Source organism: Paenibacillus chitinolyticus NBRC 15660 (assembly GCF_000739915.1).
In the GTDB taxonomy this organism is placed as follows: Bacteria; Bacillota; Bacilli; order Paenibacillales; family NBRC-103111; genus Paenibacillus_F; species Paenibacillus_F chitinolyticus.
In genome coordinates this window covers 57,672-114,822 of sequence record NZ_BBJT01000015.1, presented here as the reverse complement: position 1 = coordinate 114,822, position 57,151 = coordinate 57,672, and the positions used below count along the sequence as shown (strand labels likewise).

General features: G+C 54.5%; 54 protein-coding genes (1 of these 54 running past the window's edge). 37 read left to right on the top strand and 17 right to left on the bottom strand.

Annotation, left to right across the window (positions count from 1 at the left end; all coding sequences use genetic code 11):
- From PCH01S_RS25975 to PCH01S_RS25965, 3 genes are all read left to right on the top strand, one after another.
- On the top strand, positions 1-838 hold part of the coding region annotated (locus PCH01S_RS25975) for a chemotaxis protein CheA (protein WP_042234688.1) (this coding region is incomplete at its 5' end). 450 nt of the annotated region lie to the left of the window's left edge; 838 of 1,288 annotated nt are visible.
- 315 nt (positions 839-1,153) lie between these two features.
- Positions 1,154-3,130 (top strand): tetratricopeptide repeat protein, encoded by a 1,977-nt coding sequence (locus tag PCH01S_RS25970; protein WP_042234686.1) that lies wholly within the window; start codon positions 1,154-1,156, stop codon positions 3,128-3,130.
- A 73-nt stretch (positions 3,131-3,203) separates the two neighbouring features.
- A complete protein-coding gene (locus tag PCH01S_RS25965) occupies positions 3,204-3,743 on the top strand; it encodes an STM3941 family protein (RefSeq protein WP_042234683.1) in 540 nt (179 codons plus the stop codon).
- Between the two features lie 121 nt (positions 3,744-3,864).
- On the opposite strand, the gene PCH01S_RS25960 is transcribed toward PCH01S_RS25965, so the two are convergent.
- From PCH01S_RS25960 to PCH01S_RS25945, 5 genes are all read right to left on the bottom strand, one after another.
- The gene (locus PCH01S_RS25960; protein WP_042234681.1) at positions 3,865-4,656 is read right to left on the bottom strand and encodes an SDR family oxidoreductase; all 792 of its coding nucleotides are present in this window, start codon (positions 4,654-4,656) and stop codon (positions 3,865-3,867) included.
- 113 nt (positions 4,657-4,769) lie between these two features.
- The gene (uxuA, locus tag PCH01S_RS25955; RefSeq protein WP_042234679.1) at positions 4,770-5,807 is read right to left on the bottom strand and encodes a mannonate dehydratase; all 1,038 of its coding nucleotides are present in this window, start codon (positions 5,805-5,807) and stop codon (positions 4,770-4,772) included.
- A 152-nt stretch (positions 5,808-5,959) separates the two neighbouring features.
- Positions 5,960-6,667, bottom strand: coding sequence for a GntR family transcriptional regulator (locus PCH01S_RS25950; RefSeq protein WP_042234677.1), 708 nt, complete (start codon positions 6,665-6,667; stop codon positions 5,960-5,962).
- A gap of 64 nt (positions 6,668-6,731) precedes the next feature.
- The gene (locus PCH01S_RS30700; protein WP_129112539.1) at positions 6,732-6,929 is read right to left on the bottom strand and encodes a hypothetical protein; all 198 of its coding nucleotides are present in this window, start codon (positions 6,927-6,929) and stop codon (positions 6,732-6,734) included.
- A 105-nt stretch (positions 6,930-7,034) separates the two neighbouring features.
- Positions 7,035-7,997, bottom strand: a complete 963-nt coding sequence (locus PCH01S_RS25945; protein ID WP_042234675.1) for an acetylxylan esterase — start codon at positions 7,995-7,997, stop codon at positions 7,035-7,037.
- A gap of 202 nt (positions 7,998-8,199) precedes the next feature.
- Here PCH01S_RS25945 and PCH01S_RS25940 point away from each other — a divergent pair, with 202 nt between their 5' ends.
- On the top strand, positions 8,200-8,661 hold the full coding sequence (locus PCH01S_RS25940) for a GNAT family N-acetyltransferase (protein ID WP_042234674.1): 462 nt from the start codon (positions 8,200-8,202) through the stop codon (positions 8,659-8,661).
- A gap of 48 nt (positions 8,662-8,709) precedes the next feature.
- Here the strand turns inward: PCH01S_RS25940 and PCH01S_RS25935 are convergent, their stop codons facing one another.
- Complete coding sequence (locus PCH01S_RS25935) at positions 8,710-9,864, bottom strand: Gfo/Idh/MocA family protein (RefSeq protein ID WP_042234673.1); 1,155 nt, start codon at positions 9,862-9,864, stop codon at positions 8,710-8,712.
- Between the two features lie 143 nt (positions 9,865-10,007).
- Here PCH01S_RS25935 and PCH01S_RS25930 point away from each other — a divergent pair, with 143 nt between their 5' ends.
- Positions 10,008-11,195, top strand: coding sequence for an AraC family transcriptional regulator (locus tag PCH01S_RS25930; RefSeq protein ID WP_042234671.1), 1,188 nt, complete (start codon positions 10,008-10,010; stop codon positions 11,193-11,195).
- A gap of 32 nt (positions 11,196-11,227) precedes the next feature.
- A complete protein-coding gene (gene ybaK / locus PCH01S_RS25925; protein ID WP_042234669.1) occupies positions 11,228-11,707 on the top strand; it encodes a Cys-tRNA(Pro) deacylase in 480 nt (159 codons plus the stop codon).
- Between the two features lie 167 nt (positions 11,708-11,874).
- On the opposite strand, the gene PCH01S_RS25920 is transcribed toward ybaK, so the two are convergent.
- Positions 11,875-12,573 (bottom strand): peptidylprolyl isomerase, encoded by a 699-nt coding sequence (locus tag PCH01S_RS25920; protein WP_042234668.1) that lies wholly within the window; start codon positions 12,571-12,573, stop codon positions 11,875-11,877.
- A gap of 252 nt (positions 12,574-12,825) precedes the next feature.
- Here PCH01S_RS25920 and PCH01S_RS25915 point away from each other — a divergent pair, with 252 nt between their 5' ends.
- Positions 12,826-13,371, top strand: a complete 546-nt coding sequence (locus tag PCH01S_RS25915; RefSeq protein WP_042234666.1) for a glutathione peroxidase — start codon at positions 12,826-12,828, stop codon at positions 13,369-13,371.
- 57 nt (positions 13,372-13,428) lie between these two features.
- Here the strand turns inward: PCH01S_RS25915 and PCH01S_RS25910 are convergent, their stop codons facing one another.
- Complete coding sequence (locus tag PCH01S_RS25910; RefSeq protein ID WP_042234664.1) at positions 13,429-14,097, bottom strand: 3'-5' exonuclease; 669 nt, start codon at positions 14,095-14,097, stop codon at positions 13,429-13,431.
- 13 nt (positions 14,098-14,110) lie between these two features.
- Entirely contained in the window at positions 14,111-14,860 is a 750-nt protein-coding gene (locus PCH01S_RS25905) for an MBL fold metallo-hydrolase (RefSeq protein ID WP_042234662.1), read from the bottom strand.
- A 220-nt stretch (positions 14,861-15,080) separates the two neighbouring features.
- On the opposite strand from PCH01S_RS25905, the gene PCH01S_RS25900 reads away from it, so the two are divergent.
- Positions 15,081-15,413, top strand: a complete 333-nt coding sequence (locus tag PCH01S_RS25900; protein ID WP_042234660.1) for a nucleoside triphosphate pyrophosphohydrolase — start codon at positions 15,081-15,083, stop codon at positions 15,411-15,413.
- Between the two features lie 154 nt (positions 15,414-15,567).
- A complete protein-coding gene (locus tag PCH01S_RS25895) occupies positions 15,568-17,472 on the top strand; it encodes a sensor histidine kinase (protein ID WP_042234658.1) in 1,905 nt (634 codons plus the stop codon).
- A gap of 15 nt (positions 17,473-17,487) precedes the next feature.
- Here the strand turns inward: PCH01S_RS25895 and PCH01S_RS25890 are convergent, their stop codons facing one another.
- Together PCH01S_RS25890 and PCH01S_RS25885 are read right to left on the bottom strand one after the other, a co-directional pair.
- Positions 17,488-17,736 (bottom strand): NHLP leader peptide family RiPP precursor, encoded by a 249-nt coding sequence (locus PCH01S_RS25890; RefSeq protein WP_042234655.1) that lies wholly within the window; start codon positions 17,734-17,736, stop codon positions 17,488-17,490.
- A gap of 62 nt (positions 17,737-17,798) precedes the next feature.
- Positions 17,799-18,743: a hypothetical protein gene (locus tag PCH01S_RS25885; protein WP_042234653.1), complete on the bottom strand. Its 945-nt coding sequence runs from the start codon at positions 18,741-18,743 to the stop codon at positions 17,799-17,801.
- Positions 18,744-18,902: 159 nt separating this feature from the next.
- Here PCH01S_RS25885 and PCH01S_RS25880 point away from each other — a divergent pair, with 159 nt between their 5' ends.
- The 8 genes from PCH01S_RS25880 to PCH01S_RS25845 all read left to right on the top strand — a co-directional run bounded on the left by PCH01S_RS25880 (position 18,903) and on the right by PCH01S_RS25845 (position 30,671).
- Positions 18,903-20,906, top strand: a complete 2,004-nt coding sequence (locus PCH01S_RS25880) for a methyl-accepting chemotaxis protein (protein ID WP_042234651.1) — start codon at positions 18,903-18,905, stop codon at positions 20,904-20,906.
- A 147-nt stretch (positions 20,907-21,053) separates the two neighbouring features.
- The gene (locus tag PCH01S_RS25875; protein ID WP_042234649.1) at positions 21,054-22,766 is read left to right on the top strand and encodes a sigma-54 interaction domain-containing protein; all 1,713 of its coding nucleotides are present in this window, start codon (positions 21,054-21,056) and stop codon (positions 22,764-22,766) included.
- A gap of 210 nt (positions 22,767-22,976) precedes the next feature.
- On the top strand, positions 22,977-23,891 hold the full coding sequence (locus PCH01S_RS25870; RefSeq protein ID WP_042234644.1) for a proline dehydrogenase family protein: 915 nt from the start codon (positions 22,977-22,979) through the stop codon (positions 23,889-23,891).
- A gap of 33 nt (positions 23,892-23,924) precedes the next feature.
- Positions 23,925-25,496 carry an L-glutamate gamma-semialdehyde dehydrogenase gene (gene pruA, locus PCH01S_RS25865; protein ID WP_042234642.1) on the top strand — a complete coding sequence of 524 codons (1,572 nt, stop codon included), beginning with the start codon at positions 23,925-23,927 and terminating at the stop codon, positions 25,494-25,496.
- A gap of 229 nt (positions 25,497-25,725) precedes the next feature.
- On the top strand, positions 25,726-28,008 hold the full coding sequence (locus PCH01S_RS25860; RefSeq protein WP_042234640.1) for a class I SAM-dependent methyltransferase: 2,283 nt from the start codon (positions 25,726-25,728) through the stop codon (positions 28,006-28,008).
- Between the two features lie 72 nt (positions 28,009-28,080).
- Positions 28,081-28,851, top strand: a complete 771-nt coding sequence (locus PCH01S_RS25855; RefSeq protein ID WP_042234637.1) for an NUDIX domain-containing protein — start codon at positions 28,081-28,083, stop codon at positions 28,849-28,851.
- Positions 28,852-28,917: 66 nt separating this feature from the next.
- Positions 28,918-29,616 (top strand): nicotinamide riboside transporter PnuC, encoded by a 699-nt coding sequence (pnuC, locus tag PCH01S_RS25850; RefSeq protein WP_042234635.1) that lies wholly within the window; start codon positions 28,918-28,920, stop codon positions 29,614-29,616.
- The gene (locus tag PCH01S_RS25845) at positions 29,613-30,671 is read left to right on the top strand and encodes an AAA family ATPase (protein WP_042234634.1); all 1,059 of its coding nucleotides are present in this window, start codon (positions 29,613-29,615) and stop codon (positions 30,669-30,671) included. The genes pnuC and PCH01S_RS25845 overlap by 4 nt, the downstream gene beginning before the upstream one ends.
- 83 nt (positions 30,672-30,754) lie before the next feature.
- Here PCH01S_RS25845 and PCH01S_RS25840 read toward each other — a convergent pair whose 3' ends face one another.
- Entirely contained in the window at positions 30,755-31,144 is a 390-nt protein-coding gene (locus tag PCH01S_RS25840; RefSeq protein ID WP_042234631.1) for a VOC family protein, read from the bottom strand.
- Positions 31,145-31,378: 234 nt separating this feature from the next.
- Between PCH01S_RS25840 and efeO the strand changes: the two genes are divergently transcribed.
- Genes efeO through PCH01S_RS25825 form a run of 3 tightly spaced genes read left to right on the top strand, consistent with a single transcriptional unit; the run spans position 31,379 to position 35,392 of the window.
- Positions 31,379-32,266 carry an iron uptake system protein EfeO gene (gene efeO, locus PCH01S_RS25835; RefSeq protein WP_042234629.1) on the top strand — a complete coding sequence of 296 codons (888 nt, stop codon included), beginning with the start codon at positions 31,379-31,381 and terminating at the stop codon, positions 32,264-32,266.
- Entirely contained in the window at positions 32,263-33,561 is a 1,299-nt protein-coding gene (efeB, locus tag PCH01S_RS25830; protein WP_042234627.1) for an iron uptake transporter deferrochelatase/peroxidase subunit, read from the top strand. Before efeO ends, efeB begins: the two co-directional genes overlap by 4 nt.
- The gene (locus PCH01S_RS25825; protein ID WP_042234625.1) at positions 33,542-35,392 is read left to right on the top strand and encodes an FTR1 family iron permease; all 1,851 of its coding nucleotides are present in this window, start codon (positions 33,542-33,544) and stop codon (positions 35,390-35,392) included. Before efeB ends, PCH01S_RS25825 begins: the two co-directional genes overlap by 20 nt.
- Positions 35,393-35,459: 67 nt before the next feature.
- Here the strand turns inward: PCH01S_RS25825 and ant(6) are convergent, their stop codons facing one another.
- Positions 35,460-36,314: an aminoglycoside 6-adenylyltransferase gene (ant(6), locus tag PCH01S_RS25820; RefSeq protein ID WP_042234623.1), complete on the bottom strand. Its 855-nt coding sequence runs from the start codon at positions 36,312-36,314 to the stop codon at positions 35,460-35,462.
- Between the two features lie 318 nt (positions 36,315-36,632).
- Positions 36,633-37,625 (bottom strand): ABC transporter substrate-binding protein, encoded by a 993-nt coding sequence (locus tag PCH01S_RS25815; RefSeq protein ID WP_042234621.1) that lies wholly within the window; start codon positions 37,623-37,625, stop codon positions 36,633-36,635.
- Positions 37,626-37,886: 261 nt separating this feature from the next.
- Here PCH01S_RS25815 and PCH01S_RS25810 point away from each other — a divergent pair, with 261 nt between their 5' ends.
- From PCH01S_RS25810 to map, 9 genes are all read left to right on the top strand, one after another.
- Positions 37,887-39,275 (top strand): phytase, encoded by a 1,389-nt coding sequence (locus PCH01S_RS25810; RefSeq protein ID WP_042234620.1) that lies wholly within the window; start codon positions 37,887-37,889, stop codon positions 39,273-39,275.
- Between the two features lie 254 nt (positions 39,276-39,529).
- Positions 39,530-40,303: an SDR family NAD(P)-dependent oxidoreductase gene (locus PCH01S_RS25805; RefSeq protein WP_042234619.1), complete on the top strand. Its 774-nt coding sequence runs from the start codon at positions 39,530-39,532 to the stop codon at positions 40,301-40,303.
- 25 nt (positions 40,304-40,328) lie between these two features.
- Complete coding sequence (locus PCH01S_RS25800; RefSeq protein ID WP_042234618.1) at positions 40,329-41,384, top strand: LLM class flavin-dependent oxidoreductase; 1,056 nt, start codon at positions 40,329-40,331, stop codon at positions 41,382-41,384.
- 169 nt (positions 41,385-41,553) lie between these two features.
- Positions 41,554-41,865, top strand: coding sequence for a hypothetical protein (locus PCH01S_RS25795; protein ID WP_042234617.1), 312 nt, complete (start codon positions 41,554-41,556; stop codon positions 41,863-41,865).
- Positions 41,866-42,040: 175 nt separating this feature from the next.
- Positions 42,041-42,586, top strand: a complete 546-nt coding sequence (gene msrA, locus PCH01S_RS25790; RefSeq protein ID WP_042234616.1) for a peptide-methionine (S)-S-oxide reductase MsrA — start codon at positions 42,041-42,043, stop codon at positions 42,584-42,586.
- Positions 42,587-42,693: 107 nt separating this feature from the next.
- A complete protein-coding gene (deoD, locus tag PCH01S_RS25785; protein WP_042234615.1) occupies positions 42,694-43,404 on the top strand; it encodes a purine-nucleoside phosphorylase in 711 nt (236 codons plus the stop codon).
- Positions 43,405-43,782: 378 nt separating this feature from the next.
- Positions 43,783-44,739 (top strand): TRM11 family SAM-dependent methyltransferase, encoded by a 957-nt coding sequence (locus tag PCH01S_RS25780; protein WP_042234613.1) that lies wholly within the window; start codon positions 43,783-43,785, stop codon positions 44,737-44,739.
- A 335-nt stretch (positions 44,740-45,074) separates the two neighbouring features.
- The gene (locus tag PCH01S_RS25775) at positions 45,075-45,845 is read left to right on the top strand and encodes a TetR/AcrR family transcriptional regulator (RefSeq protein ID WP_042234612.1); all 771 of its coding nucleotides are present in this window, start codon (positions 45,075-45,077) and stop codon (positions 45,843-45,845) included.
- A 26-nt stretch (positions 45,846-45,871) separates the two neighbouring features.
- Entirely contained in the window at positions 45,872-46,618 is a 747-nt protein-coding gene (map, locus tag PCH01S_RS25770; RefSeq protein WP_042234611.1) for a type I methionyl aminopeptidase, read from the top strand.
- Between the two features lie 341 nt (positions 46,619-46,959).
- Here map and PCH01S_RS25765 read toward each other — a convergent pair whose 3' ends face one another.
- Entirely contained in the window at positions 46,960-47,181 is a 222-nt protein-coding gene (locus PCH01S_RS25765; RefSeq protein ID WP_042234609.1) for a glycine zipper domain-containing protein, read from the bottom strand.
- Positions 47,182-47,552: 371 nt separating this feature from the next.
- Here PCH01S_RS25765 and PCH01S_RS25760 point away from each other — a divergent pair, with 371 nt between their 5' ends.
- The 5 genes from PCH01S_RS25760 to PCH01S_RS25740 all read left to right on the top strand — a co-directional run bounded on the left by PCH01S_RS25760 (position 47,553) and on the right by PCH01S_RS25740 (position 52,495).
- On the top strand, positions 47,553-48,380 hold the full coding sequence (locus tag PCH01S_RS25760; RefSeq protein WP_042234607.1) for a TIM barrel protein: 828 nt from the start codon (positions 47,553-47,555) through the stop codon (positions 48,378-48,380).
- A 16-nt stretch (positions 48,381-48,396) separates the two neighbouring features.
- Entirely contained in the window at positions 48,397-49,740 is a 1,344-nt protein-coding gene (locus PCH01S_RS25755; RefSeq protein WP_042234606.1) for an amino acid permease, read from the top strand.
- Between the two features lie 104 nt (positions 49,741-49,844).
- Positions 49,845-50,858, top strand: coding sequence for an SIS domain-containing protein (locus PCH01S_RS25750; RefSeq protein WP_042234603.1), 1,014 nt, complete (start codon positions 49,845-49,847; stop codon positions 50,856-50,858).
- 60 nt (positions 50,859-50,918) lie between these two features.
- Positions 50,919-51,701, top strand: coding sequence for a fructoselysine 6-kinase (frlD, locus tag PCH01S_RS25745; RefSeq protein ID WP_042234601.1), 783 nt, complete (start codon positions 50,919-50,921; stop codon positions 51,699-51,701).
- A gap of 65 nt (positions 51,702-51,766) precedes the next feature.
- Positions 51,767-52,495, top strand: coding sequence for a GntR family transcriptional regulator (locus PCH01S_RS25740; RefSeq protein ID WP_042234598.1), 729 nt, complete (start codon positions 51,767-51,769; stop codon positions 52,493-52,495).
- 64 nt (positions 52,496-52,559) lie between these two features.
- On the opposite strand, the gene nfsA is transcribed toward PCH01S_RS25740, so the two are convergent.
- Positions 52,560-53,294, bottom strand: a complete 735-nt coding sequence (gene nfsA / locus PCH01S_RS25735; protein ID WP_042234597.1) for an oxygen-insensitive NADPH nitroreductase — start codon at positions 53,292-53,294, stop codon at positions 52,560-52,562.
- A gap of 252 nt (positions 53,295-53,546) precedes the next feature.
- Between nfsA and PCH01S_RS25730 the strand changes: the two genes are divergently transcribed.
- The 3 genes from PCH01S_RS25730 (at position 53,547) to PCH01S_RS25720 (ending at position 56,255) form a co-directional block, all read left to right on the top strand.
- Positions 53,547-54,092 carry a hypothetical protein gene (locus PCH01S_RS25730; protein WP_042234595.1) on the top strand — a complete coding sequence of 182 codons (546 nt, stop codon included), beginning with the start codon at positions 53,547-53,549 and terminating at the stop codon, positions 54,090-54,092.
- A 272-nt stretch (positions 54,093-54,364) separates the two neighbouring features.
- Positions 54,365-54,850 (top strand): RNA polymerase sigma factor, encoded by a 486-nt coding sequence (locus PCH01S_RS25725; protein WP_042234701.1) that lies wholly within the window; start codon positions 54,365-54,367, stop codon positions 54,848-54,850.
- Positions 54,837-56,255, top strand: coding sequence for an SH3 domain-containing protein (locus PCH01S_RS25720; protein ID WP_042234593.1), 1,419 nt, complete (start codon positions 54,837-54,839; stop codon positions 56,253-56,255). Before PCH01S_RS25725 ends, PCH01S_RS25720 begins: the two co-directional genes overlap by 14 nt.
- 104 nt (positions 56,256-56,359) lie before the next feature.
- Here PCH01S_RS25720 and PCH01S_RS25715 read toward each other — a convergent pair whose 3' ends face one another.
- Positions 56,360-57,001, bottom strand: a complete 642-nt coding sequence (locus PCH01S_RS25715; protein ID WP_042234591.1) for a cell wall hydrolase — start codon at positions 56,999-57,001, stop codon at positions 56,360-56,362.
- Positions 57,002-57,151 lie beyond the last annotated feature (150 nt).

The window sequence follows — 57,151 nt, the reverse complement described above, 5'->3', positions numbered from 1 at the left end:
GCTGATCCATCTGATCCGCAATGCGGTGGATCACGGGATCGAGAAGCCGGAAGTCCGCACGCTTTCGGGCAAAACCGCGGGAGGCGTCCTCACCATCCGGGCCGCTCACGAAGACAACCAGGTCGTCATCTACGTCCAGGACGACGGAGCGGGGATTGATCCCGCCCGGATGATCCGTTCGGCGCTGCAGAAGGGCGTCATCACTCAGGAAGAGGCCGGACAGCTCAGCGAGCGGGAAGCCGTGGAGCTTATTTTCCGCCCGGGCTTTTCAACGGCAAGCACAGTAAGTGACGTATCCGGCAGAGGTGTCGGAATGGATATCGTCCGCAGCCACATTGAGAAGTTGAACGGGTTGATCGACATTGAAACCCGCCTCGGACAAGGAACCTGCTTCAAAATCAAGCTTCCCCTGACGCTGGCCATTATCGTGGGCCTCCAGGTCAAACTCGGCGGGCGGACCTTCATCGTCCCGATGAGCAACATAGCGGAGATCGTCCGCGTGAACCCGGATGAGATCCGCAGCATCCAGGGACAGTCGGTCATCGTGCTGCGCAATCAGGTCATTCCGGTTGCCCGGCTTCACGATTACTTCCAGATCCCGTACACGGCGAATACGGGCAGCCACATTCCGCTCGTTATCGTGGGATCGGCCGAGAAACGCCTCGCTCTGGCGGTCGACGAACTGATCGGCAACCAGGAGATCGTCATCAAGTCGCTGGGACCTTATATCGGAAAAGTCGACGGCATCGCCGGGGCGACCATTCTGGGCGACGGAAACGTGGCCCTTATCCTGGAGATCGCCTCCATCATCGGCCGGACCGGCGGCCGTCCGCATTAGATTCTCGTTTCTCCCGATCCTTCTTATTCAATAGTCCTTGCCGGCAGCCTGCCGGTTGAAGGACTATTTGTGCTTCCTTTTATCGTCCCCTATAAAAACGTATACCTCCCCCGAGTAAAAATTTGTATAATAAAAGGATAGCTGTATCGGAAGAGCGTACGAAGGCAGGTTCCTTTGACGTTCTTTTCCTGCATCGGGGTCTGCGTGGGATTCTGAAACGTGCCGAAACAGATGACGTATGAAGCCGTGTTTCATTTTAGCGGATTCAGGTATACTTGCTTACTGGCAGAGGACAGAACAGAGGGAGGGAAGGCCGTGAAGCTTTTTAACGGCTATTATATAAAAAAAGGCAGACAGTACATAAAAGAAGGAAATTTCGCGAAAGCGCTCCAGTATTACGAAAAAGTCGATTACGGCAAGCTGGACACCGCCGAAAAGATTCGAGTCGCGGAGGTGTATCACGAGTGCGGGCGTACGGAACACGCGCTGTCTCTCCTGGGAGATATTATCGGGAGGGTGAGTTCGGATCAGGCTCATGAGCGGCGTGCGCATATTTTGCAGGAAATCGGCCGGGAAGAGGAGGCCATGCGGGATCTGGACGAGGCCATCCGGCTCAATCCCGAACCGTACATGTACTGGTATACGAGGGGAATATGGCGCAAAGATTTTCAGGATTACGAGGCGGCGGCCGCCGATCTGGAGGAATGCGTCAAGCGCGAGCCCGAAGATTCCGTCGTATCGAGCTATTACGAGCTGGGCATGTGCTACTGGCGGATGGAAGATTACGGGCGGGCGGAGCAAACGTTCCGTAAAGTGCTGTCGTATCCCGACCGGGACATTCCCATTTTCCATTACAGGCTTGGAAAAACGCTGGAGAATCTGGGCCGGCTGGAAGAAGCCGCCGCTTCTATGCGCAAAGCCGTCGATCAGGTGATCGAATGGGAATACATATCGGATAAGGGGCAGCGGCTCGTGCTCACCCGGACCGGCTACGGCGCGGGAGCTTTCCGGATTTTCATGGAAGAGGCGGAGCGTACCTGCGGGTTCCGCAAGGATTTGGCGGGTCTTTACGCCGGGCTGAAACGGTACGGGGAGGCTTTGGAAGAAATCAACCGTGCTCTTGAAACCTACCCGGACAACGACGGTTTGTACCTGCAGCGTGTGGCGGTCTACCGCAGCTCGGGGCGCTGGGAGGACGCGGAGCGCGAATTGGATGTTCTGGAAAAGGAGCGGGACGTGGAAGAGCGCGTCCTATGGATGGAAAGAGTTCTTCTCTACCGGGCGCAGAACCGGGACTCCGAAGCGGTCCCCCTGCTTCACAAGCTCTACGAGCAGGATTCCGGCAATCCGATCGTCTGCTACTGGCTGGCGGACGCTTACCTGGATCTGGGCCAGACCGGGAAAGCGCTGGAATTCAACAAGCGCCTGCTGGAACTGGAAGACAACGATCCTCTCAACGAGCAGCAGCGGGGGCTGATTCTGGAAGAGACCGGCGCTTACGGGCAGGCGGCGTCCGCTTACGGCAGAGCGATCGCGATGCAGGACCGGGCGGATTTCCGCATGAAGCGCAGCTATGCTTATTTCATGGACTCCCGCTTTGACGAGGCCCTGATGGATCTGCATCATGCGGCGGAGCTGGAGCCCGGCATTTCCGAAGGTGCCGGCTACCATCATGCGATGGGCCGGGTGCTTGAGGAGATGGGCCATCTTGATATGGCCATCGCTTCGTTTACGAAAGCGATCGACATTCAGCCGGAACATGCGGCCTATTACGAGAGCCGGGCGAAATGCTACCTCACTCTGCGCGAGCTGGAGAAAGCGGAGCTGGACTGCATCGTCGGCTACGATAAGGATGCCTCCTACACGGATCTGATCAGTCTGCGGGGCAATGTGCTGTACCTCAAAAAAGAGTACGCCGAATCACGCAACCTCGCCAGCCAGTTTTCGCGACTTCATCCGGACAGTCCTTCGGCTTTTTTCAATCTGGGTCTCGTCTGTTTCAAGCTGGAAGGGGAAGAGGATGCGGCACGCAACGCGTTCGACCAGGCTTTGGCCCTGGACCCGTCATACGGAGCCTGTTATATTTACAAGGCTTATCTGGATTACGGCCGGCTGGATTTCCGGGAGGCAATCGAGAATCTGGCCAACTGGAGCCTATTCACGTTCCCGGAGCTTTCGCTGGAGGAAAGGCTGGAACATCTGGAGGAGCTGGACGGACTGAACGAAACGGTGCTGGAAGGAGCGGCACGGCGCATTACCGAGCTGTATCAGGGACACGTCTACCTGTCTTAAATGCGTCCGTGTGTTTCAACTCGCGCGAGGCTTGTTATATAACGGATAGAGGATAAATTAGGGGGGATTGTTTTTGCAGCCGGTTCATCAGCCTAATGATTTGATCATTTATCCGAGTACCAAGAAAACGATAGGGCTTGTTTTGGCCGCACTCGTTTTTGTTGTTCTGGGCATCGTATTTATAGGAGCGGGACAGTCGGAGGAGGAGCGTTCCCTGGCGCTTGTAGCGATCGGGGGAGTCAGCGTCGTCTTTTTCGGAGCGTGTCTGGTGTATCTGGTTTACCGGCTCTTCAACCGGAAGCCGTCCCTTATCGTGAACGACGAGGGGGTTGTGGACCATTCGTCGGCTATCGGCGGGGGCGAGCTGAAGTGGGCGGATATCGAGGAAATGATGCTGTACGACTATATGGGCCAGCGGTTTATCGGCATCCGTCTTCACGACGCGGAAACGTATCTGGCCCGGCAGAGCGGGTTCAAGAAAGCGCTCATGAAAGCGAATCAGGGGCTGGTGCAGGCTACGGTCAACATTACGCAGACTGCCGTGAAGATGCCTTTGGAAGAACTGTACGCGCTGATGATGGAAAAATGGGAGCGCGACCGCGCCGGTGCCTAAAAAGGCCGGCCGCACCCGTGACGATACATAGGGCACCGGACGACGGCAGGCAGGCGCGCCGTACGTCCGGCAAACGCCGAAAGGGCGCTCTCCACGAAAATGGAGAGCGCCCTTTGTTCGATCAGCCGCGCAGGAGCGACTCTGCGCCGTCGACGTAGATTTCCGTCCCCGTGACATGGGAAGACTCGTCGGAAGCAAGGAAGAGCACGAGATCGGCCACCTGCTCGGGCTTTCCCGGCGCACCCTTGAGCGGGTGATCGCCTTCCGGGAATTCGACCGGAATTTGAACTTCCTTCAAATCGTCGGTCGGATACGTGTTGTCGTCGATATTCGTGTCGATTGCGCCCGGACAGATGGCATTTACCCGGATTTTGTACCGGGCAAGCTCCAGGGCCGCCATTTTCATAAAGGCTACCTGACCGGCCTTGGTCGTGGCATAAGTAGAAAAGCCGATATTGGAAAAGACGCGGTTGCCGTTAATGGAGCTCGTAATAATCACGCTCCCGCCCTTTTCTTTCAAGTGAGGAATCGCGTATTTGACGGTAGCGAACGTTCCGCGCAGATTGATGTTAATCGTCTGCTCCCATTCGTCGATTTCCAGCGTTTCGATCGGAGCTTTGGTTCCATTGATGCCCGCATTGGCGAACACGATATCGATTCCGCCGAATCGGGCGACCGCCTGTCCCAAGCCCTGTTCGATCATCTCCGGCTTGGAAATGTCGCACTCGATCACAAGAGCCTCTCCGCCGGCGCTTTCGATGTCTTTTTTCGTTTTCTCCGCATTTTCGGGAGTGCGGTCAAGCATGACGACCTTAGCCCCCTGCTGGGCCAAACGGATGGCCGAAGCTTTGCCGATTCCGGAGCCGCCGCCGGAGACGACGGCCACTTTACCTTCCAAACGTTTATCCGGCATGTGTATGCCCTCCTTATCAGCGTGAGTTCCGCCTGTTCGCAAGATCCGAACGGGATAGCAGAACGGGATAAATCTTTTAAGGAATTACCCTCACGCCGGGCGGAGTGAACCAGCTAATGGTTCAGGGCCTCGCGGATGCCGTTCAGGTAGACGATGCCGAGGGCGCGGTCGTAAAGCCCGTAGCCGGGTTTTCCCGTTTCGCCCCAGATCATACGGCCGTGGTCGGGCCGCAGAGGACCCTCGAAGCCGACTTCTTTGAGAGCCTTCATCACTTCCACCATGTCGACGGAGCCGTGCTCGGAGAGGTGGGAAGTCTCGCAGAAGCTTTTGTCCCCGATCCGCTTGATATTGCGGGCATGAACGAAGTGAATGCGCTTCTGGTGGCCGAAATGACGGAGCATGGCCGGGAAATCGTTGTCTTTATGGGCGCCCAGCGAACCGCTGCACATGCACAGTCCGTGATTCGGGCTGTCATAGAGTCCGAGGAAACGGTCGAGGTTCTCCCGGTTCGTAATGATGCGGGGAAGCCCGAAGATCGGCCACGGCGGATCGTCCGGATGAATGGCCATTTTGATGCCTTCCTCGTCTGCGACCGGTATGATTTCCCGGATGAAATAAGCGAGGTTCGTCCAGAGCTTCTCTTCGTCGACTTTTTTATAATGGTCGAAAAGTGTTTTCAACTGGTCGTCCGTATAGCTCGTATCCCAGCCGGGAAGTTTCAGTTCGCCTGTAAGCGGATTCATTTTCTGCGCGACTTCTTCCTCGTAGATGAGGGCGTTGGAGCCGTCTTCCAGCTCATAGTTGAGCGAGGTGCGGGTCCAGTCGAAGATCGGCATGAAATTATAGCAAACGGTATCGATGCCGGCTTTGGCCAGATTTCGCAGTGTCGTTTTGTAGTTGTCGATATAAGCTTGGCGAGAAGGAAGGCCCAGCTTGATATCCTCGTGAATGGGGACGCTTTCAATTACGTCCAGACGGAGACCGTGATCTTCGATCGTCTGCTTCAGGCGGGTAATTTTGTCGAGCGGCCATGCTTCTCCGACGGGAACATCGTAGATAGCCGATACGATTCCGGTCACGCCGGGGATTTGACGGATGTTCGTTAAGGTTACGGGGTCGTTCTCGCCGAACCAGCGAAAGGTCATCTTCAAGGTAATCATCCTCCCAATTAAGTTTAGAGGCCGGGGCCCCGGTGCTGCGGATGAAGGAAGCCGGTGAAAATAAGCTCCGTGACGAAGTACTTCAACGCCCTGCCCTTGTATGCTCAAGGGGCAAGGCATTCCGAAGTCTTCCGCTTGAGTCTTCAGTCGATAAAATAGTCGGGAAACTGCTCCCGGAGCTGTGGAATCTCATAACTCAGGCTGCCGAGATGCTGTTCCAGCAGTTGAACGGTACTTGCTTCGTCCCGCTTTTTCAAACTGTCGAACAGCTCCAGGTGCTCTTCGACCAGTTTCGGGGTCAGCCCCAGTTCTTTCATGGCCAGGTATCTGAGACGGTTCAGATGGCCCCGCATATGGTAAACCACTTCCAGCAGTGTCGCATTGCCGGTCAGCTCCAGGACGCACTTGTGAAAAGCTTCGTCCAACTGCAGAAACTGAACCACATCCTGATGCTCCGCCGCCTCGCTCTGTTCCCGGAGGATACGGCTGATCTGTCTCTCGGCCTGCACAAACTTCTCGGAACTGTCCCAGCTTCCGGCCGCGAGCCTGAAGGCGCTGCTCTCCAGGCTGAGCCGGACAAAGCTGCTTTCCTTCACTTTGGATTCCGAAATGCGGGCGATCTTCTTATGCCTTTGGGGAAGCACCTCGATCAGATGCTCCATTACAAGAAGCTGGAACGCGTCGCGGATCGGAGTGCGGCTGATCCGGAACGTATCGGCGATTTCACTTTCGAAAATCGTTTGCCCGGGTTCCAGCTTTAAGGTGATGATGGAGTCCCGCAAGGCTTCATACGCTTGTCCGCCCAACGACTTGCCGCTCGTGATGAAAGGAATTTGCCGGGTAGACGCCATAGAACTCACCTCCTTTATAGGATAATCGGATTAAAATAAGTATACGTGTATACACGTATACGCGTCAATGAAAAACGCTCCAGATGCTGGAAGGCTGCTGCGGGCTCTCCAGCGGATGCCGAAGTGAGAGCGGGCAATGCCGAAGAGAAGAGCGGGCGCTCAAACCCGGCGCCAGGCCCTGAAGCGGACATGCCGCGTGTCTGAGCCGCTTGGCGGGATCGGACTCCGGCTGCGTCTGACCTGCCCGGGAGCCTCGCCCCATCCTGCATCCGCCACAAAAAAAAGCAGGGTACTCCGTTATCCGTCCGCATGCTCTGCGGGCGGATAACGTGAGGCCTGCTTCTCAGGCCGGGCTCCCGGCGCTTCTCTACTGCGCCTCGCGGGCCCACTCGGCCAAATAGCGCCTGTGCTCCTGCTGCTGCCGCTCGCTGACTTCATGGCCGGAGAAAGGATGCACGTCGATGTGCTTATCCCCTTCGATCCGGTTGTAGGCGGCGAAGATGGCCTCCGGCCAGCACACCATATCCTTGAGCCCGACGGTCATTCGGACAGGCACCCGGATGCGGTGGGCCAGGTTCATCATATCGAAGTGGGCGAGCGTTTCGAATACCGGTTCCAGCCGGTCCGGGTTCCGCTTGATAAAATCGGCGGCTTCCTTCAGGGAACCGACCGAGTTCAGCACGCCGAAATCCATATGGCACATGTTCGGAATGTCCGCAACGATCAGCGACACTTTCTCGTGAAGAGCGCCCGTGATCAGGGAGAGGCCGCCGCCTTGGCTGCCGCCCACCACCGCGATTTTGGACGCCCGCACTTCCGGCCGTCCGGCGGCCCACTCGACCGCTTTGTACGCGTCCAGCGTAACCGCCATGTAATAGCAGCGGTCCTTGTCGAGGATGTTCTGCGTCATCCAGCCGGTGCTGGTTCCCGCATCGTAGTCGAGCCGGTTGCCGGTTTCGCCTCCCTGGCCCCTCACATCGACGGCAAAAACGGCAAAACCCTGCAGCAGCCAAGCCGCATACCGTTCCGGCAGGCCTTTGTCGGCCGTATATCCCGGGAACATAACGAGACAGGGGTAGCTTTTCTTTTGCATAAAAGAGGGGACCAGAAACCAGCCGTGGATGGGGGTCTCGTCAAATCCCTCATAGGTAACGTGATAAGTATCGACGCCGTTCATCAGCGAATCTCTCTGCTCGACGCGGGCGTTGAGGGGCTTGTTTTTGAAAAGGTCCAACTTCTTGTCCCAGAAATGATCGGCGGCGGACGGGTCCAGCGTCAGTGCGGGCTTGTACTGATGAAGAGTATGAATTCTTTTCTCGACGGCATTCATTTCCTAATCCTCCAGTCAACTATGAAGTTTTATTCCATTTATTATAAACTCGGCAAGTTGAAAATACACGATGTTTTTGTGTGCGGAAGGACAGGAGGAAACGGACCGATTCGCAAAATAAGGTTGTAACCGGAGTCTGCCGTAACTAAAATGATAGGAAAGCATACATCCTATACCTGCGCTATGAAGGAGAACGCCTGCCATGACTACGGATTCGGTCAGCATCAGACCCGCAACGGCGGAAGATACCCGCCAGCTTCACGATCTCATGATCCAATATATCGTCGACTTTTACAAAAGGCCTCGTCCGGATGAACGCGAGCTGGATAAGCTCATCGGCCATCTCCGTGAAAATCCGTCCGCCGGTTTGCAGTTTGTTGCGGAAAAAGACGGTACGCTCGTCGGCTTCGCGACGCTGTATTTTTCGTTCAGCACGCTTCAAGTCAAACGGACGGCCGTGCTGAACGATCTTTTCGTCGATGCTTCGGCCCGTGGACATAAAGTCGGAGAGCGGTTGTTCCGCTCGTGTCTGGCCTATATCCGGGAGCAGGGCTTTGCTTACATGACGTGGGAAACGGCCAAAGATAATACGGCCGCCCAGTCGTTATACAACAAAATGGGCGGACATGTCTCTACGGACTGGCTCGTATATGAGATCGAGTAAAACGGACGGCAGCCCGTCCGTGATGGACAGGCTGCTTCAAGAGGCCGGTTAAGGCGTATATACCGCCGGTGTGTCGTACCGGATAGGCCGGAACGTGCCCGACGCTGCGGATTCGCGGGCTTGGACGCACATCAAAGCGCTTAACAGGCCGTCGTCCATCGTAGCGACCGATGAAGCGGCGCCCCGCATCAGCCCGGCGAAATTGGCCGCAAGGGCGGAGTCGCCGCCGAAATGGTTGTCGCCCGCCCCGATCTCGTAAGTCTCCACACGTGGTGTGTGGTGCATGAACACTTGGACCCGGTTCGTGTAGAAATCGAACTCGACGGTACCTTTGTACCCGAGGAAACGTGCTCCTCTGGAAGCGGCCCCCCGGCGGGCGAAGAAATTTTGCGAATACGAAACATGCATGCCCGATTCGTAGCGGATCAGCGCGCTGCCGGAATCCTCGTTGCCGGTGTCTTCGGCGTATAAGCAGTATTCCCACGTCTGCGGGATATCCTTGGAGGGAAACGCCGTGCTGTCCGGGCAGGTCCGCTTCTCTTCGCAGTCGGCGCATTTCAAGCCCGCAGGCTTCGTCCCTTTGAAAATTTGCTTGGACGTCATGGCAGCTACATCCGTCGGAGCGATGCGAAGAACCGAATTGATATAGTCGAAGTCATGTGTCGCCTTCTGGAGGAAAAGTCCGCCTGTTTCGGCTTCGTCCCGGTACCAGTTCTGGTAATACACCGCTCCGTACGGCACGTTATTGACGGCCTGCACGTGCTCGACGGTGCCGATTTTACCGGAGTCGATGATTTCCCGGACGAAATCGACGATGGACGTGACCCGCAGGGGAAACGAGACTACGACCGGTGAACGGGACGCCTCGTAGCCCTGTTTCAGCCGGAGCAGATCTTCCATCGTTGTCGCGACAGGCTTTTCCAGATACAGCGGCAGATGGCGGGAAAGCACCTTGAGCGCCATGGGCGTATGCAGGGAACAGCGCGTTCCGATCAGAACGCCGTCCAGCGGCTCGTTACCCAGCATCTCGTCGGCGGATGTGTAGAAGGAGATATCCTCCCGTCCTTTTTCACGGAACTGTTCCCGAAGTTCCCCGAGGCGGATATCCGTGATGGCGGTTATTTTACAGTCCGGGTCCTGCTTCATGATCTCCGACGCAACGTGGCTGATGCGGTCGCCGTAGCCGATTATTCCCAGGTTCATAGAAGCTCCTCTTTTCTGAATCGCATTTGGTAAAAGAATAAAATCCATTACGTTCAGTATAAAAAGGGAAGCCTTCTTTTTCTTTGTCCGAAGGGCCGGATTTTTTGTCCCTTTTAGTTGAGAACGGTGAGGGAGGCGAGAGAGTGGAGGAGAAGGAGTTGGGCGAAAAACCCGTTGCCCGGGAAATTCAGGCAGTCGCGGAAAAGCAGGCAAGCCGTGAAACAAGTGAAAACCGGGAGCAGGAGCGCGAAGATCGGGAGGCGCGAAAAGGGTTGAAGGAAGCCCAAGAAGCTCAAGAAGCTCAAGAAGCTCAAGAGGTTCAAGAGGTTCAAGAAGCCCAGGAAGCTCAAGAAGCCCAGGAAGCTCAAGAAGCCCGTGCCTTGGAGTTTCAAGAAGTTCCCGCGAGTGGAGAAACCCGGGAAGCCCGGCTTAACCGGATGCAGAGGACGCACCTGGAGCAGGTGATCCGGATCGGCAGCATCATCACGATGTATTATTTCGAGCACGGGAAGGACTACGTGTTCCGGGGAGAGCGGCATAACTTCTGGGAGTTTCTGTACGTGGACAAGGGAGAGATCGAGGTCGTGACGGACGACGCCGGGCATGTTCTCAAGCAGGGCATGGCTATCTTCCACGAGCCGAACGAATTTCACAGCTTCCGGGCCGCGCCCGGCAGGGCTCCCAATGTGATCGTGCTGACCTTTGATTGCGATTCTCCCGCTATGAACGCTTTTGCGAGAGGTGTGCTGAGGCTGGAGGACGAAGAGAGGGATCTGTTGGCCCGGATTATCCGGGAAGGGGAGAACGCGTTCGAATTTCCGTTCGAGTATCCGCTGAAGCGAAGAGAGAGGGCCCTGCCCGGTTCCGAGCAGCTGCTGCGCTGCTATCTGGAAGCGTTCCTGATCCGGCTTCTGCGTCAAGCGCCGTTTGACGAGAATGCCTCTTCCGCCCAGTTGTCATCTCCGGCAAGACAGAAGAATCAGGAGGAGCTGGCGGCGAAAGTGATTGCGTTTATGGAAGCGAATGTGGAATCTCCCGTCACGCTGGATGAAATTTCGCGGCATTTTCATATCGGAAAAACGCTGCTCAAAGAGAGCTTCAAAGCGCAGACCGGCACAACCATTATGAAATATTGGGGCCGGATCAAGATCGGACAGGCTAAGCTCCTGATACGGGAAGAGACGTGCAATTTTACGGAAATCGCCGGACGGCTCGGATTCGGGAGCGTGCACCATTTTTCCAAAACGTTCAAGAAAGCGTCCGGCATGAGTCCGTCCGAGTATGCCCGTTCCGTGAAAGCGAGAATGGGGACGGGGGACTCCCGGGCGTAAGAACGATTCAAACACAGCAGGGAGGCTGAGCGATGGGTACACAAGCCAAAACAAACGCTTGCCGGATGCTCGATAAGCTCGGTATCGCGTATACTCTTCACGAATACGAGTGGGACGAAGATCAACTTGATGCGGGAACCGTGGCGGGTAAAGTAGGGATCGGAATCGACAGCATGTATAAAACCCTCGTTTTGCGCGGGGACAAAACCGGGGTTCTGCTGGCCTGCATTCCGGGAGGCAAAGAACTTCACCTGAAGGCGCTCGCTTCGGTAAGCGGTAACAAGAAGGTGGACATGGTCCCGGTGAAGGAGCTGCAGGCGCTGACCGGCTATATACGGGGCGGGGTATCTCCGCTCGGTATGAAAAAGAACTATCCGCTGTATCTGGAGCGCACGGCGCTTGCGACCGAGCCGGTCAGCATTTCGGCCGGCCGCCGGGGGCTGCAGATTTTCCTCGGCGGGAAGGACCTTGCGGCGGCGGCGGACGCCATCCCGGCCGACATCACGCACTGAAGAGCGCGATGAGCTCGGTGAGCGCGGTGCGACAGGACCTTCGCCGGCGATATCCCCGCACGCAAAAAAGCCCGCCAGCTTGAATTGCTGGCGGGCCTTTCCGGCCGGCGCGCATGGTGCCGTTCCGGACCGGCTTCCGGTTACCGAGAGCGGCGGCCTGCGGCTGCTTACTTAATCGTTTTCGGCTCGGGATAGTCGACTCCGAGCGTATCCACCGTGACCTTCTTCATCGCCGGCGGAGTTTTGGGACGGTCGTTGGCTTCCGTAGGCTGGTTGACGATCTCGTCGACCGCCTCCATGCCTTCGGTTACTTTACCGAAGGAAGCGTACTGGCCGTCGAGATGCGGAGAGTCCGCTACCATGACGAAGAACTGGGAGCCGGCGGAGTCCGGATCCTGGGCGCGGGCCATCGAGAGGACGCCGCGGGTGTGCTTCAGCTCGTTCTTGAAGCCGTTGGAGGTGAACTCGCCTTTGATGCCGTAGCCCGGACCGCCGGCGCCGGTTCCATCCGGGTCGCCGCCCTGGATCATGAAACCGGGGATGACCCGGTGAAAGATTTTGCCGTCGTAAAATCCTTTTTTGATGAGCGAAATGAAGTTGTTCACCGTATTCGGAGCGACCTCGGGATAAAGCTCCGCTTTGATGATTTTGCCGTTGTCCATTTCAATGGTCACGACGGGGTTTTTGCCGTCCGTCTTCGGCGGTTCCGAACCGCCCGCGGAACCGGTTGCCGTCGGGGACGGCGTCGGAGCCGGAGTTGCCGTGCCGCTTCCGTCCGTCTTCGCTTTACCGCATCCTGCGGCGATGACCAGAAGGGCCATCATAAGAAGCAGAAGACCTGTAAAACTTTTGCGCTTGCCTGTCATGTCATTCATTCCACCTTATCTTCATGTTTTCGTTTCTATCATACCGCTTTTGGATGCCGGATGGAAATTTTGGGAACCGCGAGACGTGCAGACCTGAGTTTTTGACTTGGTTCTCCGACTGTGCTACATTTGAAATGCACATAAATTGTGAACAATTTAATTTTTGTAAATCGAATAAAAGCGGGTACCTGTACCACCTCCGGGCAGCCGCCCCTGTAGTGCGGGACCGCAAGAACATGGAGGAAGTTGACGATGAGCGTATACCCTTATTCAGCCAGAAACATTCGCGGAGCGGAAACGAAGCTCGAAGATTATAAAGGCAAGGTGCTGGTGATCGTCAATACGGCGAGCCAATGCGGATTTACGTCTCAATATGCCGATCTGCAGAAGCTGTACGAGAAATACCGGGACCAGGGACTCGTCGTCCTCGGATTTCCGTGCAACCAGTTCGGCGGGCAGGAGCCGGGCACGAACGAGGAAGTCAACACCTTCTGCCAGCTCAATTACGGCGTTACGTTCCCGCTGTTCGAGAAAATCGACGTGCGCGGTGAAGAGAAGCACCCGCTTTTCGCTTACTTGACCGAACAAGCGCCCTTCGAAGGCTTTGACCTGAACCATCCGAGCGGGAAAATGCTGAATGCGTTTCTGTCCGAAAAGCAGCCGCATCTGCTCCAGGGCAATGATGTGAAATGGAATTTCACCAAATTTCTCATCGACCGCGAGGGCAGCGTCGTGAAGCGCTTCGAATCCGGCGTCGATCCTCTGGATATGCAGTCTGCTGTCGAAGCCGTCCTATAGAGCCGGCGGACGCGGGCAGCACCGCCGGCTGCCGAACCGGCCCAAAACAAAAGGAACCTACGACGTAGGTTCCTTTTGTGCGAACAGGGCCAGCTTTTCGAACGGGTTGTTCGTGAAGCTGTCGCCGGTTTTGTACACGACCTCCGTCGTATACAGGGGAAGATCCCCGGCCTGGTTCCGCTCCAGCACGAGCCGGTCGTGCAGATGGATGAATAGCTTAGCGGTATTCATCGCATCGTCCAGGGCCCGGTGATGGGAGCCGTCGAACGGGATATTCCAGTATTCGAGGGCGGTCTTGAGGCCCATCTGCTGCTGCTTCTCCTGCTGGACGAGTCCGGCCATAAGCTTTTGCAGGTTGTTGTGGTTGCAGATCCAGTCGGTTTTGACGCCGTGCATCCGGCAGTCGCTTCCAAGCTGGATCAGGTCGTCGGGGCCCCACGCGCACAGGTAGTAGTCTCCGTCTCCGATCCATTCCAGCAGACGTTCCAGCACGAGCGGCCAAGGTTCCGCCGATTGCAGCTCACTTTGCTTAATACCGGTCAGGGCCTGGGTGGAAGCGGAAATAACCGGGGACCGGTCGGGTTTTACGAAGGATTGGAACGTGCCGGTAACCACAGGTTTGCCATCCGTGAATTCAACGGCCGCCGCTCCGATTTCGATAATTTCCGAAACGTGGATCTTTTTGCGGGTTACGGTCATCTCCAGATCATACACAATTACTTTCAAAGAAATTCACCTCCTAGAGAGAAACCCTCATCATATCGTGTGCCAGCAACACGCCCGGTGTGCCGGTTTTTTTATATTGGGCTAAAACCTCATCGTAAGGCTCGTCATCCGTGAGATGAATCGCAATCACTTGAGGAATCCGGTCGACCGGATAGAAGGTCAGGATGCCTTCCAGGCTGGTATGGATGCTCATGTCGCCTCGGGCCTGCGTCGCTTCGTGGATCAGAACGTCTATCCGTGGCTGGCTGCGTATCCATTCGCTCGGTGCCGTGTCCGCTGAATAGACGAGCACCTTGTCTCCGCACGCGACCCGGATGCCCGATGTGGAGCCGGCATGCAGGCTCGTGAAGACGGAAACCGTCATATCGCCCTGCACGAACAAGGTTCCGGGCTCTGCGCAGTCGAACGGCTGCACCTTGATCTCGAAGCCGATGGGCCATTCGTCGGTCCGGTACGCGCGGAGAATATCGCCGAGCTGGTCCTGATGATCCTGCGGGCAGCAGATGATAAGCGGCTCTTTTCTTTTGCCGAGCCACATGCCCCAGAGCAAAGAAGGGAGACCGAAAATATGGTCGATGTGGAAATGAGTAAGAATGACCCCTTTGATGGAATGCAGCGGGATTTCAGCCTGCTTCAGCTTGCCGAGCGGATTGCCGCCTACGTCTATCATCCAGCTGCCTTCATCATGCTGAAGAAGCAGGTAAGTGTTGTCCCTTTCCCTGCTGCCCGAAGCACTGGCACTTCCTAATATAAGAACGTCCACGATGTTTTCCTCCGATCTGTTTGTCCCAAGTACTTATAAATGTATCGGCAATCGGCGTAATGTGCAAGAAAATCCTTAAAGGACGCCGTCTCGGCAGTTCAGTCCTCCTAACGGCTTTTAAGGGAGATAAATTGTGCGCTTTGTGGCGTCAGGTAGTTTTGGCGCCTCTTTCAAAATGGTAAGCTTAGGACAAACGGAACGCAAAGACGGAGGACTGCGTATGACCATTTATAACAAACTCGTTCGGGATAAAATACCGGAAATCATCCGGGAGAACGGACAAAACTGCCGTACGCGCTTGCTCGGCGAAGAGGAATACAAACTGGAACTGCGGCGGAAGCTCGTGGAAGAGTTGAACGAATATATGGAAGCCCGGGACGACGTCCAGGCCGTGGAAGAGCTGGCCGATCTGCTGGAGCTTCTGCATGCGCTGACAGATCTGCACGGTTCTTCCCCGGAAGAATTGGAATCTGTGCGCGAGCGGAAAGCGGACAAGCGCGGCGGGTTCAGGGACAGAATTTACCTGCTTGAAACGGAAGACGCGGGGAAATAGGAGGCATACGGCGATGATTGTCGAATAAAATCGCGCCTTGTCATTTATTTTTCCAAATAGGAAGGAAATTTAAGTGTATTTGGCGAATTTTGTCATCTTAGGTATTCCGACACAAGACTACCCTTTTCTATCCTTCTTTAGAGGTGCATACATAATGACCAAATCAAGAGTAACGGAGTTCCTGGCGTCCGTGTTTACCGGGATCGTACTGCTTACTTTGTTGTTCGTGCCGGCCACGGCGCGGGGGCAATCTCCCTTAGATACGATTAAGATTACCGAATGGGCATACAAATGGGACAGTCAGGGGACTAGCTTTGACGGGACACAGGCTCCTGTCGGCGCTGACGGATGGATACCCGCCAACGAGAAGGGAGACATGCCGGTCAAGCCGGAGGGCGTTTCCGCACTCTGGGTGAAAATCGAGCTGCCTCGGCTGGATTGGGACGAGCCCGGTATGCTGATCGGCAAATTGTACGGCCACCGCATTGAAATTTTTACGGATGAACGTAAAATTTATAAAGCGGGACATACGTACGTGTACGATAAGAACCGGCTGCTGATTCCGCTCAGTGCCAAAGAATCGGGCAAAACGGTTTATATTCATATCGAAACGGACAGCGACCGGATCGGGCTCCAGAAAAACGTGAACATCGGAGACTATCAGGCGCTGCTTCCCGGCTATGTCAAATCGAATCTGACCGATATTTTGCTGGGCTTCTCCTTCGTGTTCATTGCCCTCCTGATGCTGATCTGCACCGTATTTCTGAACCGAGTGCAGCTTGCCAAATGGATTTCGCTCAGTCTGGTCATTTTGGCGATCGGGATGCTCATGATCGGGTCTTCCCAGTTTACGTATACGTTTTTTGAAGATCAGGGCAAGTGGATCGAAAGTTTATTCGATCTGGCGCTGCTTGTGTTTTTGCCGACTCTGACGGTGTATTTCGAACAAATATTGGGTCATGGGGCCTGGTCGCTGTTGACCAAATACCGCTGGTTCCAGATCGGCTTCTCGGTTCTCTGCGTTCTGTTCCAACTGGTGAACCACCTAGCCTCTTACCGGTACGACAAAGCTTATTATTTCATGACGGTGACGATGCTGGGGCTTACGATGCTGATCCAATTTGTGCTGCTGATCGGAATGGCCGCCACCCATGCGCTCAAAGGCAGCAAGGACGGGGTCACTTTAACGACGGGAATCGGCCTTTTCGCCGCTTCGGGTATCGTCGATCTGCTCGTGTTCTATGCCAAAAACGAACAGTATGAGTTTATTTACTGGAAGTTTGGGATCGTTTGCTTCGTGACTTCGCTGATCATTATTCTTGGCAGGGGATTTGCCCGCGATCACGAGAAAATCGTGAAGTATTCCAAGGAACTGGTGATGTACAACAATGAGCTGCAGCGAGCGGAAAAAATGGAGATCATAAGCGACCTCGCCGCCTCCGTGGCTCATGAGGTGCGCAACCCTCTGCAGGTGACGAGAGGTTTTCTCCAATTGGCCGCAGAGAAGCTGGACCAGAAGGAAAAAGGGTACATGAACATGGCGATCGAGGAACTCGACCGGGCTTCCAACATCATTACGGACTTCCTTACGTTCGCGAAGCCGCAATTGGAACATATCACGTCACTGAACATCTGCCAGGAATTGAAGCAAATCGAAGGCATTCTGGTTCCGCTGGCCAATCTTCAAGGCGGCGAAATTACGCTGGAGGTGCCGGAGGATCTGTACATCGAGGGCAATTCTTCGAAGTTCAAACAGGCGTTTATTAACATCATTAAGAATAGTATCGAGGCATTGGACGGGCAGGGACAGATCCAGATCTGGGCGTACAAACAGAAGACTGAGGTGTGGATTCATATCCGGGATAACGGAGAGGGAATGGAAACAAAAGAGCTCTCCAAACTTGGAGAGCCGTACTTTTCAACCAAAACCAAGGGGACTGGGCTGGGTCTTATGGTCACCTTCCGAATCATTGAGGTTATGCATGGCCGTCTGGAATTTAAGAGCGAGAAAGGTGTCGGCACTGAAGCGATCGTCCGGTTTCCTTCGATACCCGGCTAGTCGTTTTGTAGGGGATTACCAGACGCTGTTCACGTTGGATTTGGCGCTGAGCACTTCAGCCGGATTCGGAGGAATCACAAGAAAGTACTGACCGGGAGCTTCATCCAGAACTTTTACGTCCGCCGATTCCGGCAACTCGATGTCAAAGGCTTGCTTTAGGGCGCTTTTGGGGTCGTTCAGCAACGCTTTCTTGAATTCCGGGTCTGCCCAAGCTTTCTCAATGATCTGGTTTTTCAAAATCTCTTCTGCTGGCACAAGGCTCATCCTTTCAAAGTAAAGGGATCGTATTCCGCCCTGAGTATAGCATGGGTATAGGTCTAATGTCATTAGGATTTGTTTCTTTTTGACAGTAGGTGGGTAAATCCGCCTAGTCCCAAAAGTCCCCTTTCTTTGTCAATGTGCGAAGCTTCCGCCAGGAGGTCGTTCAATAGGGATTGATGAAAGGCGTCCATATGGGGGGCATGGAACAAGCCGGTCCGGGCATCGGTGGAGCAGGCCGCTGCGGCCTCGGCATAATCGCGCAGGCAGCCGTGAATGAACACGGCTTGTTTGACGTTGTCCTCCGAAAGCGGCTCCTCCGGCTTCAAGCCTCTTCGCGACCGGATCAGTGAGAGGAGGCAGTTGTAGCTGCCCGTATCCAGGTCTTCCCGCCAGTCGGCCCAGTCATCGGCCATCTGCAGGGCCAGGAGAGTATGATCCGTCTCACGCGAGAACGCCTCGATCAGCTCCTCCTGACCGCTTAACAGCAGGGCCCCCGTACTTGCCAGCTTAACGGGAGCGGCTTTATACGCGATGCGGACCGGGTCTTGGCGGAAATAATCCGCTTCGTTCTCCTTGGCCACGCATTCCGCCCACTGCCGCAGGTAGGTGTCCGCGTATGCCCAGAACGGGGAGTCCGCAGGGAAATACTCCCGGTAGAGGCGGGAATATTCCGCTTGAAACAGATTCGAGAGGGGCAGCATCAGCCGGCGCTCGTCCGCTCCCGTATCCGTGTCCATGAAATCGTCCTGGACGAAAAAATGAAGCATGACGAACACATTGGCTACTGAAAGCGTTCTGTACGTATCGGCAGGGAGCCGGGTCTGCTCCTTCAGCCAGAACGGCAGCAGATAGCAGATGTAGTTTTTCGTGCTGTCTTTTTTCAGGGGATGAAACCTGTCCAGATAGTCCATACCGGCTGTGTGCAGCGGGGCTGGAAATGCGGCAACCCGGCGCACCGCTTCTTCGAACACAAGCTCCAGTTCTTCTTTATAGTCCGTAAACCACTTCATGGGGCACCTGCCTCTTTTTTATTCTTTTTCAAGTATAGGTCACAGGTACTAGACCGGCAAGATAAGCAGGCATCTCTTTTGTGCAAAAAATGAACTCAACTCTTTCCCGGTTTCCACCGATAAATAATAAGCTGACATATATAACAGGAGGAAAAGCAGATGAATCAGGTGTGGAAGAAAATGAAGCTGAATAATTCCCTAAAAACCAAGCTGATCGCCGCTTTTCTACTGCTTTCGCTTGTGCCGCTGGTCGTGACATCCGTCGTTCTTCTGAATATGGCGAAAACCAACACGGAGAATGAGATTGCCCACAACATGAAAAACCTGGCGAAGTCCAATGCCGATAGCGTAGATTACTGGGTGCGACAGAGAATATCAATGGTCGAAGAGATGATAAAGAAGCATCCCGAGATGGCTAAAGGGGAAAAGACCCAAATTTTGAACATGCTCAAGACGGTGGGAGAAATCGATAAAGAATTCGAGTACTTTGCCTACGTGGAGAAGGACGGTACTAGTACAAACACCGAGGGCCTCGTGTCGAAAGTCGGGGAACGCGAGTTTTTCAAGAAAATGGTCGAAACGAAAAAAACAGTCGTCAGCGACATGATTATCAATTCCAAAACGGGAAAACCGGTCATTGTCATCGCCGTGCCGATCATGCAGGGAAGCGAGTTCCTCGGGGCCATCGATGCGGTTATTAACCCCGAGATTCTTCAAAAGCTCATAGAAGGAGTCAAGGTGGGCGAGAGCGGTTTCGGTTACTTGATCTCCGGTGAGGGCACCTACATGACTCATCCGGATAAAGAACGGATCGGGAAGAAGCTTGATGAAGTGATGCAGCCGAGCGAGCTGAAAAAATTCAAAGAGCAGGTACTCGCGAACAATGATGGAGAAGTCGATTACAAGTCGGAAGAAAATATAGACCGGACAGCCTCCTATTATACCGTATCGGCTACCGGCTGGAAGATGGTTGTCTTGACCAATGACTCGGAGATTCTGGGGGCGCTCCAGAAATTCGTCCGGACGACATTCCTCATCATTCTGATCGTGTGCATCCTGGTTCTGCTCATTTCCTGGCAGATCGGCAGGGTGGCCGTTGCGCCTATGCTGCATCTTTCGGAAGTGCTGAAGAAGGTTGCGGGAGGAGACCTGACCCCCCGTTTGAAGGTAACTTCGAAAGACGAGATCGGGGAAATCGCCCAAAATACGAACAAGATGCTCGAATCAATGAGTACGATCATCGGGGACGTGAGCCTCATGGCGGAGCAGGTTGCCGCTTCCTCGGAAGAGCTGACGGCTTCGTCGGCCGAATCGGTCGAAGCGTCCAAGCACGTGGGCCAGTCGATCGAGGAAATCGTTCGCGGCTCGGAAACGCAGGTGCAGAGCGCCGAGCAGAGCTCGAAGGCGATGGAGGAGATGGCCGGAGGCATCCAGCGGATCGCGGAGTCTTCGTCGACGGTTGCCGATACTACCAACCGGACGGCCGCCGAGGCGAAGCAGGGGAACAACGCCATCCAGATGGCGGTCCGGCAGATGGATTCTATCCGCGATTCCGTAACCGCCACCTCGGGAGAGCTTAAAACGCTCGGCGAGCATTCGCGGCAAATCGGCGACATTGTCGATGCCATCACGCAAATTGCGAGCCAGACCCAGATGCTTTCGCTCAACGCCTCCATCGAGGCGGCCAGAGCGGGTGAGCATGGGCGCGGTTTTGCCGTCGTAGCGGGCGAGGTGAAGAAGCTCGCGGAGCAGTCCGCGAAATCGGCCGCGCATATTACGGAGCTGATCGCGCACATCCGCACGTCCACGGATAATGCCATGACGACGATGGACCGCGGCGTTGCGGAAGTCGGCAAGGGTGCGGAAATCATCCATATTGCCGGTATTGTCTTCCAGGATATCTACACAGCCGTTCAGAACGTTTCGGATCAGATCCGCGAAGTTTCCGCGGCAACGGAACAAATGTCTGCCGGTTCCCAGGAAGTGAGCGCTTCGATGATGGAAATGCTGCAAATTTCCCAGGGCTCGTCGGACAGTGCCCAGATGATTTCAGCGGCATCCGAGCAGCAGCTTGCTTCTATGGAGGAAGTTTCCTCCGCGAGCGAATCTTTGAGCCGGATGGCCCAAAGTTTGCAGGAGAGCCTCTCCAAATTTAAAATCTGACCTCATATAGAATGAGACCTGCTTCTTCCTCCGGGGAGGAGCGGGTCTTTTCCTTTTGGAGAGAGCCAAATTAACCGGACCCGATGGATTTGGTTACATAACTGTGTTAATTTTAAATAGAGATTATTAACGAGAGGATACACATTCATGTTCGGTCTTGAACACCTTCAGTTGGACACATCTTTCCTTGCTTTGGAGGGGGAATGCCCGGTATCGCAAGCCAAGGCTCTGCTGGAACAGGTCCGTTTTGTGATCGTGGATACGGCCCCCGGCGCAGCTTATATCATTTCCTATCAGGAAGCCAAATTTCTGGATGCTTTTCATCCGGATCTGACTATAGATGAGTGGGTCCGCCGTACAGGCTGGCCCTGCTCGGCCGTTCTTCCGATGTCGAGGCTGGGAGACCTTCAAACCGACTGGCAGAAGCCTGTTCTGGTTCTCGGCGAAGATTCGGGGAAGCTGGGTATCGTTACGGCCGAAGCGATGATGAATTGTCTGCAGCAGGAGAAAAGACAGCTGGTGTCCTACCTGGACACCCTCGTGGAAACCGTCAACGACGCGGTGACGGCCGTAGACCGGGAGGGCCGCGTGATTTACTGGAACCGGACGGCGGAGCAAGTGTACGGGATCGGCAAGCAGGACATTATCGGCCGGACGATCGGCGAGCATTTTGAGAAAGAATCGATCATGCTTCATCAAATATTGGACGAAGGCCGGACCATCCGCCAAGTCTATCATCAACCCGCCCCGGACACCCATGTCCTGATCAGCGCTTCTCCAATCGTGGAGAACAATCAGATTATCGGCGGAATTGCCACGGAACAGGATATCACACGGATCGTGCGTCTAAACGAAGAGCTGTATTCGGCCATTCCGCTGCGGATCGAGCAGGACAAGCCTTTCTCGTCAATTATCGGAATGGGCCACGATATTAAACGCTCCCTGGAAGTCGCCCGTAAATTCGCCCGATTCAGCACCCCCGTGCTGCTTGTCGGGGAACCGGGCTCCGGCAAGGAGATGCTTGCCCAGGCTATTCATTACAGCAGCGAGCGCAAAGACGCCGCTTTCGTTTCTCTGCACTGCGGAGCCATTCCGGGCGGTCTGCTCGAAACGGAACTTTTCGGCTACCAGGGAGGCGCTTTTACAAGCGGCGAAGACCAGGGCAAGGAAGGGAAGCTGGAGTTTGCCGACGGCGGCACTCTATTTCTGGAGGAAGTGGGCGAGATGCCCCTGGATATCCAGCTCAAGCTTTCACAGTATTTAAGGGACAAGTCGTTCCATCGTGCGGGCGGGGAAGAAAGCATCCGTACGGATGCGAGGATTATCGCCACGACGCATACTTCGCTGCAGCCGCTTATGGAGCAGGGGCTTTTTCTGGAGGATTTGTTTTATCAGCTCAACGTGATGAGCATCGAAATCCCGCCCCTGCGCGAGCGGAGAGAAGATATCCCCGAGCTGGTGCAGGCTTTTATCCGGGAATTTACGGAGCATTATCACAAGCCCGTTCCCAAGGTTGATGCGGACGTGCTGAACGTACTTATGAATCATGACTGGCCCGGAAACATCCGGGAGTTGAGGAATGTCATGGAGCGCGCCGTCATTCTTTGCGAGGGAGATACGATTACGGGTGTCCACCTGCCACCGGGTCTTTCCTCCAAAATGCAGCATGACGAGTTTTTCGCGGACAGACAGGAAACGGGAGCGGCGAAGCCTCATTCCGCCTTTCAGCAGGAGGACCATCTGATCGAAGAAGCTTTGCGGAGGGCGTACGGCAACAAAAGCGCGGCCGCCAAACTGCTCGGCATTTCCCGCGGGACCCTCTATAAGAAAATGAGGGAGTACGATATTCACACGGAATAGCGGCAGATCTCCGCGTAACAAGGTCAGCAAGTACAATTTATATGCACCTTTGGACAAAGAAATTGTTCAGAGGTGTTTTTTTTATTGGCTGAAAATAGAAGAAAGTGTATACAAGTGATGAACATTATTGTATTATTGGACATATATTAAACATATGTGTTCATTTTGGTGAACACAATATTCAATAATTTGGAATATGGAGGCATCTTTATGGAAGCCATCATGAGAAATATGTTCCAAGCGCTGGGCAAAAGCCATTCGGCGAACAAAATGGCCAAAAGGTTCGGTCTCCGATTTGGAGCCGCAAGGTTTGTGGCGGGGGAATCCATTCAGCAGGCAATTGAAGCTGTCCGCGGACTGAACAGTGACGGCCGTCTCGCTACGCTGGATCATTTGGGCGAATTTGTGTTCAGCGAGGAAGAGGCCAACGAATCGGCCGAGATGTGTATCAATACTTTGGAAGCGATTGCAGCGTCCGGTGTCAACTCGAACCTTTCGCTCAAAATGACTTCGCTGGGTCTGGATATCAGCAAGGATCTGTGCCTGCAGAACATGCGCCGGATTCTGGACTGCGCCAAGAAGCACGGGAACTTCGTCCGCATCGATATGGAGGATTACGAGCACTGCCAGATCACGCTCGATATTCTGCACGAGCTGCGCGACGAATACGATAATGTCGGCACCGTTATTCAGGCATACCTGTACCGCTCGGAGCAGGATATCCGCGATCTGAACGGCATTCACGCGAATCTGCGTCTGGTCAAAGGCGCCTACAAGGAGTCGCCGAAGGTTGCTTTTCCCGAGAAGAAAGACGTGGATGACAATTATAAAAAAATCATTAAACAGCACTTATTAAACGGCAATTATGCCGCAATCGCCAGTCACGACGAAGCGGTCATTAACGAGATGAAAGCTTTTATCCGCGATATGAAAATTTCGGGGGATCAATTCGAGTTCCAAATGCTTTACGGAATCCGGGAGGATCTTCAAAAGCAGCTGGTTGCGGAAGGATACCGGGTGCGCGCTTACGTACCTTACGGAATCGACTGGTTCGGGTATTTTATGAGGCGGCTTGCCGAGCGCCCGGCCAACGTCTGGTTTGTTTTGAAGAACTTTTTTAAATAAACATACATTTTCATTTAGGGAGAGATGGCCATTATGACAACGAACCAAACGACAATTGCCCCGTTCAAAAACGAGCCGTTTACGGATTTCACGCAAGAGGATAACAAAAAAGCGATGCAGGAGGCTCTGGCCAAAGTTAAACAGGAGCTCGGCAAGGAGTATCCCCTTCATATCGGGGCGGATAAAGTAACGACCGAGGACAAAATTGTCTCGATCAATCCCGGGAACATCGACCAAGTAATCGGCCGAGTCAGCAAAGCCACTCAAGAGCTTGCCGAGCGCGCCATCCAGACGGCTCTGTCCACCTTCGAGACATGGAAAAGGGTACCTTCGCGCGAACGCGCCGAGTATTTGCTGAAAGCGGCGGAGCTGATGAGACAGCGCAAGCATGAATTTTCGGCCTGGATGATCCTGGAGTCCGGGAAGAACTGGGCGGAAGCCGATGCGGATACGGCGGAAGCGATCGACTTCATGGAATTTTACGCGAGGGAAGCGATCCGTCTAAGCGAGACGAATACGCATCAGCCGCTTACGAAGCTTGACGGCGAAGATAACCGCCTGACTTACATCCCGCTGGGAGTAGGCGTGGTGATTCCGCCGTGGAACTTCCCGCTGGCGATTTGCGCTGGTATGGCTACTGCGGCTGTCGTTTCAGGCAACACGGTGCTTGTGAAGCCGGCGTCCACTACCCCCGTCATCGCTCACAAGTTCGTGGCTCTTATGGAAGAAGTCGGTTTGCCGGCCGGCGTAATCAATTACATTCCGGGCAGCGGAGCCGAAGTCGGCGATTACTTGACGACGCATCCGAAAACCCGTTTCGTCAGCTTCACCGGTTCCAAAGAAATCGGTCTCCGTATTAACCGTCTCGCTGCCGAAACGGCGGAAGGCCAGATCTGGATCAAGCGCGTTATCGCCGAAATGGGCGGCAAGGACGGAATCGTCGTCGACGAAACCGCCGATCTCGATGCGGCTGCCGCAGCTATTACCGCTTCAGCATTTGGCTTCCAGGGACAGAAATGCTCGGCCGGTTCCCGCGCCGTTATTGTGGAATCCGTCTATGACGAGATTGTGGAGAAGGTTGCAGAGTTGACCAAAAAGCTGGAAATCGGTCTCCAGGATGAAAACTACGCCGCAGGTCCCGTGATCGACGAAAACTCTTATAATAAAATCCTTGAATATATTGAAATCGGCAAAAAAGAAGGCCGTCTCGTTACGGGCGGCGGCAAAGCCGAAGGAAACGGCTATTACATCCAGCCGACTGTATTTGCGGATGTGGACGGCAAGGCACGCGTCATGCAGGAGGAAATTTTCGGCCCCGTCCTGGCCATCGCGAAAGCGAAAGACTGGAAAGAAGCAATCGCCATGTACAACGATACCGAATTCGGTTTGACCGGCGCTTTCTTCTCCAAAGACGAAAGCCGCATCGAAACGGCTCTCCAAGACATGCACTGCGGCAATCTTTACATTAACCGCAAATGTACGGGCGCGTTAGTCGGCGTTCATCCTTTCGGAGGCTTTAACATGTCCGGTACGGATTCCAAAGCGGGCGGTTACGATTATCTGCTTCTGTTCACGCAGGCTAAGCTGACTTCCAGAAAACTGTAAGGCGGTCACGAAAAGCTTACGCGCAGCAAACGGTTATTTGCAGCTGTACCGCGAAGACCGCAGGACTCTTCAGGAAAGGCTGCTTTAACTATAGGAGACGGGAAGGAACGGAAGTTCCTTTCTGTCTTTTTGTCTTTTATCGGGTGAATTAAATCTTTCCCCTTTGGGTTAAACATCATATGATTGCTATAACGACTATCTTGTTTTCACAGGAAGAGAGGATCTAATCATGCTTACTTCACTAAAAGCGATCGAAGAATACCGTCGAGGCGCAGAACCTCCGGTTCCTGCTTATACGTGGCTCCGGTTTCTCGTTTCGGCGGAAGAGCGGATCGTCAATCTGGAACGGATCCGGTCCATTCATGAGTTGGCGGATGCGAACCCCGTACTGGATTATGTGGAAAGAACGCTGCGCATTCTGGACGGGTTGAAGCTTTCTTTCTGGGTGAAAGAAATTTTGGAAACCGTGCTCGTCTGGTCCGAAACGGCCAAAGGCGGAACGGTCCGCCAGCGGATGCAGTGGCAGGCCGACGGGGTTAATTTGTTCGTTCATAATATAGGGTCCGCGCAGCTTTTTGACCGCTTTAACGAAATGGGCGAGACGGGGACGGACAAGCTTCTCGTGATCCGTACCTTGATCGAAACGCACGGCTTGCTCGGGCAGTATATACGGGGCGAGGTCCCTTTTGAAGGAAATGAACCTTTGACGGAGATCGTCAAGCGGGGGCTCCTGACTCCCGAAGAACTCCAAAGCCTGCTGATTCCTCTGAACCACTGCATCATCGGCGCTGTTTCGCCCGAACTGTGGAGCACGGTGCGAAGCGAAGTGGAGGAACTGACCGCGCATATCTCCAGCGGAGAGCAGCCCGGGGTATGGTCGGTCCGTGAGCGGCTGCGCAAACTGAGAAGCGGCTCCATCCGCCAAGGGGAGAACTTCGAAGCCGAATACGAGAAAGTAGCGGAAGCGCTGGAGGCGACTGAACGCGTCCGGGTGGACAAAGCGGGAGAAGGGATGCCGCAGGGCGGGCAAGTATTTGTCGGCGAAGCGCTTGACGGGGGGACGAGGCAGGCCAGACAACCCGCACGTACCAAGCAAGCCGAGCACATTAGTCAAGCCGGATACTCCGGACTTGCGCTCGAAAGAGCGCTGCAACCTCTAGCGGGAAAAACGCTGTGGTATGTGGAATCCGCGCTTCAGGAATTTAGCCTGGAGGAAGTCGTAAAGGTGTTTATGCTCGCCTTGCAAACGGGAGCAACCACCGACTCGGCCATGACTATGACGGATGAACCCGTCCATCATATCAGCTTCGAGCGGTTGATGAACGCCATGTATTACGATTACAAGGGCGTGAAGAAAATCAATGTGTACAAAAAACGCATCATTGAAAAGTTTCTTCGCGAGCTTGCTTTTGAACATATAGGGTCGAGCGGGGCGCCTGTGAACCCGCACCTGGCCTACAAGGTGGAACGCAGCCCGTCGGCTGCGGACACGGTGTTCTTCACCTTCGAATTTTCCGCTGCCGCCGAAAAACTAATTGAGTTTTGCATGGAAGCGGAGAAATCGCCTCTTTATGAGAAGGCGGTATTGCTCTTGTTCGACCTTTTCGAACTGAGACGTGACGCCTACGACCGGTTTCATAACGAGGAAGAGTATTTGGAGACGATGAACCGGACAGCCGATTATAAGAGCGTGATGCTGGAGTTCATTACGGGGGAAAAGGTGCTTGATATCGGACCGGGCGGCGGCGTTATGCTGGATCTGATCGAGCAAAGGCTGCCGGATAAGCAGCCGGTCGGAATTGACATCTCCACCAATGTCATTGAAGCCTTAAACCGCAAGAAACAGCTTGAAGGACACCGCTGGGAGGTTCTGAAAGGTGACGCGCTTAATCTGAAAGATTACGTGCATCCGGGCACTGTCGGAACCGTTATTTTTTCGTCCATCCTGCATGAACTGTACTCTTACATCGAATGGAACGGTTCAAGGTTCAACCTGGACACGGTGGCAGCTGCTCTGCGCAGTGCTTTCGATGTACTGGCCGCAGGAGGGAGAATTATTATCCGTGACGGCATAATGACGGAACCCGCAGAGATGAAACGGCGTATTCGTTTTCTGGCCCACGAGGACAAAGAGTGGCTGCTGCGGTATACGGGTGATTTTGCCGGTAGGCAGATACAAGTCGAGTATGCGGAAAACGGCGATGCGGTGATGCCTGTGAACGATGCCATGGAGTTTCTCTACACGTACACGTGGGGGGAGGAAGCTTACGTTCACGAAGTGCAGGAGCAGTTCGGTTACTTTACGCCCTCCGGATATGCCGATTTCATCGGAAAGGTGCTGGGGCCGGAAGCCGTTATTGTGGAGTTCCGGCACTTCCTGCAAGAGGGTTATACAGACGCGCTTGCGGGCAAAGTCGTTTTCATGGATGAAAAGGGAGCGCCCGTTCCGCTTCCGGACAGCACTTGTTTGATTGTTATAGAAAAAAGAGGAGAAACACACCTTGACAATTAGTTTTAATATGTCATAATGATAATATCAAATTGATGTTATATACTTGTTCTCTAAGAAACGGCAGGTGCAGACATGAACCCGAATTTGGCGGAAGAGAATTACTCGGCGGGCAAATACAGAACCCCGGACGGCGCTCCCGCGGATATCGTGATTTTTACGATCACTTCGACCGAGCGCGGCACGGTCAAAAAATCTTTGCCCCACCGGGAGCTGCAAGTTCTGCTCATCCAGCGCAAAGGCTGGCCGTTCGCCGGCCAATGGGCTCTTCCCGGAGGCTTCTGCAAGGAGACGGAGACCGTGTACGATTGCGCAAAGCGCGAGCTGAGAGAAGAAACCGGAGTCGGGGAGGTGCATATTGAATACTTCAATGTGTACAGCACGCCCGGCCGGGATCCGCGGGGCTGGATCATCTCGCATGCTTTCTTCGCGCTGGTGCATGAACAGTATCTGGCAGGGCGTCAGGCAGCGGACGACGCAGCCGATGTTAAGCTTTTCTCCGTGGAAGAGGCGCTCGGGATGGAGTTGGCGTTCGATCATAAGCAGATCCTTCAAGACGCTCTGGATCAAGTCCGCAGGCAGATGCTAACGACGATTATCGCCAAGGAATTTCTTCCCGAAGAATTCACGATCAGCGAGCTCTACCAAGTTATCCGGACGCTGGTCCCGGAATTTGAGGAGAAAAATTTTATCCGCAAAATCACCTCCACCCAAAGCCGCAAAGGAATTATAGAGGAAGCGAGGGATTCCCGGGGCGAGCGCAAAGTCTCCAACCGCTATTCACAGCGTGCGGCTCAGCTTTACCGGTTTACCGGAGATGTGCCTCAGTTGTCATTGTACAGCTAGGCTTTTCTTTTAGTTTTTGATATTGTCAATTTAATATTATTAAATTAATTATTTGGAGGGAATGGAATGAAAAAAACAGGAACCATGATTGTGCTGCTAGCCGCGATGCTGACGATTGCCTGGTTGACTTCGTCGTCTGCTTTTGAAATCGCAGCAACGACGACGGGACTGCTTTGCGTCTGGCTGACGGCCAGAGAAAACATATGGTCGTGGCCGATTTCGCTGGTTAATGTGGCCTGTTTCTTCTATATGTTCTGGGAGGTAAAGCTCTACGCGGATATGGCGCTCCAAGTGTTCTTTTTCCTGTTGAGTATTTATGGCTGGATCGTCTGGCTCACAAAAAGGGAAGGGGCGGGCGTGCGTCCGACGAGGAAAATAGCGCCGTGGCTGATCCTTCCTCTGGTTCTGTTTCTGATTGGCGCGACGACGGGCTGGGGATATGTTCTGCACAAGTATACCGACGCCTCCATCCCTTATGCGGATGCGTTTATCGCTACGCTTAGCATCATTGCCCAACTGCTCTTGTCTGCTAAGATTCTGGAAAATTGGACGGTGTGGATTGCGGTGGATGTGCTGTCGATCGGCATGTACGCCTACAAGGGACTGGATGCGATTGCGTTCTTGTATTTGATCTACTTGGGCATCGCGATAGCCGGACTGATTACGTGGAAAAGAAACTATGCCGCCGCGGGTCAGGAAGGGTTCAGTCTTACACCGGAGCCTGCGGGCAACCCTCATAGCACGGAAAGAGGTGCATGGAAATGAATACGGAAAATAGGAACATACAGGATACGGAGTTGAAAAAAGAAGTAGTAACCACCGGACTTACTCTGGGCAAATTCGCTCCGCTTCATAGAGGGCACCAATTGATGATCGAGACGGCGATAGAGGAAAACGACGACGTGATCGTGCTCATCTATGACAGCCCGGATGTCACGGATGTCCCGCTCCCGGTAAGGGCCGCATGGATACGGACGCTGTATCCCGGCGTTGAAGTGATTGAAGCCTGGGACGGACCGGCAGAGAAAGGGTATACGCCCGAGATTCAGAGGATGCACGAGGAACACATTCTCGCCATGCTTGGCGGCAGAAAGATTACGCGTTTCTATTCCAGCGAAAAATACGGAGACCATGTAAGCGCCGCGCTGGGTGCGTATAACAGGCAGATAGATCCCGATCGTCTGAAGGTACCGGTCTCCGGCACACGGGTTCGCCACGACCCGTACGGCCAGCGCCGTTATGTAGATCCTGTCGTCTATCGGGATTTGATTACGAAGGTTGTGTTTCTGGGGGCTCCGTCGACCGGAAAAACAACGCTCGCCAGTTACTTGGCGAATCTTCACGGAACGCAATGGATGCCCGAGTACGGGAGGGAATATTGGGCGGAGCACCAGATCGGCCGCCGTTTGTCAAAAGAGCAGCTCCTGGAAATCGCGGAGGGTCACGTGGGAAGAGAGGAGAAACTGACGGAAGAAGCCGATAAGTATGTATTCGTCGATACCGATGCCCGCACAACGCTGAGGTTCTCGATGTATTATCACGGCGGGGCGCTGCCGAAGCTTCATGAATTGGCGGAAGCTGCCGCTGCCCGCTACGATTTGGTCTTCGTCTGCGGCACCGATATCCCTTACGACGACACGTGGGACCGGTCGGGCGACGCGCAGCGGAATCTGTTCCAGAAACAGATTCTGGCGGATCTGAACATGCGTCGTATCCCTTATTTTGTGCTCAGCGGCACGCTGGAGGAACGGGCTGCCCGGGTTAATGCCGTATTGGCCAAATACCGGAAATACCGCAGCCTCGTCGAAGTGCTGGCATAATCCGCAGCCATGGAAGAGGGAGAGTCCTGTCGGGACTCTCTTTTGTTGTCCGCCAAGCCAAACGAATCAAAGAAGGCAACCCGCTAAACGTCGGGAGCAACCACTTCGACCTTGATCCGGTCCGGGTCTTCGAAATAAACGGCATAATGCCGGGGGCCGCCCGCGTGCGGATGCTGTTCCCGGTACAAGACGCGGACGCCTCTTGCCGCTAACGCCTCCGTCAGCCCGTCCACCTGCTCTCTGGATTTCGCGTGAAAGGCGAGATGGTTCAAACCGGTACGCCGCCTATGGTAAGGAAGGTCCAGGAAGCGCTCTTCGGTCTGAACAAAAACCAAATACGTATCTCCGCACTTCCAACTGATTCCTTTCTCCCAGCGCTGGAACGTCTCGTAACCCAGTTGGCTCAGCAGCCATTCCCAGAAAGGGGCCGATTCATTCAAATCGGACACATTGATTTCGACGTGATGAAGCATAAAAACCTCCTGGAATCTCTTGTAAACAGTATAAACAGGAACACGTGTTCTTGTCAATTTTTTAAAAAAAGCTTAACTGAATAGAATGTAAAAAACGAGCGATTTACCAAAAAAAGATATTGATAACGATTCTCATTGTTGATATACTCGTCTTGGGAATTTGTGATGAACGGACATGAAAAAACATGCTTTATCATCCTGTTTTCAGCCAAAAGAACTTGAGGAGTTGTCTCTATGAAGATTCGTTATGTCGCGCTTTTTGCAGCCTGCACGGTGCTTTTTACAGGATGTGGTACCAAAAACAATGAAAACTCGGGTGCTTCCGCAACACCGGATGCCAAAGCGACTCCGTCAGCGGCAGCGGCAACTCCGGCTCCGGCAGGCGATGAATCGTGGAAACCGATTCTCGACGCTTACCGCACGTACGCCACGGAACAATCCGATCTGTTCGTCAAAGAGACGGAAAAGTTCGTGAAGGCCGTTAAATCCGGAAATGTTGAAGAGGCCAAAAAACTGTATGCGCCGACCCGGATGTATTATGAAAGAATCGAACCGATCGCCGAAGCTCTCGGTGACTTGGACCCGAATATCGATGCCCGCGAGAACGATGTGGAAGAGAAAGACTGGCGCGGATTTCACCGCATCGAACAGGCGCTTTGGCAGAAAAACACGACGAAGGGCCAGGAAGAGCATGCGGACCGTCTTTTGAACGATGCGAAGCAGCTTCGAGCCCTGATCGAAACGGTCGAAGTGGATTCGGGCCTGCTTGTAACGGGTGCGGTTGAGCTTCTGAACGAAGTATCCGCCTCCAAAGTGACGGGGGAAGAGGAGCGTTATTCGCATACCGATTTGTATGATTTCGTGGCGAATGTCGAGGGGGCGAAGAAGATTTACACCCTCCTGCAGCCTAAGCTCAAGAGCAAGGACGCGTCGCTCGAAGAAACGATCGGAGCGAAGTTCAAAGACCTGGAACAGGCGCTTGCTACCTACAAAGAAGGGGACGGGTATGTCTCTTACGAGAAATTGAAGCAGGATGATACGAAGAAATTGAGCCGCCTGCTGGATGCGCTGGCCGAGCCCCTTTCTCAAATGGGGACGATTTTGGGAGCGGCTGCGAAATGAGCGGGAACGATAACGATCAGAAAAAAGGATTTTTCGATAAACCGATCAGCCGCAGAGATATTCTGAAGCTGGCCGGAGTTGGCGGCGCCGGGCTATTGCTTGGCGCCGGCGGCGCCAGCGCCCTCGTAGCGGCGCAGGCATCCAAAACGGAAAAGGCGTTTTCCGCCTCGGGAGCCGAAACCGATCCCCAGGGCGCGGTGCCTTTCTACGGCGGCCACCAGGCGGGGATCGTTACGCCCGTCCAGGATTTCATCTGCTTTGCGGCGTTCGATGTGACGGCTTCTTCCCTCGCGGAAGTACGGAAGCTCTTCCAGGCATGGACGGCCGCAGCGGCTAACATGGCTCAGGGCATAATGGTCGGCCAGGACGACGGCAACGAGCTGCTTCCTCCCTCCGATACGGGTGAAGCGGCGGGGCTCACACCGTCCCGGACGACGATAACCTTCGGAGCCGGGACGTCGTTCTTCGACGGCCGTTTCGGTCTCGCGGGCAAGAAGCCCGAGGCCCTTCAGGATCTGCCGGCGTTCGGCGGCGACGAGCTGCGGCCGGAATGGTGCGGCGGCGACCTGTGCGTGCAGGTGTGCGCCAACGATATGCAGATCGCGTTCCACGCGATACGCAATCTGGCGCGCATCGCACGGGGCAAGGCCGTCCTCCGCTGGACGCAGGAAGGGTTCCAGCGGACGGGATATTCGGACCCGGCCAAAGCGACACCGCGCAACCTGATGGGCTTCAAGGACGGCACCGGCAATCCGGATGTGAAGGATGAGCAGGAGATGAAGAAGGTCGTGTGGGCGGACAGCGCGGACGGAAGCGGCTGGATACACGGCGGAAGCTATATGGTCGTCCGCCGGATCCGGATGCGGATCGAGGTCTGGGACCGGTCGACGCTGGCGGATCAGGAGGCCACCTTCGGCCGCCACAGGAACAGCGGCGCTCCGCTTGGCGCATCGGGCGAGTTCGATGCGCCGGATATGGAGAAGAAGGACGCCTCCGGTAAGCCGGTCATTCCGGCTACGTCGCACTTCAAGCTGGCCCGCGGAGACGGTTCCGCCAAAATTTTGCGCAGATCTTACTCCTATTCAACCGGAATAGACCACAAAACAGGCCAGCTGGATGCAGGTCTCTTGTTCGTTTGCTACCAGCGCGATCCGCGCAAGCAGTTTGTTCCCATTCAGAAAGCGCTGGGCAAGAGCGATAAACTCAATGAATATATCGTACACATCGGCAGTGCGGTCTTTGCCTGCTTTCCCGGCGTGAAGGAGGGCGGATACATTGGCGACACCCTTTTTTAAACGAAAAAAACGCAGCCTCTCTGTAGCCGCCGGCCGGAGCGTTTTCAAAATCGGTCTGGCCGCGCTTCTGTTGCTGATCAGCGTAACCGCGGCCGGGACCGGATACTCTCCCGCTTTTGCGGCTGGCGAAAGCAAGGCGTCGGGCGCGGACGGAATGCTTCCCGTAGTCGGAGGCGCGCTCGTTGAAGCCGGGCAGGGAAGCTGGGCGAAAGCCGCCGAGCATCTGGCGGAAGCCGATAAGCTTTGGCAGGCTAACGCCGCCAAGTCCTCCGCTGCGGCAGCGGACGTCAACTCGGCTTTGGCGCACGCAAAGAGAACGGTCGCTGAGGGGGATAAGGACCCCAAGGCCGCAACCGCGGCTCTGTCGGAACTGGCCAAGGCCGTGAACAAGTATGCGAAGGAAGGCCGGCAGGACGCCCAAACGGGCCAGTCCGGGCAGGATACGGCGGTAAGTCTGCTCCCCGTCATGAAACAGCTCGCTGCGAGCATCCAGTCGGGCGACTTAACTCAGGCCTATAACGATTATAAAACCTTAAATAACGGATGGCTCAAAGTCGAGCAGGCTATCCGAAGCGATAATTTTACCGTATACAGCGGAATGGAGACGCAAATGAGCATGATCCGCGTGGCTCTGCAGGCCGAGCCTAAGCAGCCCGAGCAGGCTGCAAGCGAAACCGCGGCTCTTATTCAACTCGTGAACGACTATACGGCCGGCAAGATCGTATCCAAAGCCCCGGAACCCGCGGACATGTCCGTTGCGGAGCTGATCGGGATTCTCGACCAGGCTTCTTCGGACATTGCGGCGGGACATCATACGGAAGCGGCGGGGCAGATGCAGGCTTTTATTCAAAAGTGGCCTTCGGCCGAAGGGCAGGTCAGAATCCGTTCCGCGGCCGTCTATACGCAGATCGAAAATCAGATGACGGAAGCTTCGCGTTATCTCATGTCGGTTCCGCCTGCGGGAGATAAGGCGAAGGAAGTCATCGCGGCCATGCGGGAACAACTGCAGCCGATGACGGGCGAGAAGCGGTACACGGCCGTAGACGCCGGGCTTATTCTGCTGCGCGAGGGCCTCGAAGCGATTCTCGTCATCTCGGCGCTGCTCGCTTATTTGAAGCGTACCGGCAACGGGGATAAGCGCAGGTGGATCTGGTCCGGGGTCGGAAGCGGTCTGCTTCTGAGCGGGGCGATGGCGTTCCTGCTTTCCTATATGATTTCCCAGGCTGCCTCGGGCAGTACACGGGAGTTCATTGAAGGCGGAACGGGGCTCCTTTCCGTCGTTCTCATGCTGACCGTAGGCAATTGGCTGCACGCCAAATCCAATGTGAAAGCGTGGAACAGCTACATTGACCGGCAGATGGGCAGCGCTCTGGCCGGCGGAAGCTTATGGTCGCTGTTCGCGGTCTCTCTGCTCGCGATTCTGCGCGAAGGGGCGGAAACGACGATCTTTTACGTGGGTATGGCGCCTTCGATTGCGCCTTATCAGCTGTTCCTCGGTATCGGAGTAACGCTCCTACTGCTGATCGGCATTGGTTTTGCCATAATCCGGCTGAGTGCCAAACTGCCGATCCGGCCGTTTTTCATTACCGCGTCGGCGCTTATCTACTATCTCGTTTTCCGCTTCCTCGGGGAAAGTATTCACTCCCTGCAGGTCGCGTCGGTTGTACCTGCCCATTCCGCATCCGGACTTCCGTCCGTGGATTGGCTGGGAATTTATCCGACGTGGGAAACGCTGCTCCCTCAGTTGGCGCTGCTCGCTTACATAGCGGCGAAGCTGCTTAGAAGCAGATCCGGTAAGGCGTCTTCGGAGCCTGCTTTGACTAAGCGTTAACCTTTCGTAAAGAACCTTGTTCCATTTTTAATGGGGAAGGTTCTTTTTTTCGTCCATTCACATTCATTTATGTCAATGAAGTATAAATACGTTCCGTATACGCAGTAATGGTTTCATCGTAATCGGGATACGTATAGTCGAGACTTTCTGCCACAGCCTTTGAGCATTTTCTAAATAACTCGTAACAAGTCAATAAAGACTGCCACATCTCCGGATACCCGTTCTCGGAATAGGTCGATAATAAGGATTCCCAATCTTCATTTGGAAGGTAACGATTTATAAATTTATAGTTCTTCCCCACACTAAAGGTATATCCCTGTTCGGATCCGATTTGCCAAGCCATCATTCTCAATAAATTAGGTCTTGCAATCTCGTTTAAATGATCAATAGCAAATAGGATTTCTTTTCTCGCCAATCCTTTTACTACGTAAGTTGAAACCATCCAAAATTCATTGCAGCAATCATCGAATTCTCTTGCGGTCGGCTTTTTAATCCAATATTGGCGATCGTCTGCAATCACCTCATTCTTGATGAGAGTATCCTTATCCAACAAGACCTCAACTAAGCCATCGCTATTGGTGAAATAATCCTCTGCCTCGTTAATCGGAATCAGTGTCAGATCTACTTTATTCCCATCCCCAAAAAGAATTAAATAGGAAAACCAATTCCCTAATTCTGACGGAAAAAGCTCCATATCCTCCGGTTTTTGCAGCATAACGCGTTTCCCGAAAGTTTCAAGCCATTGATCATTTTCCTTGAAGGAATCCATATCTGTTACAAAGTAAGAAATGTCATAATCTTGGTATGTATCAGGGGGAATATTTTTGTTGGTACGTGACCCTTCCAAAGTTGCCAACCGGATTCTATCATCATTCCTAGCGAAATCTACCAGGATATTCATCATTTCTTGTTCACTTCTCATTCTAATCATCCTCCGTTCCAACCTTTATCGTGAAAAGACCTTGGATCAAAAGTTAATCATTTCCAATCCAAGGTGTTAACTAAATTATAGAGCAAATTTTCTTATTTATAAAATTTACCAGGAAAGCGGAAAGCAAGGGCGGCCGAGCGTGCGGCAGTCTCCGGTTTCCCCCTCTTACATAGGAGACAAAAAAACTCCCCCGTAAACGGGCCGTTTTAAGGCGGCGTTCGTATATAGGGGAGTTACTGGGCAAGACCTTGGAAGGTACGGCATATAGGTTTACGGGAAAAGCATTAAAAAGTTCGGACTTTACTCGGCCTACAGCTTATCCGCGTACTTCACCAAATCGTCCAGCATCAGGTTGGCGGCTTTTATTCCGCCTGAAGTGTTCCAAATGATTTCATCGATTTGAAAAGCATTGTTGGTTTTGGCCGCGTTAAGATTTTTGTAGAGCGGGTCCGACATCCATTCCTGCTGGGTTTTCGTGCCGCCTTTGGAATCGTCGTAGTCGGAATTGAAGTAGAAGAGGATATCCCCGTCCATATCGACCATACGCTCCTTCGTAATGACCTCCATGAAGGCGTTCTTATCCTGAGCCGCCGGCCGGGCGAAGCCCAGATCCTTAAGGATGACGCCGGAGAACGTATCGTTCTGATAAATACGGACGGCTCCCGGGAGGAAGCGGACGATGGACACTTTGGACGATGTCTTGGAGCCGAATTTCGCTTTCACATCCGCCACATGCTTGTCGTAAGCGGCGAGAGCTTTTTCACCCTCGGTTTTTTTATTTAAGGCTTCGGCATAGAGCTTGAAGTTTTCTTTCCACTGTCCGGTTAACGTTTCGGCAAAAACCGTCGGAGCGATCTTCTGCAGTTGGCCGTAGATTTTCTCGTGCCGGACTTTGTTTCCGATAATGAGATCGGGCTTGAGAGTAACGATCAGTTCCAGGTTCGGCTGGACTTCCTCTCCCAGATCCGTGACGCCCTGCATCGCATCTTTGATGTGCGGGTACCACGTTTTGCCGACACCGGATTTAACGGCTCCGACAGGTTTGACGCCAAGCTCCAGAAGAGCCTCGGTTCCTTCGTTGGTCAGAATCACGACGCGCTGCGGAGTGCCTTTGATTTCGGTCTCTCCCATCACGTGTTTCACTTTACGTGCGGTATCGGCTTCGGCCGCCGGTGATGCCGTGTTCAGAGTCGTTGAAGCGGCGGGAGCAGTGCCCGGTTTGCCGCACCCGGATACAACCAAGGCGAAAATCGTAAAAATTAAAAGAGCCAGTGTAGACAAGGACCGTTTAGGACGGTTCATTTCGTAGTTCCCCCTTAAGGATTATGTAGGAATAGAGAATGGGTTATTTATTTAAAATTGATTATGATTATCATTCTCATTCGTTATTAAATAGTATATTTCATTTGCTGTCAATACTTTCCTTGATAATTTCCGTTTGTTGCCGTTTATAAATGAAGCGGGTTTTAACAAAACTTTAATACCCTCCGTGATTTCCCCTAATATTCCGTCTTCATAATAAAGATAGAAGCTTATTCGGGTAAAACCGGGAGGACCTTAACGATGAAACTGTTCAAAAGTTTTAGCGTACTGCTGATCGCCGCAAGTTTTTACAGCCAGGCTGCCTGGGCTTCGGTCGAGGAAGGTTATGAACCGCTGAGGGATATGCTGGAGCAGGCAGGAGCCCGCGTGACGTGGAATCAAAGCACGCTGACGGCTGATTTTGCTCTGCAGAGCGGTCTGGAAGGTTCGGTCACTATCGGGAATGACGGATATAAGCTAAACGGAACGGACGGAAAATTGAACGGACACGTGAAACTGATCGGGGATAAAACGTACGTGCCGCCAGGCTTCGTCGAGCTGGTTCTCAGCAAACTGCGCAGCGGCGGCGGGGATCAGACGGCTGTCGGGGAGGCGCTCGCCCGGGTAACGGCGGACGGTGAGACGGAAGCGGTCGACACAGGGGAAGACGCGGCCGATGACCCTGCCGTTTGGGTGCATCCGGATGATCCGGCCAAGAGCAAGCTGCTCGCGACCAACAAGGGCGGCGGAATTCTGGTCTATAACCTGGACGGCAAGCAGGTCCAGTCCTACAAGCTCGGCAAAATGAACAACATCGACGTGCGCTACGGATACGAGCTTAACGGTAAGAGGATGGACATCGCGGCGGCGACGAACCGGACGAGTAATACGGTCGACGTGTTCTCCATCAACCCGGAAACGGGGGCGCTGACCAATATTGCGGCCAAGCCGATTAAGTCGGACATGGGCGAGGTGTACGGCTTCAGCCTTTATCACAGCCTTAAAACCGGCAAGTACTATGCGCTTGTACTCGGCAAAGAAGGGGAATTCGAACAGATCGAACTGATACCCGGACCGGCCGGTGTGGAAGGCAAGCTTGTACGCCACTTCAAACTGGCGTCCCAATCGGAAGGAATTGTCGCGGACGACGAGTACGGAACGATCTACATTGCGGAAGAGGATGCGGCCATATGGAAGATCGGCGCCGAGCCGGACAGCGGCCTGAAGCCTTACGCCAAGGTGGATGAGGCGGGCAAAGGGCATTTAACCGCGGATATCGAAGGATTAGCGCTGTATTACGGGGCGGACGGCAAAGGCTACCTGATGGCTTCCAGCCAGGGAAGCAGCACCTACGCGGTTTACAACCGCCAGGGGACAAACCGGTACTTGGGCAGCTTCGCCGTCCAGGACGGTCTGATCGACGGGACAACGGGGACGGACGGAATCGATGTCGTCGGATTCGGCCTGGGACCGGCCTATCCTAACGGGATTTTCGTGGCGCAGGACGATGAAAATACGGATAACGGAAAGAAACGCAATCAGAACTTCAAAATCGTGTCGTGGGATAAACTGGCGAAGTCGTTCCATGCCCCTCTTCGTATCGACAACGACATCGATCCCCGCAAGCTCAGTTCGCGTAAAAACGGTTGACGTTTTAGGCAGACAGGTTCGGAAGGCTCAGACAAGAATGGGCCGACCGGAGCTGTCTGTTTTTTTACGGCCCGTATAGTCCGTACCTAGGATCATCCTAACTTTCTCCCGCTTCTCCGTCCGGTTTCAACCCCCTGATTCTGAAAAGGCGGCCTTTGCTTTCTGGCGGTTAATCTTTTATCATGAAAACTAATTTAGTTTACTGTTCTGTTCCCGTATGCGCGGGTGCGGTTATATAAAAGGAGTGTATAGGAATGTATTTGCCGTCTTTTCAACTGAAAGGTAAAACGGCTCTGGTGACCGGAGCGGGGAGAGGGATCGGCAGAGCACTGGCTATCGGTCTTGCGGAAGCGGGAGCGGATGTCGTGCTTCTTTCGCGGACGCAGAGCGATCTGGACGCCGTGGCGGCGGAAATTGCCGAAGCGACCGGGCGCAAAGCTTACGCCATTGCGGCGGATGCGGGAACGCGCGAAGGCGTGACGGAGGCCGTCGACCGAGCTGTGCGCGAAGCGGGACGCCTTGATATTCTCGTCAATAACGCGGGCATGAACATCCGTACGCCTGCGCTCGAAGTAACGGATGAGGAGTGGGACGCGATCGTGCAGACGAATCTCAAGTCGGCTTTTCTGATGTCGCAGACGGTCGGGCGCCACATGAAAGAGCACGGGGGAGGGCGGATCGTGAATGTCGCCTCCGTTGCGGGCCATATGGCGCTGCGCACGGGAGTCGTGTACGGCTCGACCAAGGCGGCACTCATTCAAATGACGAAGATCCTGGCGCTGGAATGGGCGAAATACGGCATCCTGGTCAACGCCATCGGCCCCTGGTATTTCCCTACGCCGCTTACGGAGAAGCTGCTGGCCGACGAGTCCTTCGTGGCCGAAGTGACGGGCCGCACGCCGCTGAAGCGGGTGGGCCGGTTGGAGGAGCTGGTCGGACCGGTCGTGTTCCTCTCGTCGGATGCGGCGAGCTATGTGACGGGACAGACGCTTTATGTGGACGGCGGTATGACCATTTATGGATTCTGACGACAGACGCGAAGGAGGAAGACCAATGAAACCGTTGCCGCTGCGTCTCAGCGTGTTGGATCTCGTGCCGGTCATGCAAAAAGCGGATTCCCATACGGCGCTGGGACAAGCCGTCACGCTGGCGCGGACAGCCGAGAAGCTCGGCTATACGCGCTACTGGGTGTCCGAGCACCACGACATGAAGCAGCTCGCCTCCGCGTGCCCGGAAGTGCTCCTGGCCCATATCGGGGCCCATACGGAGCATATCCGGATCGGATCGGGCGCCGTTCTGCTGCCGCATTACCAGCCGGTTAAAGTCGCGGAGGCGTTTCACCTCCTGGCGACGCTGCATCCCGGGCGCATCGATCTGGGCATTGGCCGGGCTCCCGGCGGTTCCGCGCATGTCACGCTTGCCCTGTCCGGCAATTTCCTGGACAATGTGCGGAAAATGCCGGACAAAATCCGCGATCTGACCGCGCTGATCGAAGGCGAATTTACCGTGGAAGGGGAGCGGGTCACGGCCCGCCCGGTTCCGCCCGATTCGCCGGAGCTGTGGCTGCTCGGCACGAACGCCAAAAGCGCCGCTTACGCGGCCGAATACGGCACCGGCTACGTATTCGGCCGGTTCATGAGCGACAACGATGGCGCCGCCGTGCTCGAAGAGTACCGCAGCGCTTTCCGGCCTTCCCGCCTGCTGGCGGAGCCGAAAGCCATCGTCGCCGTCGGCGCGGTCTGCGCCGAGACGGAGGAGCTGGCCCGCGAGCTGGCCGCCGAGGGAGCGGGCTGGCTTCGCTCCGCGATTCCGGCCGCGGAGGAGGCTGCCGGGAGCGAAGCCGTGCAGGCGCAGGTCCGGCATCGGCCGCAGGGTGCGTCTTCGGCGGCGGATGAGGCGGCCGGAGGCAGGCAGCCGGAGAAAGCGGACGCGCAAGGCAGGCGCACGCTGATCGGCACGGCCGGCCAGATCAAGGAGCAACTGCACGAGCTGCAGAAACTATACGGCGCGGACGAGTTCCTCATCGTGACCCAAGTGGCGGATTACGCGCAGCGTCTGAAATCTTACGAACTGCTCGCATCCTGCATCATCGGTGCGGGGCGGCGGTAAGGATGAGACACCGTCCCGGCTAATTTGGATCTCGCGCGGTGGACATTTTTCACGCTATACTCGCATGAAACCTCCGCTCTATCCCGCGGACGATTCTTCCTGTACAATATAAACCAGCGCATGCCGACAAGCCATTTTAAAGCAAAAACTAATTTAAGCAGGTGACATAATGGGTGAAATGGACGGACAAACGATTCAGGTACTGAACGCGAGCATGATTCACGACGTGGAAAACGGATATATCGGCAAAGTGGAATTTAAACTGGCGGAAGGCAAAACCGCTTACGAGGTGGCCCTTTTCAGCAAAAAGGGGAAAGAATGGATGTACAGCTTGAACTTCACCGCCGCATCCGGCACGGAAGAAGAGATTGTCGCCATCGAGCAGCAGCTTGAGGAAGACGACGATCTGTTTGATTTTCTCGTGAACACGGCGCTCAGCCGAATGGAAGGGGATTCTTCCGGGGACGTGGAGGGGGAGTAGTCTCCTTCATGCAGGCCGAGTTTCCGCCGCATTTTCAAGCGATGCCCGCAATTCCGGTTGCGGGTATTTTTGCTGGGCGAATTCGCCGTGAAACTTGCCATCGCGGCGGGAGCCGTGCTATTTTAAGGCCATGCGGCACGTTTTTTTAACCTGGACGTTTAGGAGGGCGACATATATGACAGAGACCGAAAAACAGGGAGCCACTTACGAGCTGGCTACCTTTGCGGGAGGCTGCTTCTGGTGCATGGTGACTCCTTTTGAGGAACTGCCGGGCATTCACGGTATCGTATCGGGGTATACGGGCGGCAGCGAGGTGAATCCGACCTACGAGCAGGTGAAGGCGGGAGAGACCGGTCATGCGGAAGCGGTGCAAATCCGGTTCGATCCTGACGTTTTTCCTTATGAAAAGCTGCTGGAGCTGTTCTGGCAGCAGGTCGACCCGACGGATGCTTTCGGGCAGTTTCAGGATCGGGGGCTTTCGTACCGGGCGGCTATTTTTACTCACACGGAAAAACAGAGGGAGCTTGCGGAGCAGTCCAAGCGGGAGCTGGCGCAAAGCGGCCGGTTCGACAAGCCGATCGTGACGGAGATTGTTCCGGCGGGGCCGTTCTATGAGGCGGAGGAGTACCACCAGAATTATCATCGCAAAAATCCGAAGCACTATAAAGAAGACCGCGCCCAATCCGGGCGGGACGAATTTATCGGCAGCCACTGGAAATAAAATCGGCGGCATGCAGTGAAAATGAGGCCGGAAGCCGGTGCGGCGAACATGCCCGGTTCCGGCCGGATAATCGACAAATGCGGAATTTTGAGAGGAGCTAATGAATCATGAGTGTACATATCGGAGCGAAGGAAAACGAAATCGCGGAACGTATTTTGCTGCCGGGAGACCCGCTGCGGGCGAAGTTTATCGCCGAGAATTTCTTGGAGGATGCCGTCTGCTATAACGAAGTGCGCGGGATGTACGGATTTACCGGAACCTATAAAGGCCAGCGCGTATCGGTTCAAGGGACGGGCATGGGTGTGCCGACCATTTCGATCTACGCGCACGAGCTGCTGGAAAGTTACGGCGTGAAGACGCTGGTGCGCGTCGGTACATGCGGAGCCTTCCATGAGGACGTGAAGGTGCGCGATCTTGTGCTCGCGATGACTTCCCACACGGATTCCGCGGTTAACCGCATCCGCTTCAACGGGCTGGATTTTGCCCCGGCCGCCGATTTCGGCCTGCTGAAGAGCGCCTATGAAGCCGCCGAATCCGCAGGCATGCCCGTACATGTGGGCAGCGTCTTCACAAGCGACACGTTCTACCGCGACGACGAGGGCGCGACAGCGGCCTTGCTGACGAAGTACGGCACTTTGGCGGTAGAAATGGAGACCACCGCGCTGTATACGCTGGCCGCCAAGCACAAAGCCCGGGCGCTGTCCATTCTTACCGTCAGCGATCACCTCGTGACCGGTGAGGAAACGACGGCGGAAGAGCGCCAGACGACGTTCCGCCAGATGATCGAAGTCGCGCTCGATACGGTGATCCAGTATTAAGGGGAAGAGGAATCACAAACCAAATCTGAAATTGTGTACTCTTACTTAAAAATTAAAGTACAACTGATCAGAAGCGCGTTTTCGGCTCTCTGAAAGATTGTCCCTTTATAATTGGCTATAAAATTTAGCTTAGCGAGCTGCTGCAGCTCGCTTTTTTTTATATCCGATATTGCCGGCTGCTTGCAGGATCAGAATATGTTAAAGCCCCGGCCTGCGGAGTAGTCTTTCATTCCATGGATGACTAATTATTAAACGAGAGCTGCATGATAGGATGCGCTTCGTCTCGGGCATGCAGGTATTGGCCGCTGGTAGACGCAGACCCGGGTATCCGTTAGAATACGGGGATACGAGTCAAACCGCAGCAAGGAAGGGATTTCGATGAATTCATCCGCAGACGGCCGCTCTGTGCCGTCTTTTGTATACAGTTTTGCCTGCCACGAGGACGAAAAGGAGCTCTGCATGCTGGAGCTGCGCACTCTGCTAGGCGTCCGGCCGCAGGACGGCTGGGCCGAGAGCCCGCTGGAGCTGGACCCGAGCCGGAGCCCGTTTATTCGGCACCGGTTGGAGGTCCGGCTCCAGGCGGCCAGCCTGGACGAGCTGGCCGAAAGGGCCAAAACGCTCGACTTGAACGGGGACACGTTCAAGCTGCTCTACGTGGAGGCCGAAGGGAAGGCCTCCTACGACGAGCGGCGCGCCATCGAGCGCCGGATCGGCCAGCATGTCCGGGGCAAAGCGGACATGAAGCAGCCCCGGCACCTGCTCGGCGCGGCTTACGCCGGCGGCCGCTGGGTGCTGGGCCCGTGCCGCCGGAGCGAAGCCGTCTGGCTGGCGCACAACAGCAAGCCGCGGCAGTACTCCACGGCGCTGAGCACGCGCGTGGCCCGGGCCGCGGTCAACATCGCGGTGCCGGACCCGGCCGGCATCCGCGCGGTCGATCCGTGCTGCGGCATCGGCACGGTGCTGGTGGAGGCCTTGTCGATGGGCATCGACATCGTCGGCCGCGACCTCAACCCGCTTGCCGTCCGCGGCGCGCGGGAGAATCTCGCCCACTTCGGGTATCCCGATGTGGTGAAGATCAGCGACATCCGTGATCTGGATGGCGCTTATGATGCGCTGCTTCTCGACATGCCGTACAATCTGTGCTCGGTTATCAGCACAGAGGAGCAGCTCGAGATGCTGCGCAGCGCCCGCAGGCTGTCTCCGCGGGCGGTCGTCATCTCGGCAGAGCCGGTTGACGCCGCTCTGGAGCGGGCGGGCTTCGCCGTGAAGGACCGCTGTGTCGTCCGCAAAGGGAGCTTCGAGCGGCAGATTATCGTGTGCGAGCGGCTTCGGTAAAAAATCTTTAAACCACCATAATAAAAAGTGATAGATCCTACCTTGACGGAGGGGCTATCACTTTTTATTTACTTTACGCTAACAACAATTAGGCACCAAAAATGCCGCTGGCGGAAAAATCCTGAAATAACGTGCTTACGCCCCAGCCCGGGGATTAATGGGAACCGTCAGCCTAGCCATGTTCCAAACAGGTCGCTCGTTTGAGGCTCACCCGTTGGTCCAGCACCTATTTTCAGTTTTGAGGGGAATTCTTCAGCTTATCTCTTGTTATTCGCAAGCCGATGTTTTATATTGACATAATAGTAGGTCAAAAACAAAAGAGGTGAAGGGTCGATATGACTCCACGCACGAAGGAACAAAACGAAGAGATCCGGCTGAGGCGTCTGGCGCAAATCCGGAAAGCCGCTGCCGATGTGTTTTTGAATAAAGGGCCTTTACTGGAAATCCGCGATGTGGCCGCGCAGGCGGGACTCGGCTATGGTACGGTATACCATTATTACAGCAATAAGGGCGATTTGCTCCATGATCTGCTGTGGGACGCGTTGGAGCGGGCCGGGGGATGGCTGGAGGCCCCGCTAGAGGCCCTGCCGAAGGCTCCGCCGGAGGTCTCGCTGGAGGTCCCGCGCGCTTCGGCTTCGGGGAAGGCGCCGGTTGGCGGGCATCTCGGCTTGGCAGCCGCGGCGGACACCGGGAACTCGGCTGCCGCGGATTCCCGAAGCGGAAGCCGCGAAACGGCCGCTGCCGCAGAGTTTGGCCCCGTCGCCGCCGCCGGCGTCCGGCTGCTGCAGCTTTGGGCGGAGGCCCCCGCCCTGTACCTGCTGCATAAGCAGGCCGGTGAAGGCTTTGCCTCGCTGCCTGAAGCGCGCTCGGCCCCGCTTTCGGCCGCCTTTCGCCGGGAGGTGCTCGCTCCGCTTGCCGCACTGCTGGAAACCGGGCGTGCGGCGGACGGGGCCGCCGCTTCCGGCGAAAACGCGGCGGAGCCGCCGTATCGGCTGCAGCGTGCGGAAATGCTGCTGGCCGCCTTGGTCGGCTGCGCCTCGCTTTCGCTTCGCCGGGGAAAGCTGTACGAGGAAGCCGGGGATATCGCCCGGTTTTTAAAATTATAGAATGAATAAGGAGCGAATACACAAAGATGATCATTTTAAAATCACCTAGGGAAATCGAAGAGATGAAACCGGCGAGCCAAATCATTGCGGACTGCTACCGCGAGGTGGCCAAACTGATCGAACCTGGGATCACTACCCTGGAAATCAACGACTTTGTTGCCAGACACATCACCAAGCTGGGCGGCAAGCAGTTTACGAAAGGGTACAACGGTTTCCCCGCCGAAACCTGCACTTCGGTCAACGATGTGGTGGCCCACGGCATTCCTTCGAACCGGGCGCTTATGGACGGTGACTTGCTGAAGCTTGACATTGTCGTCGAATACGGGGGATGGTTCGGCGATTCGTGCCATTCCTTTGCGGTGGGCAATATCCGGCCGGAGGCGCAAAAATTAATGAAGGTGGCAAAGGAATGCTTGGATCTGGGGATCGCCCGGGCGATCCCCGGGGGCCGGCTCGGAGACATAACGTCGGCGATTCAACAGCATGCGGAAGCGAACGGGTATTCGCTCGTACGCGATCTGCTGGCGCACGGGATCGGGCGGAGCCTGCACGAGGAGCCGAGCTACGAGCATATCGGCGTTGCCGGCAAAGGCATTCGGTTAAAGGAAGGCATGGTGTTTACGATTGAACCGATGCTCAACGAAGGTACGTATCGTATCACGATCGACGACGATCAGTGGACGGCTAGAACGGCCGACGGCAAGTTGTCGGCGCAGTATGAGCATACGATCGCAGTCACGTCGGACGGACCGCTGATTTTAACGGCCCTGTAAGAATAAAGGCGAACGGACGGGAATGCGTCATTTTAGGAAATAAGCCGCCAACCCGGCCTGCTTGGCCCGACGAAAGTCCGTAATCCGAAACGACGAAAAAGCGTTTGGCCCAACCTGGGACCAAGGCGCTTTTTTATATGGTTTGTAACTTTACCGATTTACCAAAAACCGCGTTGTTATGCGCTTTATTTATTCGCTGAAGCATTTCACGATCCGCATCCCCTATATGATGGAGACTTTGGGTGGAGAAAGGTGCAAAGTCAAGAAGGAGAACAGGGAATCCCTGTTCTCCTTCTTTGTTCTGGCGTGGAGGTTACTCCCGGCCCGAGGATGATCTGTTTCTATTTCTGGCCCGACTGCTTATCATTGTCGCCCATTCCTTCACCGGCTTTGTTGCCTAATGCAGCGCCCGCAACCCCGCCTGCCAATGTACCCAACGGGCCTAGGATGGAGCCTACGGCAGCGCCTGCCGCAGCACCTCCGACGGTTCCCACAGCTTCACCGGCATTAATGCCGTTTTTGCCATCGCGGTTGCGGCTCTGTTTATCGTTATTCTCGGACATGTTGTTTCCCTCCTTGTACGTGGTATGGAAGCACAGCTGTTTGGATCAGCGCCGGTCCCGAACTTAGTGTACCCATCCTTGAGGAAAGACATTTCTTGATTTCTGTTACGGTTTGCCTTAATCAGATGAACGGGTCAAGGTTCATAGACTTAAGCTAAGTTTTATCTCGATAAAAGCAGGCAGAGCGGGCAGCGCCTCCAAGCTTGCTTTTTTGTGTTTTGTTGAACGAACTGCAAGGCAGGTCGTACTTTTAAGACGTCAAACAGGAAATGGTTCCCTTATAAAAAAAGGCGTTGAAATATATGTAACTCTTAGTTATAATACAAAGCATAACAAATAATAAAACGCTTTCATTGAGAGAGGGTGAAGCAATGAACCTAGCCGGAATGAACATTACGTACAAGCATTTTCCCTTCGAGCACTTCCTGGATTCCATGTCGGAGCTCGGCATCGGTCATATCGAACTGTGGGCGGGTGAACCTCATTTGTATGTCTACCGTAATGTTCTCGGTAACTTAAGGCAGATCAGGCGGCAGCTGAAGTCAAGAGAGATGCAGGTTGTCTGTTACACGCCGGAGCAGTGCGTTTATCCGTTCAACATCGCGGCCTCAGACGCACATTTGCGGCAGAAGAGTGTCGAATATTTCATCGATAATCTGTACGCCGCGCTGAAGCTGGGGACCGATATGATGCTTATGACTTCGGGAATCGGGGACTTCCCGGTATCCCGGGAGGAATCGTGGAAATATGCAACCGATTCGATCTACCAGGTATCGCGGGTGGCTGAGAAGGAGGGGGTGACGCTTGCGCTGGAGCCTCTGACCCGGTTCGAATCGAATCTTCTGATCGACGTGGAAGGAATTCTGAGGGTGATGAGGGACGTCAATTCCCCTTCGTTAAAAGGAATGATCGATACCGTAGCGATGCAGCTTGCAGGAGAGACGCCGGAGGATTACTTTACGAAACTGTCTGAGCTCTGCCATTTCCATCTGATTGACGGAGACGGCTCGTCCGATGCGCATCTGGCTTTAGATGACGGGGTGCTGAATTGGAGAGAATATATAACAACCCTTCAAAGCCGCGGTTATAAAGGAGCTTGCACCTTAGAGATTATGGGATCCGGTTATTACCAGAGTCCGCATGAGGCACTTAAGAAATCAATCAGGAAAATAAGGGATTCGGAAGTCTACTCATCTTGATTTGGAGGAACTCGCTATGAGTAATGGCACACTTACACGAAAACTGGGTTTCTGGTCGGCCCTGGCTATCGCAGTCGGAACTACGGTAGGTTCCGGCATATTTGTCTCTTCCGGTGATGTGGCAAAAGCGGCGGGTCTTCCCTCGATTTCAATCCTGGCCTGGATTATCGGCGGGGTCATCGCAATTCCGCAGGTCATGGTGCTGGCTGAATTATCAACGGCTTATCCGCAAAATGGAAGCGGTTACGTTTACCTGAATAAAGCGGGCTGGAGACCCCTGGCGTTCCTGTATGGCTGGGCGACATTCTGGGCGCTCGATCCGCCGTCCATTTCAATTATGGCTTTGGCCATCGTGGCTTACTTGGCAAGCTTCTTCCCGTTCTTTGCCGGATTCGCCGGCAAGCTGCTCGGGGTGGCGATTATTCTGATCATCACCTCCATCCATTACCGCAGCGTTAAGGGAGGCGGAAGCTTTCAGGTCATTATTACCGCTGTTAAAATCATTCCTTTCCTCATTGTTATTGTGCTCGGACTTATGTATATGAATTTTGACAACTTCGCTTACACCCCAGCGGCGGGAGCCGGAAGCTCAAGTCTTATCGGAGGCGTATCCGCTACGACCTGGGCGTACACGGGAATGGCAGCCATCTGTTTTATGGCGGGAGAATTCAAAAATCCAGGGAAAGTTCTGCCTAGGGCATTAATCAGTTCTGTGCTGATTATACTTGGCCTGTATACACTGCTTGCGGTGTGTGTCACCGGCTTGATGCCGTTCGACAAGCTTATGGGTTCCAGCTCTGCTGTATCCGACGCCGTGAAATACATTCCGGGATTATCCGGCATTGCCTCGTCTTTTGTGGCCGTTACGGCAATCATTGTTATTCTGGGTTCCTTAAGCTCGTGCATCATGTTTCAGCCGCGCCTGGAGTATGCCATGGCGAAGGACGGACTGTTCTTCCAACGCTTCGGGAAAGTCCATCCCAAATTCGAAACACCCAGCTTCTCGATTATCGCTCAGGTTACATTTGCCTGTATTCTTGTGTTCTTCAGCAATCTAACGGAATTGCTCGGTTATTTTACACTCATTCAGCTGGTTATTAACATCCTCGACTTTGCCGCCGTCTATAAATGCCGGAAGAGAGACGATTATAACCCCATTTACCGGATGCCAATGTGGAGAGTAACGACCATCCTGGCGATCGCCGGGGCGGCATGGCTGGCATGGGGAACCTTCACGTGGGCCCCGATTCAAGGCATGATTGCGGCTGCAATTGTTATCGCGACAGGCCTGCCCGTGTACTATTACTGGGAGAAGAAATATGGCTCCAAAAAGTCCGGGGACAGCCCGATCGTTGCTTAGTAAAAAAATATTGTTTAAATTGTAATGTTAATTTATAATACAAGGCATAACAAATATAATTGGGTCATATTGGAGATCGCCTTCAATATGGGGAGGGAACGAACATGTTGAACTTTGATGAACAGTTATTCCTTAAGCTTGTGGAACAAGAGGGCCTTGCCTTTAGAGGGCAGATTGAAGAGATTGTGGACGGAATTTGCAAGAAAGGGTACAGCAACATCTTTCTGATCGGTGCGGGTGGTACGATCGCCATGATGTATCCTTATGAATATATTTTGAAATCGAACTCGACGATTGACGTGCATGCGGAGATCGCCGCTGAGTTCATGGTGATGAACAACCGCCATTTCAGCAAAGATTCCGTATGTATCTTCACCTCGGTATCCGGGACAACTCAGGAGACTGTGGCCGCAGCCGAGTTCTGTAAGGAACGCGGAGCAACTACCATCGCGCTTGTGGCTGAACCGGACACGCCGCTGACGAAGATTGTGGATCACTGCATCACCACTGGCTCGGAGAAACATTCCTTCGATACGTTTTTCATGCTGCTGCACATGGTCGTGTTCCGCTTCATGTATAACAATAACGAGTTCCCTCAATACGATCAGTTCGTCAAGGAAGTCTCCCTGCTGCCGCGTGCGATTCTGGATGCGGTCAAGACCTTCGATCCGAAAGCGGAAGCCTTCGCGAAAGAGCATAAGGAAACTGGCTACCACATGATGGTGGGCTCCGGAAATCTATGGGGGAATACGTACTCATACGCGATGTGTATTCTGGAAGAGATGCAGTGGATTCACGCGAAATCGATCCATGCGGCGGAGTTCTTCCACGGCACACTTGAGCTGGTGGTTGAGGATACTAGCGTGATTTTGCTAAAAGGTGAAGACGAAACCCGGCCGCTGATGGACCGCGTGGAACGTTTTGCCGAGAAGATCACGAAGAAACTGACTCTTATTGATACCAAGGAATTCAAAATGGAAGGCATCGGCGAAGAGTTCAGAAAACATTTCTCCGTCAATATCAACTGGTCCGTACTCAGCCGCATCAGCGTCCACCTGGAGCGCGAGAGAAATCATCCGTTAACGCTTAGAAGATACTATCGTCAAATGGAATATTAAAATGTCGTGAGCACTACTTTGTAGTGCTCCTCTTTTAATCGCAGGGAAGGCGGGAACAAGATGAGAATCGTTACAATCGGAGATAATTGCATGGATGTTTATCAGGCCAGCGGCAAAGCCTACCCGGGAGGCAATCCGGTGAATGTGGCCGTTTATTTAACGGAACTAGGTGCACAGACCGCTTATATTGGCTGGGTAGGCACGGACATGTATGGGGAGATTATGATCCGGGCTATTAAGGATAAGGGCGTGGATACTTCCCGAATATCCAAAAAGGCAGGAAAAACAGCGGTAACCCAGGTTGAGATGATCGGCAATGATCGCAAGTTCGGCGATTATGACGAAGGGGTTATGGCGCAGTTTTCTCTTACTCCGGAGGAAATTAGCTTTGCCGGAAATTATCAGCTTGTACATTCGGGCATATGGGGGCATGCCGATAAGTATTTTGCCGCGTTTAAGGAAAAGGGTCTGGTGACCTCTTTTGATTTCTCGGACCAGCTTGGCGACGAGCTCGTACAAACCTTAACGCCCCATGTGGATTATCCGTTCTTCTCCTACACCCGGGACGATGACTATATCCGGAGGCTTCTGACCGAAGTGAAACAGAGAGGATCTCAAATCGCCGTCGCTACCCTGGGAGAGAACGGTTCACTGGCCTATGACGGGGAGCGGTTCTATACGTGCGGCGTCGGTAAGGTGAATGTGGCGGATACGATGGGCGCGGGGGATTCGTTTATTGCGGGGTTCATCCACGGCAGATTGAACGGGCTTCGGGTCGAGGCCTGCCTGGAACAGGGCGCGTCGACGGCGGCGAAGACCATAGGATATTTCGGGGCATGGTGACTGGAGTAGGCCATCAATGTATAATATGAAGTATATAATCATTGATGGATAAGGATGAATGAACGATGAATTTAAATCCTTCAACCCCCCAGCCGCTGTATATGCAGATCCGGCAAATGTTGAAGAATGATATCCAGCAAGGAAGATATAAACCGGATGAACAGATACCAACCGAGGCGGAGCTCTGTGATACTTATAATGTAAGCCGGATTACGATCAGGAAAGCGATCGAGGAGTTGGTGCGGGACGGCACACTGACGCGGATTCCCCGCAGAGGCACCTTTGTGGCCTCGAACAAGTTCCACAATGAGCTATTATCTGTAAGCGGATTCTCGGAGTTTAGCCATCAACTCGGCATGATCCCGAATTCCCGGATTCTCCGGAGTGAGGTCATTCAGGCCTCGGAGGACGTAGCCGGGCATCTTCAGATTGAGGAAGGCAGTCCCGTGCTGGAGCTTGAGCGGCTGATGTACGTGGATGACCGCCCTCTTTTCTATGATATTGCCCATTATTCACTCACCCGGTTTCCCGATCTGGAGAAGAAGATTGCGATGAACGAATCGACCTACAAGATTCTGTCAGAGGACTATCAGACCGAAATTGTAAGCAATGATAAGATCATCGATGTCATTGGGGCGACCAAAGATTACGCGAAGCTGCTTGAATGTGATATCGGGGCGAATCTGTTCCGGATCTTAAAAATTGCTTTCGACGCGAACGATGAGCCGGTTCACCTCTCCACCTTCATGTGTGAGACCAACCGGGTCAACTTGACCGTTCACCGGGCCAAATAAAGTCATGCCTAGCGGCATGAAGACCCCAAAAGAAGGGGTCTTTTGTTTATCCAGGAGTACGGAACTACTCCAGTCTAAACCCCTGTTTCTCCAGAAACGGCTTCAAATGAGCGCGTACCGGTTGACGGTACTTGTCCGCCATACTCCGGGACCAGGTGATGCTCTGCTTGCCTCCGGTCCGTTCCTCGTAGTATTTCCGCGTCGTCTCATCGTACCGGCGGACTCCTTCGTCCGAGCGGTCGCTCTGATAGCCGTTCTCGTGCAGAACGGCCGTCTGGGGAAGCCGGGGACGGAGGGAAGGCTCCTGGTCCGGCACGCCTACGCACATTCCGAACACCGGGTAGACGAGCTCGGGGAGCTTCAGCGCTTCGGCGACGCCGTCCGGGTTGTTGCGGATGCCTCCGATGTAGCAGATGCCCAGGCCGAGGGATTCGGCCGCGATTGCGGCATTCTGCGCGGCCAGCGCTGCGTCCATCGAGGCAACGAGGAAGCTTTCGGTGTTCTGGTGGAACACTTCGCCGGACTGCTCGGTTGCTTTGCGGAGCCGGTTCAGGTCGGCGCAGAACACGAGAAAGAGTCCGCACTGCTCGACGTAGGCCTGATTGCCGGCGAGCCGGGCCAGTTCTTTTTTCAGCGCGGGATCGGTGGCGGCAATGATGGTGTAGGCCTGAACGCTACTTGAAGTCGAGGCCATCTGTGCGGAAGCGATAATCGCTTGCAGTTGATCCCCGGGAATCGGATCGGGTTTGAACTTGCGGATAGAGCGGTGCCGGGTAAGCAGATCGATAACGGAATTCATGGGCGTAATCTCCTTTTTATCAGAGCATAAGATAAATGTTGATCGGACTGTTACAGTTAGTTCTATTATAAGCGAAAACTTGGTAAGATCGTACTGATAGCCGGAAAGAGATGAAAGGATAAAAACCGCTGAGAGCCGCTGAGAGCCGCTTAGAGCTGCTCAGAGCTGCTCAGAGCCGTCAAGGGACGGAGAAGTCCGGGAGGCAAAGAGCGGATGGGCCTGAAGTTATAAGACGCAAGGAGGGGCCGCTATATGCAGGAAGGGATCGAACGGGACTTTAACCCGCCAATTTCCAAGAGCAATTCGAACAAAATGCGGGCTTTTATACGGCGGAGCGTTTTTGTGCTGCCGCTTGTCGCGGCGCTGTCCGCATGTAGTGTGACCCACAGCGTGGAAACGGATACCATCCGGGTTGCCGCCAAGTCCATGAAGAAGAACCTCAAAGGGTACAAAGGGCTCTACTGTACGTTTACCCGGCCTGATGTAACCTGCAGAGTGGACTGGAAAGGGGAGCCGGACCCGGAAACGCATGCTGCCGTACTGGCCGCCGTGAAGGCGTTCGTCACGCCCGAGCATATGCGGGAAATTGCCCGCAGTGTGAAATGGAATTTGGAAATTTCCGAGTTCCATTTACTCCTCAATACGGATGACAATAAGGCGGACGCGGAGCATGCCTATTCCGCCCGTTATTACAAAACGTCGGATGCAAGCGACGATTCCGAAGCCAATATAGATGCCTACAAGACCTGGACGGAAGACGGGGCGCAACCCGTTCCTCTTGAAAACGGATCTGACTGAAACGGCTGCCTCCCGGCGGCTTTTTTTGCGGTTCAGCGGATAGGGGTCAAGCATGGGACGGTCAAGTGTATATGGATGACGACCGTTACGCGATGTCACATCAGGCTCTTTAAAGCGGCGCGGGCCCGAACGAATAGAACTTTTTCAAAAAAACTTTCCGGAGCGGGAACGGTTCCGCGGTTTCTGTTGTCTAATGGGTGGGGGTGAAGGCGTTGGGGGTTCAGCAGAGAAACGAAGAGGGAAAACCGGCAAAAGAACATTTTCGGGCGATGATGCTGGATTACGGACAGGACGTGTGGAACTACGCCTTCTTTCTGACCGGACGCAGGGAAATGGCGGATGATATTTCGCAGGATGTTTTTTTGAGCGTTTTCCGCCATCTGAATACGTTCGAAGGGAAAGCTTCCGTCAAAACGTGGCTGTTCGCGATCACCCGGAATACGGCGCGCAATCATATGCGGACGGCTTTCATGCGCAGGGTGATTCTGGTCGGCCGGGCACGGCCAAACAGCAGCCATCCGTCGGCGGAGAGTGAAGTGATGGAGGCGGCTTTCACGGACGAGATCTGGGAAATCGTGATGAAGCTTCCCGCAAAATTCAGGGAAGTGCTCGTACTGGATGCCAAATACGACATGACGATGGGAGAAATCGCCCTGGTGCTCGGCGTGTCGGAGGGAACCGTGAAATCACGGCTGTCGCGCGCACGCAGAAAAATGTCGGAAGCCTGGAAGGAGGAGTCTGCTTATGAACGGGCCTAAGCCGGAATGGTACGACAAGCTGAAATCGGGACCTTTTACAAGAAAAACCTTCACGATGGACGATATATACCGCATCGAGCAAAAGACGGCGGAATCCGCGCCGGGCGGCCGTGTGCGTAAGCTGACCATTCCCAAAAGAAGAAGGACGCTGCCCGTATTGGCGGCTGTGTTCTTGTGCGTGGCGGCAGCCGCGTTCCTGTTCCGGGGGGAACTGGAGCCCGCCGTAACCAAGGCATGGTCCGGGTTCGTGAAGCCGACGGAGCCGCCGCAGGCGACTGTGCCTCCTTTGCAGCAGGAGACGGGGACGTTCTATCTCAAAGGAGACGCGGCAGTCGTGTCCGAGCCAAAAGCTTTTGGCGATGAGGAAACGGAGACGACGGTAAATTCCGAGAACGCCGTTACGGTTCTGGAGAAGCGGAACGGGTTCGTAAAAATCGGTGAGAAGCGCTGGATTCCGGAATGGTACCTGAACAAAGACGCGGAGAAGCGGCTTAAGGAAGTGCGGCTGAGCCAGTTTTTGAGGGAAAGGCCCGTCGTGACGATGACGGCTCCCTATTACGGCGTTATTATGCAGGATGTCAACTTTTCGCTGTATCCCGGAGAACCGAAGCCTTCCGGCGGCGTTTTGAAGTACGGCAGAGTGGTTGAAGTCATAAGAGACTACAGGGATTGGGTTTGCGTAAATGTGTTCTCCTATGACGGCCGCAAATATGTGGGGGATAAGTGGGTGCCCAAAGAGAACGTGGGAGTCTACGATTCTTCCGTTGCACAAGAAGGATTGCTCAAAGAAAGGGTCGAGGCTTTGTCCCCTTCCGGTACGCCGGCCTACCTGCACCCGGGCGCAAGAATTGTGATCGAAGGGGAAGCGGACGGGTTTTACAGGATCCGTTCTCAAAGCACTTATACGGCAAAAATCAATAAATCGGATTTTCTCCCGAATCCGTTTCTGGGGCTGGAACGTAAGGAAGACACAGACCCTCAGTGGTATTTCACCCAGGAGGAAATGTTGAACCGCTACGAAGACTTCACCAAAACCCGAACGGACGACCGGCTCAAAGGGCTGGAGCCGATTGATATTTTCCGCTATTACGTGATGGCTTCGGAAAAAGGGGACTGGGAAACGGTCTATGCCCTTCTGATTAAGGGCAGCGATTACGCGACGCCCGGCCGGGAAGAATACCTGAGCGATATCGGCAGGGAACCGGATGCGGATAAACAGGCGAAACAGAAATGGGACGTCTTGCGGAAGGACTACACGCTGTACCAGGAAATCAGCGGGGATTCCGCGTACATTGTCATGACGAAGCGGGGGTCCGGTTCACCTTCACCGGAGGACAAACAAGCGTTCAGTCTGACCCGCAACAAAGCAGGCATTTGGAAAGTAAGCTGGCTGCCCATGCAGTAAAGCCGAATAAAAAGGAAAGAGCCAACTTTGCGTGGTCGGGGCAAAGTTGGCTTTTTAGCGTGCGGGGACCTGTGTAGGTGATGCCCTGTATGATGAAAGCTCGATCAGTCCGTGAAGACGTGGTTTCCGATCACGGCCGTTTTCGGACGCGATTTGCTCCAGGACGAAGTGGCAACGTCCGGATTGTAGTAAAACAGCGCGCCCCCGGTCGGATCGGAGCCGTTCAGAGCGGCGCGTGCCGCTTTGTAAGCCGTTTCGTTAGGCTTCAGCCAGTACTGGCCGTCCCGGACGGCGGAAAATTGCCCCGGCTGGTGAATGACGCCCGGAATGGAATCCGGGAACTGGTTGGATTGCACGCGGTTGATGACGACGGCGCCGATCGCAACCTGTCCCTGGTAGGACTCGCCGCGGGCCTCGGAATAAATGATGCGCGCCATCTGCTCCAGGGCGTTCTGCTTCGGCACGGCCGCTTTCTCCAGCTTGCCGAGGGTCTTCGAGTCGGCTTCGCCGTCGATGGGAAGACCGTAAGCGCGCTGGAATTTTTTCACGGACTCCGCGGTTTTCATTCCGTAGTAGCCGGTGACGCCCGCGTCAAAGTAACCGAGCGCGTCAAGCCGCTCCTGCAGGTCCAGAACGTGCTCGCTCTGGGTTCCCTTGGCCAAGGACATGGCCGAGGCCGAAGGGGCCGTGCTGACAAGGCCGATGGCGCATGCGGCGGCAGATAAAAGTATAGGCATTTTTTTCATGGTTGAAGGAAAACCTCCTCTTGTTTTTATGACCACGTTTTGTGTACGTGCGATAGGGACTTTAGGGCCTACGATGGTCATCAAAAGCGTCCGCCCACGCTTATCGGCGGCTGCAGGGGAGTGACAGGGGCCGGCTTGATTCCGGCCCGT

Excerpts from the sequence above, each read along its gene's own strand:
- efeO (WP_042234629.1), top strand. The coding sequence starts at position 31,379 with ATGAAGATTCGTTATGTCGCGCTTTTTGCAGCCTGCACGGTGCTTTTT.
- PCH01S_RS25855 (WP_042234637.1), top strand. The coding sequence starts at position 28,081 with ATGAACCCGAATTTGGCGGAAGAGAATTACTCGGCGGGCAAATACAGA.
- PCH01S_RS25720 (WP_042234593.1), top strand. The coding sequence starts at position 54,837 with ATGAACGGGCCTAAGCCGGAATGGTACGACAAGCTGAAATCGGGACCT.
- PCH01S_RS25950 (WP_042234677.1), bottom strand. The coding sequence starts at position 6,667 with ATGGCGTCTACCCGGCAAATTCCTTTCATCACGAGCGGCAAGTCGTTG.
- PCH01S_RS25890 (WP_042234655.1), bottom strand. The coding sequence starts at position 17,736 with ATGAGCCTTGTGCCAGCAGAAGAGATTTTGAAAAACCAGATCATTGAG.
- PCH01S_RS25870 (WP_042234644.1), top strand. The coding sequence starts at position 22,977 with ATGGAAGCCATCATGAGAAATATGTTCCAAGCGCTGGGCAAAAGCCAT.
- PCH01S_RS25885 (WP_042234653.1), bottom strand. The coding sequence starts at position 18,743 with ATGAAGTGGTTTACGGACTATAAAGAAGAACTGGAGCTTGTGTTCGAA.
- PCH01S_RS25935 (WP_042234673.1), bottom strand. The coding sequence starts at position 9,864 with ATGAACCTGGGAATAATCGGCTACGGCGACCGCATCAGCCACGTTGCG.
- ybaK (WP_042234669.1), top strand. The coding sequence starts at position 11,228 with ATGGGTACACAAGCCAAAACAAACGCTTGCCGGATGCTCGATAAGCTC.
- PCH01S_RS25765 (WP_042234609.1), bottom strand. The coding sequence starts at position 47,181 with ATGTCCGAGAATAACGATAAACAGAGCCGCAACCGCGATGGCAAAAAC.
- PCH01S_RS25900 (WP_042234660.1), top strand. The coding sequence starts at position 15,081 with ATGACCATTTATAACAAACTCGTTCGGGATAAAATACCGGAAATCATC.
- efeB (WP_042234627.1), top strand. The coding sequence starts at position 32,263 with ATGAGCGGGAACGATAACGATCAGAAAAAAGGATTTTTCGATAAACCG.
- PCH01S_RS25815 (WP_042234621.1), bottom strand. The coding sequence starts at position 37,625 with ATGAACCGTCCTAAACGGTCCTTGTCTACACTGGCTCTTTTAATTTTT.
- msrA (WP_042234616.1), top strand. The coding sequence starts at position 42,041 with ATGACAGAGACCGAAAAACAGGGAGCCACTTACGAGCTGGCTACCTTT.
- PCH01S_RS25800 (WP_042234618.1), top strand. The coding sequence starts at position 40,329 with ATGAAACCGTTGCCGCTGCGTCTCAGCGTGTTGGATCTCGTGCCGGTC.
- PCH01S_RS25740 (WP_042234598.1), top strand. The coding sequence starts at position 51,767 with ATGAATTTAAATCCTTCAACCCCCCAGCCGCTGTATATGCAGATCCGG.
- PCH01S_RS25875 (WP_042234649.1), top strand. The coding sequence starts at position 21,054 with ATGTTCGGTCTTGAACACCTTCAGTTGGACACATCTTTCCTTGCTTTG.
- PCH01S_RS30700 (WP_129112539.1), bottom strand. The coding sequence starts at position 6,929 with ATGGGGCGAGGCTCCCGGGCAGGTCAGACGCAGCCGGAGTCCGATCCC.
- frlD (WP_042234601.1), top strand. The coding sequence starts at position 50,919 with ATGAGAATCGTTACAATCGGAGATAATTGCATGGATGTTTATCAGGCC.
- PCH01S_RS25880 (WP_042234651.1), top strand. The coding sequence starts at position 18,903 with ATGAATCAGGTGTGGAAGAAAATGAAGCTGAATAATTCCCTAAAAACC.
- PCH01S_RS25895 (WP_042234658.1), top strand. The coding sequence starts at position 15,568 with ATGACCAAATCAAGAGTAACGGAGTTCCTGGCGTCCGTGTTTACCGGG.
- nfsA (WP_042234597.1), bottom strand. The coding sequence starts at position 53,294 with ATGAATTCCGTTATCGATCTGCTTACCCGGCACCGCTCTATCCGCAAG.
- pnuC (WP_042234635.1), top strand. The coding sequence starts at position 28,918 with ATGAAAAAAACAGGAACCATGATTGTGCTGCTAGCCGCGATGCTGACG.
- PCH01S_RS25920 (WP_042234668.1), bottom strand. The coding sequence starts at position 12,573 with ATGACAGGCAAGCGCAAAAGTTTTACAGGTCTTCTGCTTCTTATGATG.
- PCH01S_RS25805 (WP_042234619.1), top strand. The coding sequence starts at position 39,530 with ATGTATTTGCCGTCTTTTCAACTGAAAGGTAAAACGGCTCTGGTGACC.
- PCH01S_RS25715 (WP_042234591.1), bottom strand. The coding sequence starts at position 57,001 with ATGAAAAAAATGCCTATACTTTTATCTGCCGCCGCATGCGCCATCGGC.
- deoD (WP_042234615.1), top strand. The coding sequence starts at position 42,694 with ATGAGTGTACATATCGGAGCGAAGGAAAACGAAATCGCGGAACGTATT.
- PCH01S_RS25755 (WP_042234606.1), top strand. The coding sequence starts at position 48,397 with ATGAGTAATGGCACACTTACACGAAAACTGGGTTTCTGGTCGGCCCTG.
- PCH01S_RS25760 (WP_042234607.1), top strand. The coding sequence starts at position 47,553 with ATGAACCTAGCCGGAATGAACATTACGTACAAGCATTTTCCCTTCGAG.
- map (WP_042234611.1), top strand. The coding sequence starts at position 45,872 with ATGATCATTTTAAAATCACCTAGGGAAATCGAAGAGATGAAACCGGCG.
- PCH01S_RS25775 (WP_042234612.1), top strand. The coding sequence starts at position 45,075 with ATGACTCCACGCACGAAGGAACAAAACGAAGAGATCCGGCTGAGGCGT.
- pruA (WP_042234642.1), top strand. The coding sequence starts at position 23,925 with ATGACAACGAACCAAACGACAATTGCCCCGTTCAAAAACGAGCCGTTT.
- PCH01S_RS25840 (WP_042234631.1), bottom strand. The coding sequence starts at position 31,144 with ATGCTTCATCACGTCGAAATCAATGTGTCCGATTTGAATGAATCGGCC.
- PCH01S_RS25725 (WP_042234701.1), top strand. The coding sequence starts at position 54,365 with ATGCTGGATTACGGACAGGACGTGTGGAACTACGCCTTCTTTCTGACC.
- PCH01S_RS25750 (WP_042234603.1), top strand. The coding sequence starts at position 49,845 with ATGTTGAACTTTGATGAACAGTTATTCCTTAAGCTTGTGGAACAAGAG.
- PCH01S_RS25860 (WP_042234640.1), top strand. The coding sequence starts at position 25,726 with ATGCTTACTTCACTAAAAGCGATCGAAGAATACCGTCGAGGCGCAGAA.
- PCH01S_RS25915 (WP_042234666.1), top strand. The coding sequence starts at position 12,826 with ATGAGCGTATACCCTTATTCAGCCAGAAACATTCGCGGAGCGGAAACG.
- PCH01S_RS25810 (WP_042234620.1), top strand. The coding sequence starts at position 37,887 with ATGAAACTGTTCAAAAGTTTTAGCGTACTGCTGATCGCCGCAAGTTTT.
- PCH01S_RS25780 (WP_042234613.1), top strand. The coding sequence starts at position 43,783 with ATGAATTCATCCGCAGACGGCCGCTCTGTGCCGTCTTTTGTATACAGT.
- PCH01S_RS25845 (WP_042234634.1), top strand. The coding sequence starts at position 29,613 with ATGAATACGGAAAATAGGAACATACAGGATACGGAGTTGAAAAAAGAA.
- PCH01S_RS25940 (WP_042234674.1), top strand. The coding sequence starts at position 8,200 with ATGACTACGGATTCGGTCAGCATCAGACCCGCAACGGCGGAAGATACC.
- PCH01S_RS25945 (WP_042234675.1), bottom strand. The coding sequence starts at position 7,997 with ATGAATGCCGTCGAGAAAAGAATTCATACTCTTCATCAGTACAAGCCC.
- PCH01S_RS25795 (WP_042234617.1), top strand. The coding sequence starts at position 41,554 with ATGGGTGAAATGGACGGACAAACGATTCAGGTACTGAACGCGAGCATG.
- PCH01S_RS25730 (WP_042234595.1), top strand. The coding sequence starts at position 53,547 with ATGCAGGAAGGGATCGAACGGGACTTTAACCCGCCAATTTCCAAGAGC.
- PCH01S_RS25960 (WP_042234681.1), bottom strand. The coding sequence starts at position 4,656 with ATGCCGGATAAACGTTTGGAAGGTAAAGTGGCCGTCGTCTCCGGCGGC.